This window comes from Pseudomonas sp. Z18(2022) (genome assembly GCF_036346535.1).
Classification (GTDB): Bacteria; Pseudomonadota; Gammaproteobacteria; order Pseudomonadales; family Pseudomonadaceae; genus Aquipseudomonas; species Aquipseudomonas yamanorum_A.
This window is the reverse complement of record NZ_JAOTOA010000029.1, coordinates 1-55870: the sequence shown is the minus strand read 5'-3', so window position 1 is coordinate 55870 and position 55870 is coordinate 1. Positions and strand designations below refer to the sequence as shown.

Annotated in this window: 54 protein-coding genes, 1 tRNA gene, 1 pseudogene and 1 riboswitch (1 of these 57 cut by a window edge); of the genes and pseudogenes, 28 read left to right on the top strand and 28 right to left on the bottom strand. The window is 60.1% G+C overall.

From position 1 onward, the window contains the following. Nucleotides 1-206 carry the 3' portion of a ribbon-helix-helix domain-containing protein gene (locus tag V3W39_RS30855; protein WP_259201256.1) on the top strand. It extends 112 nt beyond the left edge of the window, so only the last 206 of its 318 coding nucleotides appear in the window; its start codon lies off the left edge, out of view; its stop codon occupies nucleotides 204-206. A gap of 123 nt (nucleotides 207-329) precedes the next feature. Here the strand turns inward: V3W39_RS30855 and V3W39_RS30850 are convergent, their stop codons facing one another. From V3W39_RS30850 to V3W39_RS30830, 5 genes are all read right to left on the bottom strand, one after another. Further along, entirely contained in the window at nucleotides 330-2888 is a 2559-nt protein-coding gene (locus V3W39_RS30850) for a TonB-dependent receptor (protein ID WP_330213986.1), read from the bottom strand. 128 nt (nucleotides 2889-3016) lie between these two features. Next, on the bottom strand, nucleotides 3017-3985 hold the full coding sequence (locus V3W39_RS30845) for a FecR family protein (protein ID WP_177048630.1): 969 nt from the start codon (nucleotides 3983-3985) through the stop codon (nucleotides 3017-3019). Next, nucleotides 3982-4521, bottom strand: a complete 540-nt coding sequence (locus tag V3W39_RS30840) for an RNA polymerase sigma factor (RefSeq protein ID WP_177048629.1) — start codon at nucleotides 4519-4521, stop codon at nucleotides 3982-3984. The genes V3W39_RS30845 and V3W39_RS30840 overlap by 4 nt, the downstream gene beginning before the upstream one ends. 184 nt (nucleotides 4522-4705) lie before the next feature. Further along, nucleotides 4706-5593, bottom strand: a complete 888-nt coding sequence (locus tag V3W39_RS30835) for a dihydrodipicolinate synthase family protein (RefSeq protein ID WP_259201257.1) — start codon at nucleotides 5591-5593, stop codon at nucleotides 4706-4708. Nucleotides 5594-5620: 27 nt separating this feature from the next. Continuing rightward, the gene (locus tag V3W39_RS30830; protein ID WP_010176636.1) at nucleotides 5621-6403 is read right to left on the bottom strand and encodes an aldolase; all 783 of its coding nucleotides are present in this window, start codon (nucleotides 6401-6403) and stop codon (nucleotides 5621-5623) included. A 104-nt stretch (nucleotides 6404-6507) separates the two neighbouring features. Here V3W39_RS30830 and V3W39_RS30825 point away from each other — a divergent pair, with 104 nt between their 5' ends. Next, nucleotides 6508-7050, top strand: coding sequence for a helix-turn-helix domain-containing protein (locus V3W39_RS30825; RefSeq protein WP_177121812.1), 543 nt, complete (start codon nucleotides 6508-6510; stop codon nucleotides 7048-7050). A gap of 826 nt (nucleotides 7051-7876) precedes the next feature. On the opposite strand, the gene V3W39_RS30820 is transcribed toward V3W39_RS30825, so the two are convergent. Beyond that, nucleotides 7877-8893: a DUF4917 family protein gene (locus V3W39_RS30820; protein WP_330213985.1), complete on the bottom strand. Its 1017-nt coding sequence runs from the start codon at nucleotides 8891-8893 to the stop codon at nucleotides 7877-7879. A 127-nt stretch (nucleotides 8894-9020) separates the two neighbouring features. On the opposite strand from V3W39_RS30820, the gene yiaY reads away from it, so the two are divergent. Continuing rightward, a complete protein-coding gene (gene yiaY, locus V3W39_RS30815) occupies nucleotides 9021-10169 on the top strand; it encodes an L-threonine dehydrogenase (protein ID WP_330213984.1) in 1149 nt (382 codons plus the stop codon). Here the strand turns inward: yiaY and V3W39_RS30810 are convergent. Then, on the bottom strand, nucleotides 10136-11323 hold the full coding sequence (locus tag V3W39_RS30810; RefSeq protein ID WP_177113975.1) for an MFS transporter: 1188 nt from the start codon (nucleotides 11321-11323) through the stop codon (nucleotides 10136-10138). The genes yiaY and V3W39_RS30810 overlap by 34 nt on opposite strands. A gap of 115 nt (nucleotides 11324-11438) precedes the next feature. On the opposite strand from V3W39_RS30810, the gene V3W39_RS30805 reads away from it, so the two are divergent. From V3W39_RS30805 to V3W39_RS30785, 5 genes are all read left to right on the top strand, one after another. Continuing rightward, a complete protein-coding gene (locus V3W39_RS30805; RefSeq protein ID WP_330213983.1) occupies nucleotides 11439-12113 on the top strand; it encodes an NAD(P)H-binding protein in 675 nt (224 codons plus the stop codon). Then, nucleotides 12114-13025 carry a LysR substrate-binding domain-containing protein gene (locus V3W39_RS30800; RefSeq protein WP_259201007.1) on the top strand — a complete coding sequence of 304 codons (912 nt, stop codon included), beginning with the start codon at nucleotides 12114-12116 and terminating at the stop codon, nucleotides 13023-13025. Between the two features lie 235 nt (nucleotides 13026-13260). Then, a complete protein-coding gene (locus V3W39_RS30795) occupies nucleotides 13261-14454 on the top strand; it encodes a CaiB/BaiF CoA transferase family protein (RefSeq protein ID WP_177045135.1) in 1194 nt (397 codons plus the stop codon). Beyond that, nucleotides 14451-15389, top strand: a complete 939-nt coding sequence (locus tag V3W39_RS30790; RefSeq protein ID WP_330213982.1) for a hydroxymethylglutaryl-CoA lyase — start codon at nucleotides 14451-14453, stop codon at nucleotides 15387-15389. The genes V3W39_RS30795 and V3W39_RS30790 overlap by 4 nt, the downstream gene beginning before the upstream one ends. A 59-nt stretch (nucleotides 15390-15448) precedes the next feature. Then, nucleotides 15449-16780, top strand: coding sequence for an MFS transporter (locus V3W39_RS30785; protein WP_177045131.1), 1332 nt, complete (start codon nucleotides 15449-15451; stop codon nucleotides 16778-16780). On the opposite strand, the gene V3W39_RS30780 is transcribed toward V3W39_RS30785, so the two are convergent. Beyond that, a complete protein-coding gene (locus V3W39_RS30780) occupies nucleotides 16781-17269 on the bottom strand; it encodes a DMT family transporter (protein ID WP_330213981.1) in 489 nt (162 codons plus the stop codon). It lies immediately after the preceding gene. A gap of 77 nt (nucleotides 17270-17346) precedes the next feature. Between V3W39_RS30780 and V3W39_RS30775 the strand changes: the two genes are divergently transcribed. Continuing rightward, nucleotides 17347-18273: a LysR family transcriptional regulator gene (locus V3W39_RS30775; RefSeq protein ID WP_330213980.1), complete on the top strand. Its 927-nt coding sequence runs from the start codon at nucleotides 17347-17349 to the stop codon at nucleotides 18271-18273. A 111-nt stretch (nucleotides 18274-18384) separates the two neighbouring features. Continuing rightward, the gene (locus V3W39_RS30770) at nucleotides 18385-18912 is read left to right on the top strand and encodes a DUF4142 domain-containing protein (RefSeq protein ID WP_177113968.1); all 528 of its coding nucleotides are present in this window, start codon (nucleotides 18385-18387) and stop codon (nucleotides 18910-18912) included. Nucleotides 18913-18967: 55 nt separating this feature from the next. On the opposite strand, the gene V3W39_RS30765 is transcribed toward V3W39_RS30770, so the two are convergent. Further along, the gene (locus V3W39_RS30765) at nucleotides 18968-19381 is read right to left on the bottom strand and encodes a low affinity iron permease family protein (protein ID WP_177121707.1); all 414 of its coding nucleotides are present in this window, start codon (nucleotides 19379-19381) and stop codon (nucleotides 18968-18970) included. A gap of 176 nt (nucleotides 19382-19557) precedes the next feature. On the opposite strand from V3W39_RS30765, the gene V3W39_RS30760 reads away from it, so the two are divergent. Beyond that, entirely contained in the window at nucleotides 19558-20340 is a 783-nt protein-coding gene (locus tag V3W39_RS30760; protein WP_330213979.1) for a GNAT family N-acetyltransferase, read from the top strand. Here V3W39_RS30760 and V3W39_RS30755 read toward each other — a convergent pair whose 3' ends face one another. From V3W39_RS30755 to V3W39_RS30745, 3 genes and pseudogenes are all read right to left on the bottom strand, one after another. Beyond that, on the bottom strand, nucleotides 20341-20841 hold the full coding sequence (locus V3W39_RS30755) for a methylated-DNA--[protein]-cysteine S-methyltransferase (RefSeq protein ID WP_259201001.1): 501 nt from the start codon (nucleotides 20839-20841) through the stop codon (nucleotides 20341-20343). 91 nt (nucleotides 20842-20932) lie between these two features. Continuing rightward, nucleotides 20933-21079: pseudogene (locus tag V3W39_RS30750) on the bottom strand (type II toxin-antitoxin system HicB family antitoxin); the annotation flags it as partial. 141 nt (nucleotides 21080-21220) lie between these two features. Continuing rightward, the gene (locus tag V3W39_RS30745; RefSeq protein WP_330213978.1) at nucleotides 21221-22129 is read right to left on the bottom strand and encodes a LysR family transcriptional regulator; all 909 of its coding nucleotides are present in this window, start codon (nucleotides 22127-22129) and stop codon (nucleotides 21221-21223) included. 95 nt (nucleotides 22130-22224) lie between these two features. Between V3W39_RS30745 and V3W39_RS30740 the strand changes: the two genes are divergently transcribed. The 4 genes from V3W39_RS30740 (at nucleotide 22225) to V3W39_RS30725 (ending at nucleotide 25428) form a co-directional block, all read left to right on the top strand. Then, nucleotides 22225-23388, top strand: a complete 1164-nt coding sequence (locus tag V3W39_RS30740) for an MFS transporter (RefSeq protein ID WP_330213977.1) — start codon at nucleotides 22225-22227, stop codon at nucleotides 23386-23388. Next, complete coding sequence (locus V3W39_RS30735; RefSeq protein ID WP_330213976.1) at nucleotides 23385-24581, top strand: MFS transporter; 1197 nt, start codon at nucleotides 23385-23387, stop codon at nucleotides 24579-24581. Before V3W39_RS30740 ends, V3W39_RS30735 begins: the two co-directional genes overlap by 4 nt. A 242-nt stretch (nucleotides 24582-24823) precedes the next feature. Further along, nucleotides 24824-25138 (top strand): hypothetical protein, encoded by a 315-nt coding sequence (locus tag V3W39_RS30730; RefSeq protein WP_330213975.1) that lies wholly within the window; start codon nucleotides 24824-24826, stop codon nucleotides 25136-25138. Continuing rightward, the gene (locus V3W39_RS30725; protein ID WP_259200995.1) at nucleotides 25138-25428 is read left to right on the top strand and encodes a helix-turn-helix domain-containing protein; all 291 of its coding nucleotides are present in this window, start codon (nucleotides 25138-25140) and stop codon (nucleotides 25426-25428) included. Before V3W39_RS30730 ends, V3W39_RS30725 begins: the two co-directional genes overlap by 1 nt. Before the next feature lie 106 nt (nucleotides 25429-25534). Here V3W39_RS30725 and V3W39_RS30720 read toward each other — a convergent pair whose 3' ends face one another. Beyond that, a complete protein-coding gene (locus V3W39_RS30720; protein WP_330213974.1) occupies nucleotides 25535-26347 on the bottom strand; it encodes a helix-turn-helix transcriptional regulator in 813 nt (270 codons plus the stop codon). A gap of 95 nt (nucleotides 26348-26442) precedes the next feature. On the opposite strand from V3W39_RS30720, the gene V3W39_RS30715 reads away from it, so the two are divergent. Continuing rightward, on the top strand, nucleotides 26443-27333 hold the full coding sequence (locus tag V3W39_RS30715; RefSeq protein ID WP_330213973.1) for an SDR family oxidoreductase: 891 nt from the start codon (nucleotides 26443-26445) through the stop codon (nucleotides 27331-27333). Nucleotides 27334-27467: 134 nt separating this feature from the next. Continuing rightward, complete coding sequence (locus tag V3W39_RS30710) at nucleotides 27468-27983, top strand: GNAT family N-acetyltransferase (RefSeq protein WP_330213972.1); 516 nt, start codon at nucleotides 27468-27470, stop codon at nucleotides 27981-27983. On the opposite strand, the gene V3W39_RS30705 is transcribed toward V3W39_RS30710, so the two are convergent. Both V3W39_RS30705 and V3W39_RS30700 read right to left on the bottom strand, forming a co-directional pair. Continuing rightward, on the bottom strand, nucleotides 27891-28259 hold the full coding sequence (locus V3W39_RS30705) for a BrnA antitoxin family protein (RefSeq protein WP_177079556.1): 369 nt from the start codon (nucleotides 28257-28259) through the stop codon (nucleotides 27891-27893). The genes V3W39_RS30710 and V3W39_RS30705 overlap by 93 nt on opposite strands. Before the next feature lie 3 nt (nucleotides 28260-28262). Further along, on the bottom strand, nucleotides 28263-28544 hold the full coding sequence (locus tag V3W39_RS30700) for a BrnT family toxin (RefSeq protein WP_177079555.1): 282 nt from the start codon (nucleotides 28542-28544) through the stop codon (nucleotides 28263-28265). A gap of 470 nt (nucleotides 28545-29014) precedes the next feature. On the opposite strand from V3W39_RS30700, the gene V3W39_RS30695 reads away from it, so the two are divergent. Then, nucleotides 29015-29254, top strand: coding sequence for a DUF6124 family protein (locus V3W39_RS30695; RefSeq protein WP_169387304.1), 240 nt, complete (start codon nucleotides 29015-29017; stop codon nucleotides 29252-29254). Nucleotides 29255-29318: 64 nt separating this feature from the next. Here V3W39_RS30695 and V3W39_RS30690 read toward each other — a convergent pair whose 3' ends face one another. After that, complete coding sequence (locus V3W39_RS30690; RefSeq protein ID WP_177079554.1) at nucleotides 29319-30245, bottom strand: LysR family transcriptional regulator; 927 nt, start codon at nucleotides 30243-30245, stop codon at nucleotides 29319-29321. A 127-nt stretch (nucleotides 30246-30372) separates the two neighbouring features. Here V3W39_RS30690 and lysA point away from each other — a divergent pair, with 127 nt between their 5' ends. From lysA to V3W39_RS30670, 4 genes are all read left to right on the top strand, one after another. Further along, a complete protein-coding gene (gene lysA, locus V3W39_RS30685; RefSeq protein ID WP_330213971.1) occupies nucleotides 30373-31611 on the top strand; it encodes a diaminopimelate decarboxylase in 1239 nt (412 codons plus the stop codon). Nucleotides 31612-31630: 19 nt separating this feature from the next. After that, a complete protein-coding gene (locus V3W39_RS30680; RefSeq protein WP_330213970.1) occupies nucleotides 31631-32437 on the top strand; it encodes a polysaccharide lyase family 7 protein in 807 nt (268 codons plus the stop codon). A gap of 393 nt (nucleotides 32438-32830) precedes the next feature. Continuing rightward, complete coding sequence (locus V3W39_RS30675) at nucleotides 32831-33070, top strand: DUF6124 family protein (RefSeq protein WP_063032677.1); 240 nt, start codon at nucleotides 32831-32833, stop codon at nucleotides 33068-33070. 239 nt (nucleotides 33071-33309) lie between these two features. After that, nucleotides 33310-33687 (top strand): DUF6232 family protein, encoded by a 378-nt coding sequence (locus tag V3W39_RS30670; RefSeq protein ID WP_177113949.1) that lies wholly within the window; start codon nucleotides 33310-33312, stop codon nucleotides 33685-33687. Nucleotides 33688-33805: 118 nt separating this feature from the next. Here V3W39_RS30670 and V3W39_RS30665 read toward each other — a convergent pair. From V3W39_RS30665 to V3W39_RS30620, 10 genes are all read right to left on the bottom strand, one after another. After that, nucleotides 33806-33879, bottom strand: a tRNA-Gly gene (locus V3W39_RS30665). Between the two features lie 137 nt (nucleotides 33880-34016). Further along, a complete protein-coding gene (locus tag V3W39_RS30660) occupies nucleotides 34017-34901 on the bottom strand; it encodes an alpha/beta fold hydrolase (RefSeq protein WP_177045098.1) in 885 nt (294 codons plus the stop codon). 305 nt (nucleotides 34902-35206) lie between these two features. Further along, nucleotides 35207-35899, bottom strand: a complete 693-nt coding sequence (locus V3W39_RS30655; RefSeq protein WP_330213969.1) for a pseudouridine synthase — start codon at nucleotides 35897-35899, stop codon at nucleotides 35207-35209. Further along, complete coding sequence (locus V3W39_RS30650; RefSeq protein WP_063032670.1) at nucleotides 35899-36111, bottom strand: cysteine-rich CWC family protein; 213 nt, start codon at nucleotides 36109-36111, stop codon at nucleotides 35899-35901. The genes V3W39_RS30655 and V3W39_RS30650 overlap by 1 nt, the downstream gene beginning before the upstream one ends. 73 nt (nucleotides 36112-36184) lie before the next feature. After that, complete coding sequence (uca, locus tag V3W39_RS30645; protein ID WP_330213968.1) at nucleotides 36185-39805, bottom strand: urea carboxylase; 3621 nt, start codon at nucleotides 39803-39805, stop codon at nucleotides 36185-36187. A 291-nt stretch (nucleotides 39806-40096) separates the two neighbouring features. Continuing rightward, nucleotides 40097-40729: an urea amidolyase associated protein UAAP2 gene (locus V3W39_RS30640; RefSeq protein WP_330213967.1), complete on the bottom strand. Its 633-nt coding sequence runs from the start codon at nucleotides 40727-40729 to the stop codon at nucleotides 40097-40099. Between the two features lie 9 nt (nucleotides 40730-40738). Then, entirely contained in the window at nucleotides 40739-41464 is a 726-nt protein-coding gene (locus V3W39_RS30635; RefSeq protein WP_177045091.1) for an urea amidolyase associated protein UAAP1, read from the bottom strand. Further along, entirely contained in the window at nucleotides 41461-42225 is a 765-nt protein-coding gene (locus tag V3W39_RS30630; protein WP_177113941.1) for an ABC transporter ATP-binding protein, read from the bottom strand. The genes V3W39_RS30635 and V3W39_RS30630 overlap by 4 nt, the downstream gene beginning before the upstream one ends. Then, nucleotides 42222-43037: an ABC transporter permease gene (locus V3W39_RS30625; RefSeq protein ID WP_177045087.1), complete on the bottom strand. Its 816-nt coding sequence runs from the start codon at nucleotides 43035-43037 to the stop codon at nucleotides 42222-42224. Before V3W39_RS30625 ends, V3W39_RS30630 begins: the two co-directional genes overlap by 4 nt. Before the next feature lie 12 nt (nucleotides 43038-43049). Next, complete coding sequence (locus V3W39_RS30620) at nucleotides 43050-44117, bottom strand: putative urea ABC transporter substrate-binding protein (RefSeq protein ID WP_093200780.1); 1068 nt, start codon at nucleotides 44115-44117, stop codon at nucleotides 43050-43052. Between the two features lie 61 nt (nucleotides 44118-44178). Beyond that, nucleotides 44179-44279: riboswitch (guanidine-I (ykkC/yxkD leader) on the bottom strand. Nucleotides 44280-44581: 302 nt separating this feature from the next. On the opposite strand from V3W39_RS30620, the gene V3W39_RS30615 reads away from it, so the two are divergent. Together V3W39_RS30615 and V3W39_RS30610 are read left to right on the top strand one after the other, a co-directional pair. Next, complete coding sequence (locus V3W39_RS30615; protein WP_010176601.1) at nucleotides 44582-44935, top strand: hypothetical protein; 354 nt, start codon at nucleotides 44582-44584, stop codon at nucleotides 44933-44935. Nucleotides 44936-45094: 159 nt separating this feature from the next. Then, nucleotides 45095-45529: a DUF3757 domain-containing protein gene (locus V3W39_RS30610; RefSeq protein ID WP_177079550.1), complete on the top strand. Its 435-nt coding sequence runs from the start codon at nucleotides 45095-45097 to the stop codon at nucleotides 45527-45529. A gap of 11 nt (nucleotides 45530-45540) precedes the next feature. Here the strand turns inward: V3W39_RS30610 and V3W39_RS30605 are convergent, their stop codons facing one another. Continuing rightward, complete coding sequence (locus V3W39_RS30605; RefSeq protein WP_177079572.1) at nucleotides 45541-46653, bottom strand: enoyl-CoA hydratase/isomerase family protein; 1113 nt, start codon at nucleotides 46651-46653, stop codon at nucleotides 45541-45543. 132 nt (nucleotides 46654-46785) lie between these two features. Between V3W39_RS30605 and ung the strand changes: the two genes are divergently transcribed. From ung to V3W39_RS30585, 4 genes are all read left to right on the top strand, one after another. Beyond that, nucleotides 46786-47478 carry a uracil-DNA glycosylase gene (ung, locus tag V3W39_RS30600; protein WP_177079549.1) on the top strand — a complete coding sequence of 231 codons (693 nt, stop codon included), beginning with the start codon at nucleotides 46786-46788 and terminating at the stop codon, nucleotides 47476-47478. 232 nt (nucleotides 47479-47710) lie between these two features. Beyond that, entirely contained in the window at nucleotides 47711-49735 is a 2025-nt protein-coding gene (locus V3W39_RS30595; RefSeq protein ID WP_330213966.1) for a hypothetical protein, read from the top strand. Between the two features lie 302 nt (nucleotides 49736-50037). Next, a complete protein-coding gene (locus tag V3W39_RS30590) occupies nucleotides 50038-51969 on the top strand; it encodes a hypothetical protein (protein ID WP_330213965.1) in 1932 nt (643 codons plus the stop codon). A 195-nt stretch (nucleotides 51970-52164) separates the two neighbouring features. After that, a complete protein-coding gene (locus tag V3W39_RS30585; RefSeq protein WP_330213964.1) occupies nucleotides 52165-54459 on the top strand; it encodes an autotransporter outer membrane beta-barrel domain-containing protein in 2295 nt (764 codons plus the stop codon). Between the two features lie 119 nt (nucleotides 54460-54578). Here V3W39_RS30585 and V3W39_RS30580 read toward each other — a convergent pair. Then, a partial coding sequence (locus V3W39_RS30580) for a YncE family protein (protein WP_330213963.1) occupies nucleotides 54579-55870 on the bottom strand: 1292 nt, incomplete at its 5' end.

The following is a 55870-nucleotide window of genomic DNA, read 5'->3' as shown; positions in this document are numbered from 1 at the left end:
TCCTCAGCGAAATCGCCGAGGTGGATGGCATGACCACCAATCAGCTGATCACCAAGCTGTACGAAGAGGTGATGGACTACCGCGGAGAGGTGGTGAATTTCGCTTCGTTTTTGCGGGTGAGTTGCACGCGGTATTTGAGCAAGCAGCGGGTTCACGCCCCGGGTTTGAGTCTTGTAAACCCGAAGGCTGGTGCTCAGTTGATCTAGTGTGGGAGCCGGGCTTGCCCGCGATGGCATCGCTGCGGTTTAACTGAGAGACCGAGTCGCCCGCATCGCAGGCAAGCCAGCTCCCACACTGATCGGGTTTTCAAGCCGAATGCTGGTGAAGGGTCAGAAGAACCGCGTCACGCTGATTTTGGCATCGCGGCCCTTGGTATAGGCGCGGTCGCCGCTCAGGGCCGGGCGGAAGTTGTTGTTGAACAGGTTGTCGACGGTGAAGTTGACCTCGGTGCCCTTCAGATAAGCCTGTTGCGGCTTCCAGCTGGCGAACAGGCCCTGGGTGTTGTAGCGCTTGTTGCCGTACTGATCGTAGAACAGGTCGCCGATGCTGGTGCCCGGGCCGCCGGAGTACTTGTCGCTCGGCAAGCGGCTGGTGGCGCCGACGAACTGCCCTTGCCAGCCCACCTGCATATCCAGACTCGGGATCTTGGTGCCGAGTACCACCACCCATTTGGTCGGCGGAATATCCCGCGCCCAGACGTCCGGGCCCCACGGGTTGGTGTAGGCGCCTTCATGTTTGCCGGTTGTGTAGGCGAACGACACCGAGCCGAACACGTAGGTGGAGTCATAGAAACTCTCGGCCTCGAAACCCTTGATCGTCATGCCGCCGATGTTGCGGTAGTTGGACATCGCTCCCGGCGGGCAGGCGCTGGAAATCGTCCCGCCGTTGACCGCCTGGTTCTGGCAGCCCACGCCGGTAGCCTTGAAGATTTCGTCCTCGACCTTGTTATGGAACAGCGTGGTGCGCAGTTGCAGGTTGTCACCGTGGGTGAACACGTCGGCGAAGCTGGTGACGTTGCCCAGGGTGATGGAGGTGATGCGCTCCGGGTCCAGGTCGAGGCTGGTGGCTGTGCGGCTGCCCAGGCCCTGGACTTCATACTGCTCGTCGATCACCGGGGCGCGCCAGGTGCGGCTCCAGTTGGCAAACATCGCCACGTTCGGGGTGATGGTCCAGTAGGCCGCGAGGCGCGGCGACCAGCCGGTGTAGGTGCGGTCGCTGTAGTCGTGGCCGATGGCCGGGTCCGGGTTGCTGTAGTACGGCGCGTCGTTGGCTTCGCCACGGTTGCGCACATGGTCATAGCGCATCGACGGGGTGATGGTGACATCGCCCAGCGTCACTGCGTCCTGGATAAAGAAGCTGTTGGTGTCGACCTTGCCGTGGGGCATGAAGCCCGGCTGGAAGTGCCCGTAGTTGTATTTCGGGGTGTTGTAGGTGGCGCCGGGCATCCACATTTCGGTTTCCCGGGTGTGTTTGCGGATCTGTACCCCGGTGGTCATCGCGTGCTGCAACGGGCCGGTGGAAAACAGGCTGACGTTGCGTACGTCGAGGTTCTTGTCGTTGTAGGAGGTGTCCATCTTGCGCCCGCCAGTGGCCAACTGGAAAAACGCCGTGGCATCACGCTCGTCGGTCTGGTCGGTATTGGACTCGGAATACTTGATGGTCAAGTCCACCAGCGGGTTGTCCATCGGCTGGTATTCGTACTTGCTGGTCCAGGTGGTGTCGACAGTATTGCGGTTGGCCAGGAAGCGCTTCAGCGCGGCTTCGTAGCCATAGCGGTCGATGTTGGCCTGGGTCGGCGGCGTGGGGTAGCTGGCGGCAGAGAAGGGCGTCCAGCGCTGGCTGTTGGAGCGCGAATACGACAGGCCCAGGCTGTGCTCATCGGTGAAGTGGGCATTCACTTTGAACAGCTTGCCGTCCACATTCTGGGCGCTGTTGGGCAGGCGCTTGGGGTTGATCGGGTACTGGTTGTTGTCGTTGGGCAGGGTGGCGGCCAGCTTCATGTCGCCGCCGTCGCGCTGGGTCAGGTAGGCCAGGGCATCGAAGCGCCCGTCATCGGTGCGCCCGTACACCGCACTGCTGTAGACCTGTTCATGGTCGTTGCTGGAGTAACCGTACTTGAGCATGGCGCCACTGTTGCGCCCGTCCTTGAGCAGGTCCGGGGCATCCTTGGTGGTCATGTTGACCGTACCGCCAAAACCGCCATTGCCGCTGAAGGGCGAGTTGGGGCCTTTCTCCACCTCGATGCTCTTGATCAGTTCGGGCTCGATAAACACCGTGCCTTGCTGGTAACGCTCAAAGCCGCTCTTGGTGGCGCCGTCGACGGTCAGCGGCACGTCTTCGGCGTCGCCGAAACCACGGATGTTGATGGTCTGGCCGCCGGGCTTCAGCGAACCGCCCTGGCTGATGCCGGGCAAGGTTTGCAGCAGGCTGGGGATGTTATTGGACTGGTAGCGGTCGATGTCGGCCTGGCTCAGGGTGGAGCGACCGACGGTGGTGGAGTCGACCTCGTTGCCGGTGCCGATCACACTCAGGGCTTCCAGCTGGATCGCGCCGCTGTTGGTGGTCTTGCCTTCTTCGGGCCGTACCACGTAGGTGCTGCCGACCTTGAGCAACACGAACTCGCCGTCCTTGAGCAGGGTGCGAATCGCCACTTCCGGTGTGAAGTCGCCATTGATGGCCGGCGCCTGGACATTTTTCAGCAGTGTTTCATCGAACAGCAGCTGGATTTTTGCCTGCTGCGCCACCTGGCTCAGGGACGTGGCCAGGGACTGGGCCGGCAGTTGCAGTTTGAACGACTCGGCCTGGGCACTCAGGCTGAAGGCCAGGCAGGCGGCAATGGCGGTGGGTCGAAGAAACAGGTGCTGAACGTGGCAAGGCGCGCGAAACATGAAATCCCCCGGAGTAGCCAAATGGCCAAAAAGGTGTGCGTATCAAACGCAGACCCGAGGAAGACGCGGCAGGAAAAATAATCCTCACATGCGAATGCAAAATATTCTCAAACAGCAATTTCGCGGGGTTACTTGCGGGGTTCAATCCTGATATTGCCGTCGGCCAGGGCCACGGTTTTTACCGGCAGCAAGGCGGGCAGGGCGTTGAGCAGGGCGTCGGGGTCGTTCACGTCCAGGTTGCCCGAGACCTTCAATTGCGCCACCGCGCTGTCCACCAGCAAGGGCGCCTGGGGCCGGTACAGGCTCAATTCATCCATCAGGCTGGCCAGCTCGCGATTACGAAACGATACGTGGCCGCCGCGCCAATCGGCGACCTCTTCGGCGGTGAGGGTTTGCTGCTGCACGGTGCCCTTGGCATAGCTGAACGTGGCGCGCTGCCGGGCGCCGAGCATCGCGACTGGTACCTTGGCATCGGCCTCGAATGCTACCTGGCCGTGGGCCACACTGACCACCAGTTGCTGCTTGCTGCGCCGCACATCGAAGCCGGTGCCGACCACCCGCACATTGGCCTCGCCGGCCTGCACGAACAGTGGCCGCTCCTTGTCGGCGGCCACCTCGATGTACAACTGGCCCTGGTCCAGATGCACGAGGCGCTGGTGACTGTTGAAGTCCACCCGCAGGCGCGTGTTGGCGTTGACGTACAAGGTGCTGCCGTCGGGCAAGTGCAAGGTGCGCATGCCTTTGGCATGGGCCGCGACCTGAGTGTGGAACAACTCGCGCGGGGCGCCGAGATTGCTTGCCAGCAGGGCGCACACCAACGCGGCAGCCACCGCCAGGGCCGGGCGCCACACAGGTATTTTGCGTACGGGCAGCGGTGTGGGTTTGTTCAGTTGCTGCAACTGGGCCAGGTCGGCCCACAGTTGTTCGAATTCGGCGTAGGCACGGGCATGGGCCGGCTCGGACTGCCAGGCGGCAAACGCCTTGCGGTCGGCGCGGCCGGCGTCATTGCGGTTGCGTGCAAACCAGCTGGCGGCCTGGGCATCGATCGAGTCACTGGCCTCGATGTCACAGGTGTCGATGTCCCTCAGGCGGTTCATTCTGGCTGCTCCTTGCCGTGTTCTTGTTGAAGTCGCTGCTTGCAATGCAGCAGGGCAAAGGCGATGTGCTTTTCCACCATGCTGACCGAAACTCCCATGCGCTCGGCGATCTGGGCCTGGCTCAGGCCTTCGAAGCGGTGCAGCATAAGGGCTTCTCGCCTTCTGGGCGAGAGTTCAGCGAGGACTTCTTTCAACTGTTCGAGGCGTTGCAGGCGTTGCGCGGCGGCCATGGGATCGTCTCGCGGGTCGCTGACCAGCGAGGCATCCAGTTCGGCCTGTTGCTGGTGGACGGTGTGCCGCACCTTTTGTTTGCGCCAATGATCACGCAGCAGATTGCGCGCCATCTGGAACAGAAACGCCCGTGGTTGCTCGACCTTGGCCTGGTCGCGGTAGTCCAGCCATTGGGTGAAGACATCCTGGGTCATGTCTGCCGCGTCGCTGGCGTTGTCCGTGCGTTTGCGCAGGAAATGCAGGATATCTGCATAAAACCCGCGAAAGGCATCGGCCGACAGCGGGTCGGGCTTGGGGCGAGACATGGATATCCTTCTTGGCGAAGCACGACGTAGAAAAGTCGCGAATGATATCGAGAATTATTGTCATTTGTCTCTATCGAAATACACGTATCAGTGTGGGAGCTGGCTTGCCTGCGATGCAGGCACCTCGGTTTGTCAGGAATACCGAGGTGATGCCATCGCAGGCAAGCCAGCTCCTACAGGGGGGTTACCGCAATGTGGTCAGTAGCTCTTGAAGCTGAGCACGGCCAGCCTCACCCAACGGGAACACCGGCAACCGTGGATCCCCCGATTCCAGCCCGGTCAACCGCAAACCGGCCTTGATCGTCGCCGGCAAGCCGCCTTTGAGGATGAATTCCAGCAACGGCAACTGGCGATAAAACAGCTCCCGCGCTTTCGTCAGATCATTGCTCAGCACCGCTTCATACAAATCCAGATTGAGCTGCGCAATCAGGTTCGGCGCCGCCGTGCACCAACCCTTCGCCCCCGCCGCGAACGCTTCCAGCGCCAGTGGATTGCAGCCGTTATAGAACGGCAGCTGTCCCTCGCTGCGTCGATGCAGCTGGTGCATGCGCTGAATATCCCCGGTGCTTTCCTTGACCATGGTCACGTTATCGACGCTGTCGACGATGCGCAGGATCAAGTCCACCGACATGTCGGTACCGCTGGTGGCCGGGTTGTTGTAGAGCATGATCGGCACGCCGATGCTGTCGCCGATGGCCGCATAGTGGGCGAGGATTTCCGCCTCGCTGAGCTTCCAGTACGAGGCCGGCAATACCATCACCACGTCTGCACCGTGGCTTTCGGCAAACCGCGCCCGGCGCACGGCCTTGGCGGTGGTCAGGTCGGAGACGCTGACGATGGTCGGTACGCGCTTGCCCACCTTCTGGAGGCTGTAGGCGGCGACTTCATCCCACTCCGCATCGCTGAGGTAAGCACCTTCGCCGGTACTGCCCAACGGCGCGATGGCGTGTACGCCGCTGTCGATCAAGCGGTCGATGGAATAGCCGAGGGCGTCCAGGTCAATGCGCAGGCCGTCGGCGCTGAACGGGGTGATGGTGTAGCCGATGATGCCGTGAATAGAAGGGCTTGACATGGAAAAGTCTCCGGTCGAAAAAGGGGTTCAGTTCAGGCAATCGGCGTGCTGGCGCAGGTTCTGCCGAGCGTAGTAGTTGAACGCGGCGCCGTGGCGCTTGGGCTTGGAGATCCAGTCATGGGCTTCGCGGCCCAACTCCGGCAGGATCGGCTTGATGGTGCCGGCGGCCATTGCCAGCAACTGCAATTTCGCCGCGCGTTCGATCAACTGCGCGATCACACAGGCTTCCTCGATGCTTGCCCCGGTGGACAATTGGCCGTGGTGGGAAAGCAGGATGGCACGCTTGTCCCCCAGGGCAGCAGTGATGATTTCACCTTCTTCGTTGCCCACCGGCACGCCGGGCCAGGCTTCCAGGAAGGCGCAGTCTTCGTACAGCGGGCAGAGGTCCATGTGGGACACCTGCAGCGGCACTTCCAGCATCGACAGCGCGGCGATGTGGGTCGGATGGGTATGAATGATGCAGTTCACATCCGGGCGACCACGGTACACCCAGCTGTGAAAACGGTTGGCCGGGTTGGGCATGCCGTGGCCTTCCAACACTTCCAGGTCTTCGTTGACCAGCAGCAGGTTGCTGGCGGTGATTTCATCGAAACCCAGGCCCAGTTGCTGGGTGTAATAAGTGCCAGGCGTGGGGCCGCGTGCGGTGATCTGCCCGGCGAGGCCGGAGTCGTGGCCGTTTTCGAACAGAATCCGGCAGGTGAGCGCCAGCTTTTGCCGGTCGGTCCACGTATTATCCGCCAGGGTGCTTTGCATCTGGGTCAGTGCTTGCTTGACCAGTTGGTCTTTCGGGAGTGCTAATGTCTTGGCCATATCAGTGTCCTTGTTGGTCGCAAATGACACTAAAGAGACTATATGACACAAAGTGTCATTGGCAAGTATTCATCATCGCCTCTTTAATGGATTAACCGCTGCGCATGTCTATCCGTTTGAAAATATTGAGAAAAAAACTTGGCGTGACTTTAGAGTCCCTGGCGGAAAAATCCGGGATGACCAAGAGTTACCTGTCGAAAGTCGAGCGCGGGCTGAATACGCCGTCGATTGCGGCCGCGCTGAAACTGGCCAAGGCGTTGAACGTGAAGGTTGAAGAGCTGTTCAGCGAGGACAGCGTCAGCCTCGACAGCTACAGCCTGGTGCGCAGCCACGAGCGTCAGGCGTTGTCGGGCACCGATGGGTCACCGGGGTATGCAGTGCTGGCCCATCAGGTCAGTGAGCGCAGTTTGTTGCCGTTCATTATTTATCCGCCGGCGGAGTTCACCGACAAGACCTTCAAGGAGCATCTGGGGGAGGAGTTTTTGTTTGTGCATGAAGGCCAGGTGGAGGTGGATTTCATGAGTGAGCGGGTGGTGTTGAATCGCGGGGATGCGTTGCATTTCAATGCGCAGAAGCCGCATCGGATTCGGTCGGTGGGGGAGGTTCAGGCGCAGCTTTTGGTGGTGGTGCATAGCACTGACGAGTGACTGTGGGGTTGCGGCTTGTCGGGGGCATATCCGTTATTTAGGTAACGGCCGGTTATGGTTCCGCTCTTACAGCGGCTCACTTTTGAAAAGCGCAAAAGTAAGCAAAACGCTCTTGCCCCACCACTCGGCACCTCGCCTAGGCTCGGTGTGCCCTCTCTCCGGTATTACTCCGCGGGCCGCCGCGACGGGGCGTCCCTGCCCCGTCGCGGCTAAACCGGCGTCCTGCCGGTTTACCCGCTCCGTACTACCTGCGTTCGGCCAGCGTGGTTTAACGGGGCGCCTAAGATCAAGATCAAAAGCAGATCAAGTGCACAGCGGCCTACAGGCCGGCTTGAGTGTGGTGAAGCAAAGGCAACATCAAAATCTAAAACCAGAGCGGGCACGGTCAACTGTAGGAGCTGGCTTGCCTGCGATGGCATCACCTCGGTGTATCTGATGCACCGAGTTGTCCGCATCGCCGGCAAGCCAGCTCCTACAGAAAAGCGGCTTTTGCCTTTGCTTCACCACACTCAGGTCGGCTTTCAGGCCGCCGTGCTGTTGATCTTGATCTTGATCTTGCTTTTGATCTGACTGCCCCATTCAGCCCGAGGCCGAACGCAGGGATTGAGGAGCGGGTAAACCGGCAGGACGCCGGTTTAGCCGCGACGGGGCAGGGACGCCCCGTCGCGGCGGCCCGCGGAGCAAGCCCGGAGTGAGGGAACACCGAGCCTAGGCGAGGTGCCGACAGGCGGGGCAGAGCGTTTTGGTTACTTTGCCGCTTTTGCAAAGTGACTCGCTGTAAGAGCGAAACCATAAGTGGCCGTTACCTAAATAACGGATATGCCCATCACCGCTCCACCGGCACCGAAAGCCCCGAATTCCCAAGCGCATGACTACGCGCATCAAAAAACCGCAACTCCACACCCATCCCCTCAAACAGCTCGGCAAAACGCCGCTTCTGCTGCTGGATAAACCCCGCACTACGACCAAACACCGAAATCGCCAAAGTGCTGACTTTCGCCTGCCGAATCGCCTGCACAAGATGCACATCCTGCACGCCGAGGTGATGCCCGAAAATGCAAAGCCCACCCTCATGGCTCAACAACTGCTCATAACAGAACGACAAATAGTCAGAACTGCGGATGGTCTTGAGCTTCTCCTCAACCTTCCCTTCGCTGACAAACAACGGCACATCATCCAGCGTCTTGATCGTATTGTTGATCGCAAAACTGCTGAGCAACGTGCTGTCTGTGGTCGGCAATTTACGCGCCGTACCATCAAGGTTACGCACCAGATGCAGGCCACCATGCAGGTACAAAATGCGCGTGGTGTCGCTGGCAGTATTACGCAGGTCAAAGCTCGCATCGGCACTGCGAAACAGATCGTCGATCCCAGGCGCATGCAGGATCGCCCAGTAGTTCAGCAGGTCATAATTGCTGGTGAACACCGTGGGGTAACTCGCCAGCTCTTGATGAAGGGTCGCCAACGTCGAAGGCTTCACCAGGCGCCACGGAATGTGCACGCTGTGGATCGTGTTGATCAGCGCTTCCTTGATCGCGTAGTAGCGATTACGCGGCGCCGCCGAGCTCACGGCCAAGGCCTTGTTCACCCGACTGGTGGTTTTCAGCGCGCCCAGCACCTGCTCGAAACTGCGGGTCTGCATCGCGTCAAACACGCTGAGTTCGGACTGGCTCAGGGGTTTTTCTTCCACGGTGCGGGCGTTTTCAAACAGTGAGTCGTAGGCAAAGTCTTCCCACACTGCGCGGCTGGCGCCGTTGCCGATCAGGATCCCGCTGAAGGCGGTACTGCTGCGCAAGGCGTTCCAGTCTTCAAGGTGGGCATCAAAATCCTGGGAATCCTTCATTGCGGCGGGTCTACTCAAAATCGGCTGGGCGGTGACTTTATCACGAGCGGGCGTTGATCCTGGTCAAGATGCCGCAGGCAATCGAGGTCGATGCTGTAGGCATAACGACTTTCGAGGATTCGCCACCATGAGCAGCACCTTCTTCATTCCCGCCGTCAACATCATGGGCATCGACTGCCTCGACGAAGCCATGATCGCGATTCGCAACTACGGTTTTCGCAAGGCACTGATCGTGACCGACGCAGGGATGGCCAAGGCCGGTGTCGCCAGCATGATCGCCGAGAAACTCGCGATTCAAGACATCGACTCGGTGATCTACGACGGCGCCAAGCCCAACCCGAATGTCGAAAACGTTGAAAAAGGCCTGGCGTTGCTGAAACAGAGCGCCTGCGATTTTGTGGTGTCCCTGGGCGGCGGTTCGCCCCATGACTGCGCCAAGGGCATTGCCCTGTGTGCGACCAACGGCGGGCACATCGGTGACTACGAAGGCGTCGACCAGTCGGCCAAGCCGCAACTGCCGCTGGTGGCCATCAACACCACCGCCGGCACCGCCAGCGAGATGACGCGCTTCTGCATCATCACCGACGAAACCCGCCACGTGAAAATGGCCATCGTCGACCGCAACGTCACGCCGCTGCTGTCGGTCAACGACCCGGCGTTGATGGTCGGCATGCCCAAGGGCCTGACCGCCGCCACCGGTATGGACGCGCTCACCCACGCCATCGAAGCCTACGTGTCCACTGCGGCCAACCCGATCACCGACGCCTGCGCGATCAAGGCCATCGAACTGATCAGCGCCAACCTGCGCATTGCAGTGCTCGACGGTAAAGACATGGCCGCCCGGGAGAACATGGCCTACGCCCAGTTCCTCGCCGGCATGGCCTTCAACAATGCGTCCCTGGGGTTCGTGCACGCCATGGCCCACCAGTTGGGCGGCCTGTACGACTTGCCCCACGGCGTGTGCAATGCGGTGTTGTTGCCCCATGTGCAAAGCTTCAACGCCAGCGTCAGTGCCGAGCGCCTGAGCCATGTGGCCCGGGCCCTGGGTGCAGACATCAAAGGCACGTCGCCGGAAGAAGGCGCCCAGGCCGCCATCGCGGCGATTCGCAGCCTGTCCCAGGATGTCGAGATTCCCGCTGGCCTGCGTGAACTGGGCGCCAAGTTGCAGGACATCCCGCTGCTGGCGAGCAACGCCCTGAAGGACGCCTGCGGCCTGACCAACCCACGGCGGGCGGATCAGCGTCAGATTGAGGAGATCTTTCGCAGCGCGTTTTGATCGGCTCTGATCAGGGCGACGCTCAGCAGTGCGCCGCCCGCCAGCACCACGCACAACACCGCCAACGGCCAGGCCTGCTGACTCGCCAGCAGGCTGGCCACACCGCCGATCACCGCCGCCATCAACTGATGCATAAAGCCGCTCAAGGCCATGGCGTAGGAGCCGCTCACCGGCGACTCATCATTGGCCAGTGACAGGCTGATGGGATAACTCATCGACTGCCCGAACACCGCCAGGCAGTAAGGCAACCACAATAGAATCGCCAGGCCGTTGGCAAACAGGCTGCCCAGCAACATCGTTGCGCTGCCGCACATCACCAACGCCACGCCCCAACTCATCATCGACAGGCGCCCAGTGCGGGCGACCAGGCGATTGACCATCAACGCCCCCGCCAGATACGCCCCGCTGATCGGCCAGCCGAGCCAGCCATATTGCGCCGCGCTCCACTGGAAATGGCCCTGCAAGATCAAGGGTGCGCAGGTGTTGAAGGCGATGATCACGCCGTAACCCAAACCGCCCGCCAATGCAGGGCGCAGGAACGCCGGATGGCGCAGGATCGTGCCGTAGATGCGCCAGGCCGAGACGTGCCCGGCGGCTTTTTCCAGTGTCGGAAACACCACCCGTTGCAGCGCAATCATCAAGCCGGCAGCCGCCATCGCCAGCCCATAAAAGATCGCTTCCCAGCCAAACGCCACCTGCAACAGCGAGCCCACAAACTGCCCGATGCCCAACGCGATCACGAACGTCATGCCCAGCCACGACAGCCCCTTGGCCAACAGCGCACCGCTGAAACTGTCGCGAACCAGCACCCGCGCCATCACCGACACACCGCCCGCGCCGAGCCCTTGCACCAGCCGCAGGCCAAGAAAGGATTCGAGGTTGTAGGCGGACGGAATCGCCGCACTCGCCAGTGCATACAGCGCCAACGCCGCCAGCAGCACCGGCTTTCTGCCAACCCGCTCACCGAGGCTGCCCCATAGCAGCATCGGCAACGCCATGCCGATCAAATACACCGCCAGGGCCAGCGCCACCTGGTCCTCGGCGGCAGGCAATGCTCGAGCAATCGCCGGTACGGCGGGTAGGTAACTGCTGATGCCAACCTGGGACAGAAAGGCCGCGCTGCAGGCGATGGCGAGGGTGGTGGTGCTTTTCAAGGGGCAAAAGATCCTGTTGAGCAGTAAGCTGCAAGCCGCAAGCTACAAGTTGCTAGTGTGTTTGTCTCTAACTAGCCGCCTGAAGCTAACCGCTTGTCGCTTAGGAACCAACCTTATGAGAGTTCTATTATTCGGCGCCACCGGCATGGTCGGCCAAGGCGTGCTGCGCGAGTGCCTGCTGGCCAGTGATGTGCAGGAAGTCGTCGCCGTCGGCCGTACCGCGCTGACCCAGGAACACGGCAAGCTGCACCAGGTGCTGCATGCCGATATGTTGGATTTCCAGCCCCTGGAGCATCTGCTGCAAGGCTTCGATGCCTGCTTCTTTTGCCTGGGCGTGTCCTCGGTGGGCATGGACGAAGTCAAGTACACCCACCTGAGCTACGACCTGACCCTGGTGGCCGCCAGCACCCTGGCCCGGCTTAACCCGCAGATGACCTTTATCTACGTGTCCGGCGCCGGTACCGACAGCAGCGAAACCGGTAAAACCATGTGGGCCCGAATCAAGGGCAAGACTGAAAACGCCTTGCTGCGCCTGCCGTTCAAGGCGGTGTATCTGTTCCGCCCCGGGGTGATCCAGCCGCTGCACGGCGTGCGTTCGAAGACCCCGCTCTACCAATCCCTCTACACCGTGACCGGCCCGTTGTTGTCGTTGCTGCGCCATGTGCGACCGGCCTGGGTGGTGAGTACGGAAACCGTCGGCCGTGCGATGCTCTCGGCCGTCCGGCATGGTGCACCGCAACCGGTGGTGGAGCAGGCCGACATCAACCGCCTGGCCAACGAGCGCACCTAGATGCTGCACAAAAGCCTGGTTCGCCGCCTTGACTTGATCACCCTGCAGCTGTTCGTCGCGGTGCATGAAGAAGGCACCCTGACCCGCGCCGCCGCCCGTGAGGCCATCGCGGTCTCGGCAGCGAGCAAGCGTTTGATGGAGCTGGAACAGGTGTTGGGCGTGAGCCTGTTTGTGCGCCAGGCCAAGGGCATGCACCTCACGGCCGCCGGCGAGACCTTGCTGCACCATGCCCGGCAGATGCTGTTCAACGTCGAGAAGATGGGCCTGGAGCTGGGCGAACACAGCCATGGCGTGCGCGGTTATGTGCGGATGCTGGCGAATCTCTCGGCGATCATTCAATTCCTGCCTGAGGATCTGCGTGACTTTTCCGCGCTGCACCCACAGGTGAAAGCCGACCTGGAAGAGCGTCCCAGCAATGGCGTGGTCCAGGGTGTGATCGATGGGGTTGCGGACCTGGGCATCTGCTCCAGTGACACCGACACCAAAGGCCTGCCCGGCGTGACCTATCGCCGGGACAAACTGGTGGTGTTGATGCCGGCGGATCACCCGTTGGCGGCGCGCAAGGCAGTGGCTTTTGTCGAGACGCTGGACAGCGACTACGTGGGGCTGCATTCCGCCAGTTCGATCAACATGCGCACCCACGCTGCGGCACGGGAGGCGGGCAAGGTGCTGCGCCTGCGGATCCATGTGCCGGGTTTTGATGCGATGTGCCGGATGGTCCAGGCCAACATGGGCATCGGCATCCTGCCGCAAAAGGCCTATGAACTGTTTGGTCGGGCGCTGGGGTTGCATGCGGTGCCGCTGACGGATGCCTGGTCGGACCGCAGCCTGATTCTGGTGGTGCGTGATGAGGCGCAGCTGTCGCCGGTGAGTCGGTTGTTGTTCGATTATTTGCGTCGGGAGCCGGGCTAAGCGAAACGCTGCTGGCCTCATCGCGGGCAAGCCCGGCTCCCACAGTTGACCGAGTTGTTTGGGGAAAAATCGATCCCCTGTGGGAGCCGGGCTTGCCCGCGATGGCGATTTAAAGAGCGCCCAAAATCCCCAAGCCTTCGCATTTCGCGAACGCTCGTTGCCAACTGACGGTTGGATTTCTGCTGCCCCTGTCCTCTAGCCTTGGCCCACATTCCAAGAACAAGAGGTACACCCCATGACGGCTCCCCTGAGCGGTATCAAGGTGATCGAGATCGGCACCCTGATTGCCGCGCCGTTCGCCGCCCGGCTGATGGCCGAGTTTGGCGCCGAGGTGATCAAGATCGAAGCCATGGGCCAGGGCGATCCGCTTCGCAAATGGCGAAAGCTGCACGAAGGCACGTCGCTGTGGTGGTACCTGCAATCGCGCAACAAGAAGTCCCTGGCCCTGGACCTCAAGTCCGCCGAAGGCCTGGACCTGGTCAAGCAACTGCTGGGCGACGCCGACGTGCTGATCGAAAACCTGCGCCCCGGCGGCCTGGAAAAACTTGGCCTGGGCTGGGACGTGCTGCACGCCCTCAACCCCAAGCTGACCCTGGTGCGCATCTCCGGCTACGGCCAGACCGGCCCCTACCGCGACCGCCCGGGCTTTGGTGCCATCGGCGAGGCCATGGGCGGGATTCGCTACACCACCGGCAACCCGGATTCGCCACCGGCGCGGGTCGGTGTGAGCCTCGGTGATTCCCTGGCCTCGTTGCACGGCGTGATCGGCGCGCTGATGTCGCTGCTGCGGGTCAAGACCGGCCAGGGCGACGGCCAGATTGTCGACGTGTCCCTGGCCGAAAGTGTGTTCAACCTGATGGAAAGCCTGGTGCCCGAATACGACATGCTCGGCCATGTGCGTGAGCGCAGCGGCGGCGCCTTGCCGGGCATCGCACCGTCCAATACCTACCTGACCGCCGACGGCGCCTACGTGGTGATCGCCGGCAACAGTGACCCGATCTACAAGCGCCTGATGACCACCATCGGCCGCGCCGACCTGGCCGAAGCCCCCGAGTTCGCCCACAACGACGGCCGCGCCGCCAAGAGCGGCCTGCTCGACGCCGCCATCACTCACTGGACCAGCAGCCAGCCCATCGACCAGGTGCTCAGCGCCCTGGAAGCCGCCGAAGTACCGGCGGGGCGCATCTATTCAGTGGCCGATATCGTCGCCGACCCGCACTACCAGGCCCGGGACATGCTGCTCAGTGCCGACCTGCCCGGCGGCCTCACGGTGAAGATGCCCGGCATCGTGCCCAAACTGTCGGAAACCCCCGGCGCCGTTAATTGGCAGGGCCCGAGCCTGGGCCAGCACACCGACTCGATCCTCGGCGACCTGGGCTTGAGCGGTGCCGATATTCAACGCCTGAAAACTTCAGGAGTGGTGCAATGAAAAACTATTCCGATGCCCTGGTCGTGCAGGAAGTCTCACCTCGGGACGGCCTGCAAATCGAGCCGACCTGGGTCGAGACCGCCGACAAGATCGCCCTGATCGATCAGCTGTCCCTGGCCGGTTTTTCCCGGATCGAAGCGGGTTCGTTCGTGTCGCCCAAGGCCATTCCCGCCTTGCGCGATGGTGAGCAGGTGTTCCAGGGCATCACTCGCCGCCCCGGGATTGTCTACGTGGCCTTGATCCCCAACCTCAAGGGTGCCCAGCGTGCCATCGAGTCCCGGGCTGATGAGTTGAACCTGGTGATGTCCGCCAGCCAGACCCACAACCTGGCCAATATGCGCATGCGTTGCGAGGCCTCGTTGGCCGCATTCAGCGATATCGTGAGCTTTGCTGCCGACTTTCCGGTGCGCCTCAACGGCAGCATCGCCACCACCTTCGGTTGCCCGTTCGAAGGCAAGATCGACGAAGACCGCGTGCTGCAATTAGTCGATGCCTACCGCGAGCTGGGCATCCAGGGCATCAGCCTGGCGGACACCACCGGCATGGCCAATCCACGTCAGGTGGAGCGCCTGGTCAAGCGCGTGCTGGAACGTGTTCCGGCCAGCGATTTGACCCTGCATTTCCACAACACCCGCGGCCTGGGTTTGTGCAATGTGCTGGCTGCCTACGAAGCCGGTGCCCGACGGTTTGATGCGGCATTGGGCGGCCTCGGCGGCTGCCCGTTTGCCCCAGGTGCGTCGGGCAATATCTGCACCGAAGACTTGGTCAGCCTGTGCGAGGAAGTCGGGATTCACACCGGTATCGACCTGCCGCACTTGCTGCAGATGTCGCGGCTATTGCCGGCCCTGCTGGGCCATGAACTGCCGGGCCAGGTGGCCAAGGCCGGGCGCAACTGCGACCTGCATCCGCCACCGGCCTACATCGCCACTTTGTAAGCCGTAACCAGACAACAAAAACAATCGGACGCCTGCGAGCAGTCCGCTGGAGAGAAACAATGAGCCTTAATACGTTGGAGGCCGGCGTGCGCCCGGCCGCTGAACACGATGCCGAAAAAGCCCTGGTCAGCAAGGTCGCCTGGCGCCTGATGCCGCTGATCATGGTCTGCTATCTGTTCGCATTTTTTGACCGCATCAACATCAGCTTCGCCAAGTTCCAGTTGCAGACCGACCTGAGCCTGAGCGACACCGCCTACGGCCTCGGCGCCGGGCTGTTCGTGGTGGGCTATGTGATCTTCGAAGTGCCGAGCAACATGATGCTGTACAAGGTCGGCGCCCGCCGCTGGATCGCGCGCATCATGATGTCGTGGGGGCTGGCGACGGCGGCCATGGTCTTTGTCACGGCCGAATGGCAGTTCTACGCGCTGCGTTTCATCATCGGTGCGATGGAGGCGGGGTTCGCGCCGGGCGTGTTGTATTACCTGACCCTATGGTTCCCGCAGCACTACCGTGGGCGCATCACGTCGATGCTGTTTCTGGCGTCGGCGTTTGCCGGGTTGGTGGGCGCGCCGTTCTCCGGGCTGGTGCTGGAACACCTCGATGGCGTGCTGCAAATGCGCGGCTGGCACTGGTTGTTCTTGCTCGGTGGCTTACCCTGTGTGGGCCTGGGATTCATGGTGCTCAAGCTGCTCAAGGACCGTATCGAGGATGCCCACTGGCTGACCTCGGCGGAGAAGACCTTGCTGGCCAGCCGCATCGCCGTGCATGAACCCCACAAGAGCGGTGGCTCGCTGCTCGCGGCACTGCGTATTCCCGGGTTCCTGATGCTGGGCTTTATCTACTTCCTGATCCAGGTGGCGTCCTACGGCCTCAACTTCTGGGCGCCGCAACTGATCCGCAGCGCCGGTACCCAGAGCCCGGTGATGATCGGACTGCTGACGGCGATTCCCTACGTCTGCGGCGCCATCAGCATGGTGGTGATCGGGCGTTTGTCCGACGCTACCGGCGAGCGCCGCAAGTTCGTCAGCGGCTTGGTCGCACTGGGCGCAGTAGGGTTCTTCTGTGCCGGTATTTTTGCTGATCACACCACGTTCCTGATCGTCGCCCTGAGCCTGCTGGGCGCCGGGATCATCGCCTCGATTCCGACCTTCTGGACCTTGCCGCCGAAGTTGTTGGCCGGTGCCGGTGCAGGCGCGGCGGGCGGGATCGCGGTGATCAATACCCTCGGCCAGTTCGGCGGCATTGTCAGCCCGGTGATGGTCGGCCGGATCAAGGACCTGACCGGCAGCACCACGCCGGCGCTGTATGTCATCGGCGTGTGTGCGCTGATCGCGGCGGCGCTGTTGCTGTGGGGCTTGCCGCAAAAATTGCGCACCCTCGACAAGCGCTGATCAGCCCGCAGTCACCAGTGACCGGGTGGGCGTGGCGCTGAGTTGAATCAGTGCCACCCCGCCGATCAACATCAACGCCCCGATCAACCGGGGCGCGGTCAATTGCCGCTCCACCAGCCCGAACAGGCCGAAGTGGTCCAGCATCAACGACGCTATGATCTGCCCGGCCATCGCCAGGGCGATAAACCCCGAAGCGCCAAGCTTGGGCATCAGGATCAACGCCAGCGAAATAAAGCACACGCCGAACGCACCGCCGCTCCACATCCACAGCGGCGCCTTGGTGATAAAGCCCAGGTTTGGCAGCGGCAGGCGCAGGGCCAGTATCACCGGCAGCAGCACGATGATGCTCACCAGCAGCGAGGCGAGGGTGGCCCACAGCGGATGGCCGAGGCCGCGCCCCAGGTTGGCGTTGATCGCACTTTGAAACGGCACCACCGCCCCGGCGAACGCCGCCAGCAGCAATAAACCCACCCAATGCAAGGTTGTCATGATTCATCTCCCAGAGGTTTTGCTGGACTCTAGGCTATTCGTCGCGCAAATTTAAATTCCAAGTTCTTATGCAGAACATGCAGCTGATGAATGATCTTCGACGCATCGACCTTAATCTGCTGGTGATCCTCGACGCCTTGCTGACCGAGCAACACGTGACCCGCGCCGCCGAGCGCCTGCACCTGAGCCAGCCGGCGGTGAGCCACGCCCTGGCGCGGCTGCGGGATTTGCTCGGGGACCCGTTGCTGGTGCGCCAGGGCAGTTCGCTGGTGCCCACCACCCGCGCGCTGGAACTGACGATGCCGCTGGCGCAAGCATTGGCCCAGGTACAGGCGCTGCTGGCGCCGAATCGCTTCGATCCGGCCTCGGCCAAACGCACCTTTCGGGTGGCCATGTCGGACTACAGCGCGGCGATTTTCCTGCCGGGGCTGGTGCGCACCTTGCGTCGGGAAGCGCCGGGGATTGATTTGCAGATTATCCAGGCCAGCCGCGAAGGCATGCTGGATGGCGTGCTCAACGGCGACATCGACCTGGCAGCCGGGGTGTTTCCCGACATGCCCGCCGAACTGCGCAGCACGCCGTTATTTGAAGAGCATTACGTGTGCCTGGTAGACCGTGCCAGCCTGCCGGAAAGCGGCGTGCTCGACCTGCCGACCTACCTGGCACGGCCCCACGTGTTGCTGGAAATGCGCGGCAGCGGCACCCCGGAAATCGAACGGGCGCTGACGGCGATTCGTGAGCGCCGGCACGTGGCTATCAGCTTGCCCCACTGGGGTGTAGCGCCGCAGTTGATCCAGGGCACGGACCTGATCCTTACCGTGTCGTCGCGCGGGCTGCTCAACATGGATCACGAGCAACTGCTGACGGTGCCGCCGCCGTTTCATATTCCGTCGTTTGCGTTTGTGTTGGCGTGGCATTCGCGTCGGGATGGGGACCCGGCGTTGCAATGGCTGAATGGGCAGGTGCAGGGAGTATTGTCTTACCCGTTTGGAAGCAAGACCTGACGACCGTTCGTCGCACTAACAAGTTTTTTCTAAACCTTTACCGCCTTCAAAATTCAGATTCAGAGCGGGGCTCGTTTCCCTGCACCTGTTTATTACCTGGAGGAACCCATCATGAGCCGCATGGCTATCCGGTTACGCACCGCCAGTTTCGCGATGCTGCTGGGCCTCGGCGCCAGCAATGCTTTCGCCCAGTCGCCTGCCGATTTCATCGAACAGGCTTCGGCCAAGGGCATGGCCGATATCGAGACCAGCCGCATGGCACACGCCAAGACTTCGTCCCAGGAGATCAAGGACTACACCATCGAAGTCATCAATGAACGCACCCTGGCCAATCAGCATCTGGCCGCCATTGCCAAGAAGCTCGATTTGCCGGTGGCCCCTCGGGACAAGATCGTCGACAAGGCCGAGTCGCTGATGCCGGAGCTCAAGGACGGCGACTCCTTTGACGCTGCCTACACCGCCCAGCAGATCAAGGCCAATGAAGACGCGATCGCCCTGTTCAAGCAGGAAGGCGCCGAGTCCGATATCCCGGAAATAAAGGCCCTGGTGGACGAGACCCTGCCGAAGTTGGAAGAACGCCTGGAGAAAGCCCGGGCGCTGGCGTCGACTTACGGAAGAGGTCACCAAGGCGACGGTTGATTGCCTTGAGTACGCTATAAAAAACGGCGACTGGATCACTCCAGTCGCCGTTTTTTTATGCCTGGTTCAGGTCGGTTTTGGGCTGTTCACCTTCAGTCGTCAGCGTGGTGACGGTGATGGTTTCGCTGTCGCCCATGGTCTTGTATTCCTTGCGCAATTTCTCAAGCTGCTTGCGATCCAGGCCGTCCAGGCTCAACACGGCGTTTTGCGCGTCCTTGGTAGCGCGCAGCAGTTCGTCGATCTTGATATGCAAAATGTCGTTGTCGCGGTTTTGGGTGTTCTGGATCAAAAACACCATCAGGAACGTGATGATGGTCGTGGAGGTGTTGATGATCAGCTGCCAGGTGTCGTTGTAGTGGAAATACGGCCCGCTCAAGCTCCATAGGAGGATCAATCCCACGGCCGCGTAGAACGTGCGGGCACTGCCTGCCCAGCGGGACAGGGACTGTGAGATGGCGGAGAATTTCATGACCGTTTTCCTTTTAAGGTGGGTGATGAAAATACTGACCGCAGAGGTGCTCTGAAATTTCTTTTTACAATTGGTTGTTTGAACAAAATTGTACATTTTCTGCAGGGGCTTTCGGAGTGATCCTACGGTGGCCTGACGCGGCGCGGGGAAGACTTGGTTTTTTTCCGGACTTCCCTATGCACCTCACCGCAGCCTGCGACTTGGCCACGCTCTATCACCAGACCGACGAGCATTTTTTTGCGGCGGTCTGTCCGTTGCACCGCCGCTACAGCGCCGGTGTAAATGCCTATTTTATCGATGTGGATCCTGTCCCGTGGAACCTGTTGATTATCCGGGTGGGCAGTGCCGTGTTGGACGAAGCAATGGTGGAACCGCTGGCCTTGATCCGCCGGACCTCGTTGGGTATACGTGTGGTGATTCATGACGATCAGGTCGAAGGCCTTCAGGAGGCGCTGACGGGGCTGAGCTTTGTTGCGCTCGACAGGACCACGGCGATGGTCCTTGATCTGTCGACGTTTATCCCTTCGGTGTCAGGCAGCCACTTGCAGATCAACCTGACACGGCATTTGAGCGACTGGGCCGGCCCGGTAGGCAACGCATTCAGGCTGACAGAGGATGCTATCGCAAACTACCAGGCCCGGCATCAGCGTGCCCTGGACAGCGATGAAAGCCTTTACCACTTCACACTGTCAGTCAACGCCATTGTGGTGTGTTCGTTGACGTTGTCGATGTGCGACGGGTTGGCCAGGCTCAACGATATCGGCACCGATATCGCCGACCGCGGTAAAGGTTATGCCACGCAATTGATTCACACCGCACTGGCTCACGCCCAGGCCCTGGGCGCCCGACGCTGCTTTCTCGAGGCTGCGCCGGAAGGTGTGTCGCTTTATCGCAAGCTGGGGTTCAAAGGGTTGTTCGGGAACCAGGCGTTCGTGCGTGGTCCCGTGGTCCAGGCGTGATCAGAGAGTGGCGTTTGCCGCGTCGCCGTTCTCCAGCTCCAACAAATACTGCTTGGCCTCAAGGCCGCCAGCGAACCCGGTCAACCCGCCCGAGGCGCCGATCACCCGATGGCACGGCGCGACAATCGAAATCGGGTTGCGCCCGTTGGCGGCGCCTACCGCACGCACTGCTTTGGGGTTGCCGATCTGTACGGCGATCTGGCTGTAGCTACGGGTTTCTCCGAACGGAATGGTCAACAACGCCTGCCAGACCTTCTTCTGGAAGTCGGTGCCGGCAAAGTCCAGTTCCAGCTCGAAACGGTTGCGGGTACCGGCGAAGTACTCCTTCAACTGGCGCTCGGTTTCCTGCAATACCGGGCTGTCGTTGGCTTCTTGCAGGGCGCCCAGCCGAACACGGTTGGGACGCTCTTTTTCCCACAGGATGGCGGTGAGTTTTCCGTTACGGGCCACGAGGGTCAACTGGCCGACGGGGGAGGGCATGAGCGTGTATTCACAGGACATGGTCGGGCTCCTTGAGGGGGTATGGCGTTACTGTAAATCCGCCGGTCCATGGTGGAACTACGTTTCTTGCGGTTGAATTCAGGTGCTGAGGTTAGCGGTCCTGTTGCAACACCTTGAGCGCCGCAGAAGCAAGAAACCCCGACCGGCTTTTTTCTTCCGGGTGATGCAGGACGTATTCGTCAATGCGGTTCAGCAGGTAGCCGGGCAACGTGATGTTGAGTTTCTGTGCCTTGCCCATGGGTACAGCATTTTGGGGCCCTCAAAAGGGTATTCACTATAACTACCAATATTGAGTTATCAACACCGTACCTACCATTTGAGAGAGCCGACTTTTCGCGCTGATGTGTAGGAATTGTACGAGTCACTTCGTGACGGGTTTTTAGGCTTCTTTGCGAGCCTGCAACAACTCATCAATCACTGTCAGGAATGCCGTGACCATCAAGCTGCGCCCATCAGTACGCGTAAGCATAAGCAACTGCGCATACGCATCCGGATCTACCAACGGCCGATACGTCACGCCCTTGTTCATCAAACTCTGGGTGCATGCCGGCACCAGCGCCACACCTTGCCCTGCCGCCACCAACGCAATGATCGAAGTGATCTGCCGTCCCGTTGGCCCGGCACGCAATGGCAAACCCTTGTGCCGGTAAAGCTGCTCGATCGACTGGTTAAGCCCCGAGCCGTAATCGGCGGGAAACAGAATCAGCGGATACCCACTCAGTTGCGCCAGGCTGACTTCGGCCTGGCTGGCCAACGGGCTGTCGCTGGACACCGCCGCCATCAGCCGCTCCTCGCCCAACGACAACGCCTGCACGTGCGTCTGGCCCTCCTGGGGCAGCAAGCGGCTCAGGCCGATATCCAGGCGGCCATCAGCCACCTGCGCGCCCAGGCTGCCGGAGGCGCACTCCACCAGCGTCAATTGCACATCGGGAAAGCGTTGGGCAAAGGCTTGAATCGCCTGGCTGAACAAGTCCGACAGGGCAATCGAACTGACGTAACCCAGCGCCAGTTGCCCGGCGGCACCTGCCGCGAGTTTGCCGGCGATGACTTCGGCGAGGTCGACCTGTTCCAGCACCGCCCGGGCGTAGGGCAGGAACGAACGACCCTGGGCGGTGAGCGAAACCGTGCGGCTGGTGCGGTCGAACAGGCGAAACCCCAGTTCAGCCTCCAGCGCGGAAATCTGCCGGGTCAACGGCGGCTGGGCCAGGTGCAGGCGCAGGGCGGCGCGGCCGAAGTGCAATTCTTCGGCGACGGTCAGAAAGTAACGCAGTTTGCGTAGGTCGAGCATCCTGGCCCCAGGGTATTGATCGGTCCGAAATCGGTATTGGTCTCGGGTGCACGGGTCATTCTATAAAGGCCTCTGATAATAAAACGAGAGGTTTCATGAAACCGCGCCTGCATTGTGCCCGTCTTGCCCTGTTCCTGTGTGGCTGCGCGGCGTTTCTCAACCTCTACGCCACCCAGAGTATTTTGCAGACCTTCGCTACCAGCTTTCAGGTGAGCGCCAAGGCGGCGGGCTGGAGCATTACCGTTACCACCTTGGCGGTGGCGCTGACCGCGCCCTTTGTCAGCCGCCTGACCGGGCGTTTTGAGCAGCGCACGGTGATCTCGGTTGCTGCGCTGTTGCTGGCCGTGCCGGCGCTGATGACTGCCTATGCCAACAGCTTTGCCGAGTTGCTGGTGTGGCGCTTTATCGAAGGGATGCTGATCCCGGTGGTGTTCGCCACCAGCGTGGCCTACATCGGGGATCGCTGGCGCGGCGGCACCGTGACCGAAGTCACCAGCCTCTACGTGGCCGGCACTGTGCTGGGCGGGTTTGCCGGACGCTTCGTCACCGGCGTGATGACCGAGTATGTCGGCTGGCGTGAAGCCTTTGAACTGTTGGCGGTGTTGAGCCTGATGGTGGGCGGGTTTATCCAGTTTCTGCTGCCGGACAATCCACCCCGCGCTGCACGACCTTCAACCACCTGGAGCGATGTGCTCGGCACTCCGCTGTTGGCTGCGTACGCAGTAGGATTTTGCGTGCTGTTCTCCCAAGTGGCGACGTTTACCTACGCGGGCCTATATCTCAGCCAAGCCCCATTCGACTTGGGCCCGGCGGCGCTGGGCACGATCTACATGGTGTTCCTGCTGGCACTGGTGGTGATCCCCGTCGCCGGTCGCCTGAGCAAATCGCGCCCGCAATCCGAATTGCTGACCGCTGCTGCGGCGCTTGGCGTCTGCGGCTCGGCCCTGACCTTATTGCCGTCCCTGTGGTGCATCGTGCTGGGCCTGGCCCTCAGCTCCACCGGCGTATTCCTCGCCCAGGCCGCTGCCAGTGCCTTCACCACCGCCACCGCCCGCCACAACAAGGCAGGGGCTGTAGGCCTTTACCTCACCTGCTATTACCTGGGCGGCAGCTTCGGTGCCGTCGCCCCGGCGCTGATCTGGGAGCGTTGGGGTTGGATGGGGTGTGTGGCGCTGATCATTGGTTTCCAGCTACTGTCGCTGCTGATCGCCCTGGCGGGCTGGAAGCCCCTCCAACCTGAACTGAGCAAGACCTCATGACCGACGCCGTTGCCGTGCCCGTACCCGAGACTTCCGCCCGTCGCCGCTCGTTGATCGCCGGCTGCAGCGCCCACGCGATTCACGATGGCCTGACCGATGTGATCTACGTGCTGCTGCCGATCTGGCAAGCGCAATTTGGCATGACCTACGCCCAGATCGGCCTGCTGCGTGGCGCCTACTCCGGGATGATGGCGGTGTTCCAACTGATGGCCAGCCGCGCCGCCAAACGTTGGGGGCGCACGCCGATGCTGGTGGGCGGGACGGCGCTTGCCGGTGTTGCCTATCTGTTGGTGGGGCAGGCTACCGGGTTGGGCATGTTGTTGCTGGCGCTGTTGTTGGGCGGGCTGGGCGCGAGCACCCAGCATCCGCTGGCGTCCTCGATGATCACCGACACCTATGAGGGCGGCGGCGGGGTCAAGGAAGCGCTGTCGCAATACAACTTCTCCGGAGACATCGGCAAAACCCTGGTTCCCGGGCTGGTGGGACTGTTGCTGACAGTTATCAGTTGGCGCGCGAGCGTTACGCTGTTGGGCCTGCTGGGATTGGCGGCGGCGGGGTTGCTCTGGTGGCTGATCCCCACGCAGGCCGCGGCATCCACTTCAGGGAAAACCGCCAAGACACTGGTAGGAAGCGGCTCCGTCAGCGGCCTGCGCGCGCTGATCGTCACGGGCACTCTGGACAGTGCTGTGCGGATGGGCTTTCTCACGTTTCTGCCGTTTCTGCTGCAAGCCAAAGGCGCCGGCACTGCGGGTATCGGGCTGGCGCTGACCATGCTGTTTATCGGCGGCGCCTTTGGGAAGTTGCTCTGCGGCTACCTCGGCGCACGCATCGGCATGATGAAAACCGTGTGGCTGACGGAGACCAGCACGGCGGTGTTGATCGTCGCGGCGGTGTACCTGCCGTTGACCGGGTTGATGGTGATGTTGCCGGTATTGGGGCTGGCGTTGAATGGCACGTCGTCGGTGCTGTACGGCGCGGTGCCGGACCTGGCGGGCGCAGGGAAACGGGAACAGGCGTTTGCCGTGTTCTACACCGGCACCATCGGCGGTGGCGCGCTGGCGCCGGTGCTGTTTGGCGGGCTGGGCGACTCGATGGGCGTGCCGGTGGCGGTGATGGTGTTGGCGGGGATGTTGCTGCTGACGTTGCCGTTGGCGTGGGTGGTGCAGCGGGGAGTGAAGCTTGAGGCGGGATAGCTGTCTTTTCTGATGGGGAATTCAGTTCCTTCCTACGTAATTGCAACGGTTGCCTGGTTGTAGAGTTGTCGCTTCATAACCGGAGCGAAGAGATGCGAAGAACACCGTCATTACCGAAAATCTACGTCATAAAGGTTGGTAAGCAATGCCCCGCGCGCCGATGTATGAGTGACGAGCGGATATTGCGCGACAGGATGCTACCGAATAATCTGGCTATGCGCCAATGACGCATAGGCGTGAATATGATATTCATCGAATCGCTAGCATTTACAGAAGATGTGGCAGACCTACTGAGTGATGAAAGTTACGGCGAGTTTCAAGAGTATTTGGCTGAAAATCCCACAGCAGGTGATGTCATACAAGGGACCAACGGCCTCAGAAAAGTTCGCTGGATCGCTCAAGGCAAAGGCAAAAGTGGTGGCGTTCGAGTGATCTACTATCTCCTCTGCGCTGCGTATCAAATCAGGTTGATTCTGATCTACCGTAAAGGAATCAAGGATGATCTTTCTTCGGCGCAGAAGAAGATCTTGAGTGAGTTAAACAAAGGGTGGGAGTGATGGAAAAAAAGCTCTTCAATCGGCTGGTCGAAAGCATGACCCAAATGGACGAAATCGTTCGTGGCGAGCGCGCGCCGTCCCGTGAATTTCATGTTGATGCCCTGAAGGTAAAAATGATTCGGCAGGCCACAGGGCTTTCGCAAGCGCGCTTTGCAAAGGCAATCGATGTACCTGTGGGAACGCTTCAAAATTGGGAACAGGGAAGGCGAGAGCCGGAAGGTCCCGCGAGAGCGTTACTGCGTGCTATCCACAATGATCCTGGCCATGTGTTGGCGGCGCTTGAGTACTAGTAACGCTATCGGTAAAGCGTCTGGTCCGAACCAGGGGCGCTCAAATTCTGGCTAGAGAACACCGGCTCAAGGCCGGTTTTTTCTTACTGGTCGCCGACACAAATACCTATCTCATCAGCGATGCGATCCGCTGCGCATCCTCCGGCGTCGCCGGGTTGTACACCACCATATTCAGGTCCTTGCGCCCATCGACCGCAAACACCGAATACTCAAATTCAATCGGCCCCAACACCGAATGGCGTATCCGCTTGATGCCATCACCATGGGCGCCCTGAACATCGTTCTCACTCCACATCGCCTTAAACTCAGGACTGCGCCGACACAGCTCATCCACCATCGGCTGCACCTGCTCTGCCGCACCTGAGCGCGCCGTATCAATCCTGAAGGCGCCCAACACAAACCGCGCCACGCTTTCCCAATCGTATTGAGCTGCGCGGGAATTGGGATCCAGGAACATGAACCGCAGGATATTTCGCTGTTCCGGTGCCTGGGATCCGTAGTCCATCAACATCACCGTCGCCGCCTGGTTCCAGGCCACCACATCCCAGGTCGCCGTGCGCAGGATCGCGGCGCTGGGGTTCAAGGCATCCAGCACCCGTTGCAGGCGTGGCGTCACCGTTTCGTTCTGTTGGTAGCGCACTTCGGGTGGGCGTCCGAAGGCCAGAAGAAACAGATGCTCGCGCTCGATATCCGTCAGCATCAACGCCTGGGCAATGCGTTCCAGCACTTCCACCGACGGCGCGCCGCCACGGCCCTGTTCCAGCCAGGTGTACCAGGTAGGGCTGATATTCGCGCGCTGCGCCACCTCTTCACGACGCAACCCGGGCGTACGACGGCGTGCCGATGAGAAGCCGAACGCCGCCGGATCAAGCCGGGTACGTCGGTCTTTCAGATAGGTGCCCAGCAGATTCCCGCTCATAGCCTGTTAGCCTCTATACCCTGATAACTTCACTACTTTACCCGTATAGGGCAAGCGCACAGATTAGTCTCTGAATACACACGGAGATACGGTTCATGCGCATATTTATCACGGGTGCCAGCGGGTTTATCGGGTCGGCGGTCGTCAAGGAGCTGATCTCGGCGGGCCATGAAGTGCTGGGGTTGTGCCGGTCGGACGACAAGGTGGCAGCGCTGGAGGCGGCCGGTGCCCAAGTGCACCGTGGGTCGCTTGAGGACCTGGCAAGCCTCAAGGCCGGGGCCGCCCAAGCGGATGGCGTGATTCACCTGGCGTTCAATCATGACTTCTCGACATTCGTCGCGAACTGCGAGGATGACCGCCGGGTTATCCAGGCGCTGGGAGAGGCGCTTGTCGGGTCGGATCGACCGCTGATCATCACCTCCGGCGTCGGAATCGCGAGCACCGTGCCGGGGCAGTTGGCAACGGAGGATGGTGCGGTGGTGACCTCAGCGCAGATTTCCCGTGCAGCGTCGGAAGAAGCGGCCAACGCTGTAGCCGAGACGGGCGTGAACGTCTCGGTGATGCGCTTGCCACAGGTACATGACACGTTCCGACAGGGGCTGGTCAGCCCGGTGATCGAGTTGTATCGCGAGAAAGGTGTTTGCGCCTACATCGCGCAAGGGCAAAACCGCTGGCCGGCGGCGCATATTCTGGATGTGGCGCGGCTCTACAGGCTGGCGATTGAAAAGGCTGAGCCGGGCGCGAGGTATCACGCGGTGGCGGAGGAGGGTGTGTCGCAGCGGGAGATAGCCGAGGTGTTGGGGACGCGGCTAGGGTTGCCGGTTAAATCCATTTCGGCGGAAGAGGCTCAAGGTTTTTTTGGGTGGTTGTCGATGTTTACCGCTCACGATATGCCAGCGTCCAGTGTGGTTACCCGCAGGACGTTGGGATGGGAGCCGGTGGGGCCGGGGCTGCTTGCGGATCTTGCGCAGTTGGAGGGCTTTTAGGGTTGGGTTGTTGGAGGGCAGATTACCAATGTTATTGTCTACTGAAGTGGTCTGCCCTCACTAGGACTCCGCACCGATGAGTTGGAACAGAGAAACAAACACAGCCTCATTCATCCGATTGGCGACGCTTGAGGATGGGGGGCGCAATGCTCGAGTTTGATGACTACGCCAAGTCGGATATCCGCCGCAGTGAGTTTGTCCGCGAGGCCGTTAAGGCATGCGAATGTCTCGTGGCTGTCGAGTCTGGCAGTGTGGTGGGCTATCTCGTTCTGAAGCACGACTTTTTCGAGAACGGGTTTGTTTCGTTAGTCGTTGTTTCTCCGGCATTCCAACGCCAAGGGATAGCGCTTCGTTTGCTTGCTGCGTCTGAACTGGTCTGCAAGACGTCGAAGCTTTTTACCTCAGCGAGTACGTCCGACATTGCATCCCGAAAACTCATCGCCGGTCCGGTTTTTCGCCAAGCGGCGTTATCGAAAACCTGGATGAGGACGATTCGGAACTGGTTTATTTCAAGCGGATTCGGTGAGTGGCACGCGCCGTTTGATCATTGGGAAGCATCACGGTTGAGGCTTGGCTTTATGTTTGCCCGAGTTGTGCGTTCCCAGCACACGATGCAACTCCCCCGCGACAGCAAGCAGTTGCTGTTCTAGCGCTTCGACATCGGATGCATTGATCCCGTCATTGATGACATGCAAGGTTTTAGCCCGCTTTTTCGGGGCGGTTACCAGGTTATGTGCATCCTGAGAGACCAGCGCCTGACGCAGAATGTTATTGATCACCGTCTGATAGCCAGTACCAGCGTTTTCGGCGCACGCGCGGGCTGCATCGATCACGACGTCATCCAGCATGATGGTGATGCGTGTCTTGCCTTTGTTGCTTGCGATAGCACCACGATTGCCTGTGCTGAAATCGTATTCGTCTTTCATGGTTCAAACCTCCAGATACTGGCGTCGTTCATTTTTGGATGCGAGCCTTGCACTGATGATGCGTACGAAATTCGGATCACGATAGGTGTAGGCCACCACCAATATTCGGTCCTTTGCGTCTTTGCCCACGACTATCCAGCGTTCTTCATCGTGGTCGCGGTCTTCTATCATCAGTGCTTTCGCGTCGTGAAATACCGGTTCAGCATCTGCCAGGCTCACACCTTTGTGCTTTAGTTGATTCAGGGTGTTCTTTGTGTAGTCATACTGGATTCTGAAGGTTTTCATTATGCATATTTTATATGTATAAAAAAGCGGTTAATTGGGGGATGGATCTTGAGGGAGGGGCGCACGGATTTCCGTCGGTCGAAGTTGATATGACCTGTGTGAGGGGGATGTTTCGTGCGTAGGGACGCGGAGGGGTCAAGCGGAGATTGTTGGGGCACTACTATCTGGAAGAGGAATCTTGCTCCATTGCCTACACAACCATCAGAATCGTCCCGGTTGTACGCCTTGGGCGACCTCTTTAAGGTTCGTCAGCCGCTGCCCATCAGCGGTCGGGTTTAGTAGCCCGATTTGATCAACGGCGTATGGCTGTGCCATTTCTCAGACGTTTGAATGTCTGGTCTTTATGGTGGCTGTACGCGGGGCGCCTTTGGGCGCGCCGGTTTCGTTGATCAACCGGTCTACTAACCCGCGTATAGCCGCCACCCTTTGTTTAGTAGCTCTGGAAGGTGGTCCTAACCGAGGATCAACAGATGTGTACTGACTCGTATAATTCACCCGTAAGAATATTCAGCGTACGTCCCGAAATCGGCACCGATGCATTACTCGCCAACGCCTACGAAACCATTGCCGGCGCTGGCGCCATGACCAACGAATTTGCAGATAACCTGCCAGACGAGCATCGCTGTCTGGCCTTGGCGATTCAGCAAACCATTGAGTTGGGCCTGATGCTGGTGGAGGCGGCACAAGACCGCGTGGACTCAGTCGCCTAGGCATCCTGTAACAGGCTTGCCTTCCCAGGCCGCCCATACCAAGGGGAAGGAAGCCAAATTTCTGTTAGCTCGAACGTCCCCGCCTCAAATCCAAACGGTCTGCGAGACTCGCTGCCTCTTCAATCAGCGCGTCACAGAACGCGTCGACGAAGAGAGAGGACGGTCGATAATCGGGCCTGATCAGCATGACCCGATACGGAATCGATACGCTGATCGGCCGAATGGCCAGCCCGTCACCGGCCTCCGCCACCGCCGTCAACGGGTTGATAATTGCCACTCCCAGCTGTTGCCTGACCATGGCACACACCGACGCAGCGTTGGTTGTTTCGACGACAATATGCCGGTCCACACCGGCCCGGCGGAAATGCTCATCCAGGGTTTGACGATAGATGTCCAGGCCCGACAGGTTGATGAAATTCACCCCCTGAAAGTCTTCCAGTGTCAGCAACGGTTTAGCCAACAAAGGATCACCGTCCGGCAGTACGCACACCATGTCGGAACAAAAGAGTAATTTCCCTTGAGTGCCCTGAGGCGCATGTTCGCCTTCGGTCAATCCGAGGTCGTAACGCTGTGCGCTGAGTGATTCTTCCAGCAGGGGCGTTTCCTGTGCCGCAATGCTCAAGGCTATGCCGACATGCTGTTGCTGAAAGCGCTTAAAGACCTTGGGCAAAAGCGTCTGGGAAAACAGCGGAAGACATGTGACGCTCAGTTGGCCATGTTCAAAGCGACGAATTGACTGTGCAACGCTGTTGATTCGTTCCAGGCCGATGTAGGAACGCTCAACCTCCTCGAACAGCATGATCGCCTGGGCTGTCGGTGCCAGCCTCCCACCCGCGCGATCAAAGAGTCTCAGGCCAGAGAGTTTTTCCAGTCGCGCCAGCTCCCGGCTGACCGTCGGTTGGGAAGTAAATAGCAACTGCGCCGCTCCCGTGACGCTGCCGGCCTGCATGATGGCCCGGAACACCTCGATATGCCGTATGGAGACTTCCATCCCAGACCTCTACCCAATTAACCAAAACCATATCAAAACTGAATCGCGCGGCAAAGAATAGGTATTTTATTGAATGCCAAGCGCCGGGCATGCTGGTTTCTCTCCCTATTTCAGAAAGAAAAACGCCATGCCCAACACCTCCGTTTTCCAGTCATTGGCCGCGTCTGCAAGACAGCACGGTACCCCGCTCTGGTGTTACGAGGCCGAGACCATCAGGGCCCGAATAGACCAGTTGCAGGGTTTTGATGTGGTTCGATACGCGCAGAAAGCCTGCTCCAACCTGCATATTCTTCGGTTGATTCGCGAACAAGGCATGCGGATCGATGCGGTATCGCAGGGGGAAATCGAGCGGGCACTGCTGGCTGGATTCAGCCCCGACGGTGACCCGGCGGGCATTGTTTTTACCTGTGATTTATTCGATGAAGCGACGTTGCGCCGTGTGGTGGAACTGCAGCTGGAAGTGAACACCGGCTCGATTGATATGCTGCGCCAACTGGGTCAGCGGTCGCCCGGTCACCGGGTTTGGCTGCGGATCAATCCGGGGTTTGGTCACGGTCACAGCCGCAAGACCAACACCGGTGGTGAAAACAGCAAGCACGGAATCTGGCACGAGCAGGTCCGGGACGCGCTCAACGTGATCCGGCAATTTGGCCTGAAGCTGGTGGGCGTGCACATGCATATCGGCTCCGGCGTGGATTACGCGCACCTTGAGCAAGTGGGCTGTGCGATGGTCTCGGTGGTGAAAGCACTGGACCACGATATCGAGGCATTTTCCATCGGTGGTGGGCTTGCCACGCCTTATCGGGCGCAAGATGAACCGGTGGATATCCAGAGTTACGCGAGCACATGGCGTCAGGCCAAACAGGAGATTGAGGCCTGGCTCGGTCATCCGGTACGCATGGAAATCGAGCCGGGCCGCTTCCTGGTCGCGGAGTCGGGCTGTCTGGTCACCGAAGTTCGCGCGGTAAAAAAAGTCGGCAGCAGGAACTTCATCCTGGTGGACGCCGGCTTCAACGACCTGATGCGGCCCGCCCTCTATGGTGCCTATCACCACATGACATTGCTGGACGCCCAAGGTGTGCCGGTCAGCCGGCCGGAGCACCTGTGCGTAGTGGGCGGCCCGTTATGCGAGGCCGGCGATATTTTCACGCAGGATGAACAGGGCATCACGCCCCGCATGTTGCCGCAAGCGCGGGTGGGCGATTTGTTGGTGATACACGATACCGGCGCGTATGGCGCCGCCATGTCGTCCAATTACAATAGCCGCCCGCTGCTGCCGGAAGTGTTGATCGAGCACGGGCAGGGGAAATTGATTCGACGCCCGCAACCGCTGTCGGATTTGCTGGCGCTGGAGTTGGGGCTTTGACGAATAATCGGTGACGGTGATGCACGAATTTAAAGTGTTTGGCGCTAGATTCATCGCGGTGTCGGTATTGGCCATTGGAGCGATTTTTGACGGTGCAAATGCCTTTGCCCTGGATGTCACAAAATCCCCAGGCAGCAACCTGCCCAACCTGAGCCGTGCGTACGTGCTTCAGGACTTCAATGCACAAGGTACGCCTGAAGAAATAGCGATCGGCGAAAATCTTCAGAACGCCTATTTCTACACAAACTGTTATCGCTCATTGGGATGCCATCAAGGCGTGCCGGAAGGAGCGGTGGTATTCAACACACCCTCGGGCCTTAACGCGACGCCCAACAGTCACTATCCCCGGGTTGAGCTGCGGGCAAAAAGAGAGTTCACCGCAGGCGAGGTATTTGATAACGCCCAGTCCGGCGAGCTTTATGTGGTGCAAAACCCAAGCACCCAATCCATCATTTTTGCCCAGATACATGGCGACAAGGCGGGAGGATCGGAACTGCTGAAGCTTCGCTGGGAGGATGGCTCAATCGTCGCCGGGACCAAAACGCGCTATGGACAGAAGGAGCAGAGGACGGTCTTGCTGACGGGGCTGAAGCTTAACGACAAGCTGAATTACAAGATTGAGGTCAAGGGCTCCGAAGACGGCATGGTCCTGGTGGTTTCCGCTGCGGCAAATGGCAGGCAATCCAGCCGGGAGTTTGATATTTCGCCATCGAGTTGGCAGGGCATTAATCTGTATTTCAAGGCCGGGAATTACAACCAGACCGCTGAACAGGACGGCGGGGCAGCTATTGTTGCGTACACTTCCCTGGATGTGAGTTACCAGTAGGCAGGTGCGATGAGGTTTCGGAGAGTTATCCCGGACGCTCTCTGCTGCTTTCTTGTTGCCAGAGATTGCAGTCTGATTTGGTTAAGCAAGCAATGATGAATCTTGCGGCGTTGCCTACACAACCATCAGAATCGTCCCGGTTGTACGCCTTGGGCGACCTCTTTAAGGTTCGTCAGCCGCTGCCCATCAGCGGTCGGGTTTAGTAGCCCGTTGTAGCTTTTGGCGTATGGCTGTCCCATCAGTCAGGCACTTCAATGCCTGTACTTGACGGTAGCTGTGCGCAGGGCGTCTTCGGGCGCGCCGGTTTTGAAAGCTACCCGGTCTACTAACCTGCGTACAGCTGCCACCCTATCTCCGCAGTATTGGGCGGTGGTCCTTCTTGAGGATCAACAGATGTGTACTGACTCGTATAATTCACCCGTAAGAATATTCAGCGTACGTCCCGAAATCGGCACCGATGCATTGCTCGCCAACGCCTACGAAACCATTGCTGGCGCAGGCGCCATGACCAACGAATTTGCAGATAACCTGCCAGACGAGCATCGCTGTCTGGCCTTGGCGATTCAGCAAATGATTGAGTTGGGGCTTCTACTGGTAGAGGCCGTGCAGGACCGAGTGGATCGCGTTTCTTGATTCTGTAAAAGGCTTTCCCTTCCAGGCCGCACATACCAAGGGAAGGGCAGCCAAGTTTCCTGTCGTGGGATATGAATCTCTTGTCGTCACCGCCATTCGATATAGATTTAAAGCTACCTGCACGCCCGAATAGGAGTTTTAGGCATTACGCATTACTCTGTAGATGGCCTTTTGCTGCTAGTGAGGTCGCTCATTTTGGACCGGCTGAAATCTGGTCATCTACGTAAATTGGAGAAGCAATGGAAGCTCAACAGGAAAAGGTATTTTTTGACGAGCGCGCAGTCAAAGTTACCAACACTCGCTTTATTTTGCCGGGTCAGAAGACTTTTGCCATGAGCGGCGTCACCGCCGTAAAAACTTCACAAATTGATCCGAATCGATTGCTGCCTTTGATATTGCTCGTGGTTGGCTTGATCGTTGGTTATAACAAGGGAGTAAATTTGATTTCGATTGGTTTGGTGTTAGCGGGTGGTGCTTGGTTGTATTTACAAAAAAGCACTTATTTTATTGTCCTTTCTACCTCCTCTGGCGAACAACAAGCGCTGCAGGATAAAGACCTCTCTTGGATTTCGAAGGTCGTGGCGGCTTTGAATGAGGCCATCATCTACCGAGGCTAGAGCTTGTCTTTAGAAGGCTTAAACGCGAAACCGTCACCCATAAAAAAACCGGCCACCAAGAGCCGGTTTTTTTATCATCTCCCGTCAAAACCATCCTGACGTGAAACCAAAATCTGAGTGGAGCGGGTAGAGGGAATCGAACCCTCATCTAAAGCTTGGGAAGCTTTCGTTCTACCACTAAACTATACCCGCTCAGAACGGCTGACTTTGTACCAGATGTGCTCGCGGATTTGAAGTTTTTCTTCGAAAAATCTGTGTTTTACGTGCCAACGGCCGGTCGTGGGCAGGCGAATCCCCTGGGAAATCCAGCCCACCCACAACCCCGTCGCTCATACGGCAAAGGCATGCTGTGGCTGCGACGCGTGGTATCGCAACCGGCTGGGTTGCTGCTCCGGCCTCAAAAAGCCCATCAACGCCTCCCGGCTATCCCGGCATGCAGCCTTGTGCTCCATGTCCAAAAAGTGCCCGGTCGCCTGGATCGTCCCGAAGCTGCTTTTTGCAATATGTTGCCCAAACAGCTTCGCATCCTGGGCGCTGGTGTACTCGTCCCATTCGCCGTTCAAGAACAGCACCGGTATATCAATCTGCTTCGCCGCCTTGAGGTAGCACAGCCGGTCGCTGTTCAGCACGTGGCTGATGTGAAAGTGCATCTGCCCATACTCATGCTCGGCCAGGCCGCTCACGTGTTTGTAGTTGTAGCGCTTGAACAGCGACGGCAGGTGTTTGCCGATGGTGCTGTTGACCAGATGGCCCACGCGGTCGCGGTCGAGGTTGCCGAGGTAGTCGACGCCGCGCTCCAGGTAGTCGCGCATGGGGGCGTTGATCACCGGGGAGAACGAGCTGATCACGGCCTTTTCCACACGGCGCGGCCGGTGGGCGAGGGCGACGAGGGTCGCAGCGCCGCCCCAGGAAAAGGACAGCACGTGTTCGGCGGCGAAGTGGTCGATGAGTTCCAGAAGAATCTGGCCTTCGACTTCTTTCGTCAGCATATGCTCGTGGCGGTTGTGGATTTTTGAGCGACCGGCGTAGGGCTGGTCGTACAAAACCACGTTGAACGTCGGGTGCAGGCTTTTCACGGTCTGAGCGAAAGACGCGGTGGTGGCCATTGAGCCGTTGACCAGGATGATGGTCTTGGCGGCTGCGTCCGCGCGATAGAACTCCGTGTAAACCCGATACTGACCCTGTATATCCAGCACAGCGATTTCTGGCCTCATGTCATAAGACTCCTGGCAAGCGGGTAATGCGCGCAGATCACTCTGCACGAGCTTTGTGACAGGTAGGCATACGCCTGGAAGTGAGGGCCCATGTCGATCCGAAACTGGCTGGCCGACGGGTGTTGTTATGGCGGGCAATTTGCCGTGAGAGGCCCGCAGATAAAGGGTGCGGACGGGCAAAGTGTTTCTTGTAGGTAGGGGTGACTCGCCAGTCAGATTGCGGCTGGCTGGGTTGATTCAAGCATCAGGGATGCCAGTTCGCCAGTCACAGGCGTGGTTTTTTGCCATCATCGGCTGAACGGTCATCAGACCTGTTGGATTTCAGCGGCCGTCAGCGCCCGGTACTGCCCCGGGGCAAGGGCCGGGTCCAATTCCAGCGGCCCCATGCGCTCGCGGTGCAGGCGCATCACTTTGTTGTCGAAGTGCCCGAACATGCGCTTCACCTGGTGATAACGCCCTTCAATGATGCTCAGGCGCGCCGTTCTGGGGCCCAATAGCTCCAACTCCGCCGGCTGGGTGGTGAGGTCTTCGAAGGCGAAGTACAGGCCGGCGGCGAAGGTGGCCGCGTATTGCGGCCCAATCTCCTGCTCGGTCTCGACGTAGTAAACCTTGGGCAATTTGGTTTGCGGCTGGGTCAGGCGGCGCGACCATTGGCCGTCGTTGGTGATCAGCAGCAGACCGGTGGTGTTGAAATCCAGACGACCGGCGATGTGCAGCTCGTGCTTGTCCGGTTCATCCAACAGGTCGAGCACGGTGGGGTGCTGTGGGTCTGATGTGGCGCTCACGCAGCCCTGGGGTTTGTGCAGCATGAAGTAGCGCGCGGGTTTGCCGGCTTGCAGCACCTCGTCATCCAGCAACACACGGTTGAACTCGGTCACCGGGTGATGCGGATCGCTGACGGCCCGGCCGTCGACAGTGATCCGTCGTTCCACCAGCAACAGGCGAACCTGTTTGCGGTTGAAACGGGGCAGGTTGCTGAGGAAGCGGTCTACGCGCATTACGACCGCTCGTTCCCGCGCAGTTGCTCGTCCACCTGGGCACAGCGCGGGCACAGGCAGGCTTTGTTGCGCAGCTCCGGCGGCAAGGCTTCAAGCACCGCGGGGTCGATGCTGACGGAGTAGCACCAGCAGGCCTGGTCGGCCGTGCGCGGGTCGGCCAGGGCGCAGTCGTTGCGGGCGCCGCAGGCGGGGCAGAGGGTTGGCGTGGTCATCGGTCGGTTCAGGCTGTATCGGACAAGGTCCCGGTGAAACCCGGTGTGCCTTGCACGATACAGCCCCGCCGCGTTATTGCAAATCACGCTCCAGCACGACCACCCGTTGCCCGGCGCCAATGCCGCTGCCCGGCCGCACGGGAATTTCGCGCACGGTGCCGGCGAACGGCGCGAGCACCGGGATTTCCATTTTCATCGACTCCAGGATCACCAGCACATCGCCTGCCGCGACGGGTTCGCCGACGGCCACCTGAACCTGCCAGAGATTACCGGCGATGTGGCTGTCGATGCTGTATTCGTTGGCCTGCAACGGGGTGTCTTCGCCCAATGCCGGGGCGAGTTCCTCACTGTCGAAATGCGCCTGGCCGCTGGCGATCCAGCGTTCGCGTTCGGCGTTGAACGCGCTTTGCTGTTGCCCGCGAAACGCGCCGATGCTCTCGGCTTCCCGGGTGAGAAAGGCCTGGTAATCCGTCAGGTTCAGTTGGCTGTGTTCGATGCTCAACTCAAAGCGCCCGAGGGGGAAATCCCGGCGAATCTGCACTAGCTCGTCCGCGCTTACCGGGTAAAAGCGGATCTGGTCGAAGAAGCGCAGCAACCACGGTTTGCCATCGAACGCGGCCACTTCCCGATAGCGGTTCCACATCTGCAAGGTACGCCCGACGAACTGATAGCCGCCGGGGCCTTCCATGCCGTACACGCACAGGTAAGCGCCGCCGATGCCCACGGAGTTTTCAGCGGTCCAGGTGCGTGCCGGGTTGTACTTGGTGGTGACCAGGCGGTGGCGCGGGTCCAGGGGCGTGGCCACGGGCGCGCCGAGGTAGACGTCGCCCAGGCCCATCACCAGGTAGCTGGCATCGAACACGGTGTGGCGCACTTCGTCGAGGTTGGCCAGGTCGTTGATGCGGCGGATGAACTCCAGGTTGCTCGGGCACCAGGGGGCGTCCTTGCGCACGGTGGTCATGTATTTTTCGATGGCCAGTTGGCAGGCCGGGTCGTCCCAGGAGAGTGGCAGGTGGACGATGCGCGAGGGCACCTGCAGGTTTTGGCTGGCGCAGACGGTTTGCCATTCGCTGGTGATCAACGCCAGGAGATCGGCGAGGGGCAGTTGTTCGGGCTGGTAGTGGATTTGCAGGGAGCGGATCCCGGGTGTCAGGTCGATGATGCCGTGCAGGGCCCGGGCTTCGAAGGCTTGCATCAGGGCGTGGGCACGAAAGCGCAGCACCAGGTCGAGTTCCGGGGCGCCGATTTCCAGGAGCAGGTGGGTGTCGCCGGCGAGGCGGGCGACCAGGCGGGTGTCCTGTGTGCCGATATCCAGAACCACAGGTGAACTGTAGGAGCCCGGCTTGCCGGCGATGGTATCAATGCGGTGTTCCGGATGTACCGAGGTGCCTGCATCGCGAGCAAGCTTGCTCCTACAGTGATCCCATTTCAGGGCGAGGTCGCGGGCGGTCTTAATGTCGACCGGGGTGAAGCAGATTTTGTCACCGGCCTTAAGCTGGCCCAACTGCCACAAGTCCGCCTCGATCACCGTCACCGGGCACACAAACCCGCCCAGGCTCGGGCCGTCGGGGCTGAGGATCACCGGCATGTCTCCGGTAAAATCCACCGCACCAATCGCATAGGGATTGTCATGGATATTCGACGGATGCAGCCCCGCCTCGCCACCATCGGTACGCGCCCACAATGGCTTCGGCCCGATCAGCCTCACGCCCGTGCGGCTGGAGTTGAAGTGCACTTCCCACTGGGTCGCGAAGAAGGTGTCGATGTACTCAGGCTTGAAGTATTCCGGTGCGCCGTGAGGGCCGTAGATCACCCGCAGTGTTCGCACCTCGGCAAGGGGCTCGGGTACCAGTTGTTGGCCCGCGCTAACGTCCGAAAGCGGCAGCAGATGCAACACATCCCCCGCTCGCAAAGCCCGCCCGCCATGTCCACCAAACTGGCCCAGGGTGAAGGTACTTTTGCTGCCCAGATAATCCGGAACCTGCAACCCGCCGCGCACGCACAGGTAGCTGCGCGCACCAGCCCCGGCGATGGTGCCCAGGCTCAAGGTAGCGCCTGCCGGGATCAGTAACGCGGTGTTCATCGGCACCACGTCATCATTCAACCGCAGCGCAATGTCCGCGCCGGTCACCGCCACCACCGCCGCACAATTGAAGCGCAACAACGGCCCGCTCATGGTGATCTCAAGCGCCGCAGCACCCTCGGCATTGCCCAGCAGGCGATTGCCCAGCCGCAAGGCGCGGCTGTCCATCGGCCCCGACGGCGGTACGCCCACGGCCCAGTAACCGAGGCGCCCCGGGTAATCCTGAACGCTGGTCTGCGTGCCGGCGCTCAGCACCTCAAACGTATCGGCGCGGTACACCAGACCTTCCAGGCAGCGGGTCCACGGCTGCCCGCTGGCGAACGGTGCGGCCAGCAGAATCTGGCGCAGGTAATCCCGGTTGGTTTCCACGCCATACAACTGACTGTTGCTCAATGCTTGTTGCAGGTCCAGGCGTGCCTGTTCGCGAGTCGGTGCCCAGGTGATGAGCTTGGCGATCATCGGGTCGAAGTACGGCGGGATCTCGCAACCGGCCTCCACCCACGTGTCGATGCGCAGGCCTTCAGCGGCGGGGAAATCCACACAGGTCAACAACCCCGGGCTCGGCTGAAAATCCCGGCCCGGGTCTTCGGCATACAGGCGTGCCTGAATCGCGTGGCCGTGGGGCTGCAACTCCAGCTCCCGCAGCGGCGGCAATTCCCCGGCGGCCAGTTGCACCATCCAGCGCACCAGATCCACGTTCCATACCTGCTCGGTGACGCCATGCTCCACCTGCAACCGGGTGTTCACTTCCAGAAAATAGAAGCGGCCATCGGCGCTATCAAAGATAAATTCCACGGTGCCAGCACTGCGGTAGTTCACCGCTTTGGCCAAGGTGATTGCTGCTCGGCAAAGCTCATCGGCCATCCCTTCGGGCAGGTTCGGTGCCGGGGTTTCTTCCAGCACTTTCTGGTTACGCCGCTGTACCGAACAGTCGCGCACGCCGAGGGCGATCACCTCGCCGCACCCATCGCCAAACACCTGCACTTCCAGATGCCGGGCGTGCTGGATGTACTTCTCGATAAACACGCCAGCATCGCTGAAGTTGTTCTGGCCCAGGCGTTTGACCGTCTCGAAACAGTCGCGCAATTCATCGGCGCTGTTGCACACGCGCATGCCGATACCGCCACCGCCTGCGGTGCTTTTGAGCATGATGGGATAGCCCACGGTTTCCCCGGCCAGCAGGGCGGCGTCGAGGCTGTTGAGCAACTCGGTGCCTTCCAGCAAGGAGATGTTGTGTTGCTTGGCCAACGCGCGGGCGGTGTGCTTGAGGCCGAACACTCGCAGCTGTTCCGGTGTAGGGCCGACGAAGGCGATGCCGGCTGTTTCGCAGGCTTCGGCAAAGGCGGCGTTTTCCGAGAGAAAGCCGTAGCCGGGATGAATCGCCGTGGCACCACAGGCCTTGGCCGTGGCGAGGATTTTCTCTACCGACAGATACGTGCCGGCCGCCGCGCCTTCGCCCAGGCTGTAGGCCTCATCCGCCTGCTGGATATGCAGGCTGGCAGCATCGGCCTCGGAATACACCGCAACGCCCCTGACCGAAAGCTCGCGCAAGGTGCGCAGGATGCGGCAGGCGATGGCGCCACGGTTGGCGATCAACAGTTTTTCGAACATGGCAAAACCCCGCAGGCCGATGTGTGTTCGGCCTTGTCCTGGGATGCGGGCCGTCCCGCAAATGTGGATGGCGCTGCGGTCGTCCGAAGCGCAAATTTCAACATCAATGCAGATCAATTGTGGGAGCCGGGCTTGCCCGCGATGGCGGTGGGTCAGTCACCCCATGTGTTGGCTGATCCACCGCTATCGCAGGCAAGCCAGCTCCTACAATTGATCTTCAGTGTTTTTGGAGGCACTGCCCCGCCCGGGCCTGACAGAGGGCGAACAACCACTGACGTAACCGCTTCATTTTCAGTTCCATACCAGTAACTCCGCAGGGGTCGGGTTGTAGCCGTTGCACGGGTTGTTCAGTTGCGGGCAGTTGGAGATCAGCACGATCACGTCCATCTCGGCCCGCAGCTCGACGTATTTGCCGGGGGCGGAAATGCCGTCTTCAAACGTCAGCCCGCCATCGGCCGTCACCGGCACATTCATGAAGAAATTGATGTTCGGCCCGATGTCGCCTTTACCCAGCCGGCCATCGTGGGCACAGGCCCGCAGGTAGTTGTCGCGGCAGCTGTGCATGTAGCGTTTTTCCAGGGCGTAGCGCACGGTGTTGCTCTCCTGGGCGCAGGCGCCGCCAAGGGTGTCGTGGCGCCCGCAGGTGTCGTCGACGATGGTCAGCATCGGCTGCCCGAGGTTGGAATACAGCACACTGCCGGTGCCCAGGTACACGCTGTTTTGCCGGCGCAAGGTGCGCTGCACGTCGTAGCGTTCCCGGGGGTTTTTCAGGCTGTAGAACAGCGTGTCGACGGCCTGGTTGCCCTCAAGGTCGAGGATGCGCAGCGTCTGGCCGGCCTTGACTTCCATCAGCCAGGGTTCGCCGGCGGGAATGGTCGCGCGGTACACGGCCGCGTCCGGTTGTTTGGCGAGTGCGATAGACATGGCAGGTCCTCAGGCGAACAGACGGTCGGTGTTGATAAAGCCGCGCTCGTTCTCCGGGCGCGAGGTGCGGCAGTGTTCGGCGACGCTTTTGTCGGCGTTCATCCAGCTGAGTTTCAGCGGTTGCGGCGCGTATTCGGGGTTGGGGTCCATGGGATGTTGCAAGGCGGTGAGCACCACCAGCGTGTCCATCGGTGCATAGAGTTCGATGTAGTCGCCGGCCTTGGAATGACCGGCCGCAAAGTGCAGGCCGCCGGCGTCATCCACCGTGACTTTGCTGAACAGGTTGAGGGTCATCAGCAGATCGGAAAGCCCCAGGCCCCACTTGCCCAGTTCCACCAGCAGGTTGTCGGTGCCGTTGCGGTAGAAGCCGTTGCGCAGCTCTTGATAGCGGCCCTTGCCATATTTTTCGGCGACCTCGGAGGCGCATAACACACCGCCGATGCTGTCGCTCCAGCCGCAGGTGTCGGCGGTGATCGCGGCCAGCACGCGGCCCATGTCCGAGTACAGGCAATGGCCACTGGTGAGCTTGGCGGTGTGTTGGCACTTGAGGCTGTCGGGCAGGTTCAGGCGCTCGGTTTTTTCATTGGCATTGAGCAGGGTCAGGCTGACGTTGGCGCCGCCGCGAATGTCGGTGAGGCGCAGCAGTTGGCCGCGCTTGAGCACGAAGGAACGGTGGCCGCCGCCGGGGAGCATTTCCTCGGCGAAGGGTGGGAACAATTGGGTTGAGTCGGTCATTTGGAAGTGGCTCCAAGTTCGGCGGCGATCGCCTTGCGGCGCTCGCTGTTCAAAGGGATGTCGTAGGTGATGCGGGCGCCATACGCGCCCGGGGCGTGCGGGTCGAGGCGCACCTTGTCGAACACCAGCAGGCGGGTGCCGAGGCTGAAGCCTTCGCTCAGGTCGTGGGTGACCATGAACACCGTCAGCCTGGTTTCGCGCCACAGCTCCAGCAACAGCAGGTGCATGTCTTTGCGAATGCCCGGGTCGAGGGCGCCGAAGGGTTCGTCCAGCAGCAATATGCGCGGCTTCATGATCAGCGCCTGGGCGATGGCCAGGCGCTGTTGCATGCCGCCGGAAAGCTGCGCCGGGTACTTGTCCAGGGCATGGCCCAAACCGACTTTATGCAGCAGCGCCGCTGCCTGTTCCCGCGCCTGTTTTTTCGCGCTGCCGAACAGCCGGCCGAGCAAGGGTGAACGCGGCAATTCAAGGCCCAGCGCAACGTTGTCCAGCACCGTCAGGTGCGGGAACACCGAGTAGCGCTGGAACACCACGCCACGGCTGGCGTCGGGCTCGGCGGCCAATGGTTTACCGTCCAGCAGGATCTCGCCGTGGCTGGCGGTTTCCTGGCCCAACAGCAGGCGCAGGAAGGTCGATTTACCGCAGCCGGAAGTCCCGACCAGGGTGCAGAACTCGCCTTCGGCCACGTGCAGGTTCAGGCGCTCCAGCACCACCTGGTCGCCATAGCGCTGCCACACATTGTTGACGCTGATAAAACTCATGCCCGCGCTCCTTCGTACCAGGGGAACGCACGCCGGGTCAGGGCCTTGAGGCCCCAGTCCATCAGCCAGGCCAGCAGGGTGATCCACACCACGTAGGGCAGGATCACGTCCATCGCCAGGTAGCGGCGCACCAGGAAGATCCGGTAACCCAAACCGTCAGTGGAGGCGATGGCTTCTGCCGCAATCAGGAACAGCCATGCCGAGCCCAGCATCAAGCGCAGGGAGATCAGCAGGCGCGGCAGCAATTGCGGCAGCACCACCCGCAGCATCAGGGTCCAGGTGGAGGCGCCGAGGGTCTGCGCCTTCACCAGCAACTCCACGGGAATTTCCCGCGCTCGCTGTTCCAGGTCCCGCGCCAGGGCCGGGGTGATGCCGATCACGATCAACATCACTTTCGACAATTCCCCAAGCCCGAACACGATGAACAGGATCGGCAGGATCGCCAGCGGCGGCACCATCGACAGCACCGTCAGCAATGGCGACAACGGTGCGCCGAACAGCGGCAAGGTGCCGGCGGCGATGCCCAGGCACAGGCCGGCGAGGGCGCTGATGCCGAGGCCAATCGCCAGGCGGCGCAAGCTCGATGCGCTGTCTTGCCACAGTACGTATTCGCCGGTGCGAGCGTCTGCGCTGAAGGCCAGGCGTTTCACCGCGTCGCCCATTTGCACGGCGCTGGGCAGCAGCTTGTCGTTGGGGTTGTCTGCCAGGCGTTCGGCCGAGCCCACGAAGTAGGCGAACAGCAGCAACGCGAAGGGCAGCAGCACCAACAACAGGCGGCTGGAGCGTTCCGGGTGACGGTTGATCAGGCGCATGGCCGGGTCCTCTTACAGCGTGCCGTCGGCGGCCATCTGTACGTAGCTGGGGTCGAAATGCAGCTTGAGGTTGGCGGTGTCGCCGCGGGTCACACCATTGGCGAAGCTCATGCCCACGGCGTTGGTGTCCTTGGCACCTTCACCCAGCAGGCCATGTTTAAACGAGAACTCGGCGACTTTGCCCATGGTGGCCGGCAACTGCGCGCTGGTGGCGAAGGCCAGGGCTTCCTTGGGCGTGGCGAACAGCTTGGTGGTGTCCAGTTGCGACTGGAAGCCTTTGAGGTCGGTGCCGGAAGCCTTGGCCATGTGTTCCAGGGCGTCGGTGCTGGCGGCGTTTTTCGCGTTCATCAGCGCGACCACTTCAAACCAGGCGCCGGTCAGGGCCTTGCCCAGCTTGGGGTTGTCTTTGAGGGTCTGGGTGTTGACCACCATCATGTCCATGATTTCGCCGGGCACTTTGCTGGAGTCGAACACTTCGGTGACGCCGGGCTTGGCCTTGATCTCCGAGAGCATCGGGTTCCAGGTGGTGACGGCCTTGACCTGATCGGTGTTGAAGGCGGCGGCGATGTCGGCGTCGGAGGTGTTGACCACTTTCAGGTCTTTTTCGGTGAGGCCGGCCGACTCCAGGGCGCGAGCCAGCAGGTAGTGGGACACGGAGAGTTCCACCAGGTTGACGTTCATGCCCTTGAGGTCGGCGACGGTCTTGCCTTCGCCCTTGATGACCACGCCATCGTTGCCGTTGGAGAAGTCGCTGACCACCAGCGCGGTGCTGTCCACGCCACCGGCGGCGGGGATGGTCAGGGCGTCCATGTTGGTCATGGTGCAGCCGTCGAACTGGCCGGCGGTGTACTGGTTGATGGATTCGACGTAGTCATTGAGCTGCACCATGTCGATCTTGATGCCGTACTTCTTGGCCCACTTGTCGAGGATGCCTTGGCTGCCGGCGTACTCCCATGGCATCCAGCCGGCATAAATCGTCCAGCACACGCTGAAATGGTCTTTGGGGGCGGCCTGGGCGGAAAAGCTCACCACGGCGGCGAAGGCGGCGGCGAGCAGGGCGGGTAAACGTATCGAGGGCATGGATGCTTCTCCAGTTGATCAAGGGCGAGCAGGAGCAACGCGGCACCGTGAACGGTGGCTTGTCTCCCGGGCTTTTATCCCGCCGTGTAACCTCAACTGGAGGTCGCCGACTCTCGGACCAGCCACTCGCCTTAGCGAGCCGGAACCCTAGTCAGCCATTGCAAATTGTGGTGCCGCGAACCTGTGATGACTCCTGCACGGGAGAGGTAAAGCGAGAGTCGTGCCAAGTGGCACCGGCGCAGCAACGGCGCGGGTTGGCGCGAGGAGGAGGGCGCATGGCTTGTAGAATGTGCGTTGTGCTGGTGCGGGGTTGCACTGCAATGAGGCGACGATCAGATGTATCAATCTATGTCGAAATCGCACCAGATTCAGATTTTGATGTCAGATATTTCGTCAATCAGTGAAAGCTGTTTGCCGCCCCCCAGCGTCGCTGGGTGTGCTCTTCCGCGGTCCAGGAGGCCGCCATGTATCGTCGACTGCTTCTCATCGCTTTGCTCGGCTTGACCCTTTCTGCGTGCGCGCCCTATTACGGTGGCGGGCAGGCCTACTACGGTACCGAGGTCTACACGGCGCCTGCGCCGGCGTATTACTACGGTGGCGGGCCTTACTACCATTATCGCCAGGGTTACTATCCGCCACCGCAGCGTTACTACCCATCGCCGCGGTATTACCAGCCGGCACCTCGTTACTACCCTGCCGGGCCGCGAGCCGGTTACCGGCCTTACCCCAACCAGGGTTGGGGGAGCCACTGGGGTAATGGCGGTGGCCGTGGCCAGGGCGGCGGCAATCAGGGCGGAGGCCGTGGCGGGCATCGCTGATCGTATTTGTTGGAAAAGCGGCGCTCAGGCGCCGTTTTTTATACCGCTGGTCGGTACTGTCATATTTGACAGCTAGACTAGGAGGCACGGCTGTTGTTAGTTGGAGGCGGTCGTCTATTTGACGTGTCGTTTTCAACATCGATTGACGGAGCCCGTGGGATGAGAGCCAGTACGCTCTATTTGTTACTTTTTGGTCTTTTCGGCATTAACACGTTAGCAGCAGCGCAAGCCTGCCCGTATCCGAGTGCCATCCGGTACGTTGATGGGCACTTTCAGGGAACTGCCAAAGACTCCCCATGGGTAAGCCCGCCAATGGACGGCCAGGACTTCGTGGAAACATTCGTGGGGGCGATTTTTATTCCAAGGGAGCCGGGTGAACGCAAGAATGGCTATCTGGAAAAGTGCCTTTATAAAACGGCAAGGGAGAATATGGTCGCCTTGAGGTACGGCTCGGTCCGCAGCGCAGGGACGATGTCGCTGGCAGATACCACGCACTGGCGACCCGGCACTGACGTTTTCGGGCAACAGATATTTCAGTGCGACGACCGTCAGCCCGATAATTGCGCCTTCACGCTGGAAGGCTCAACGCGCTGACGAGCGCTTACTTAATAGTCAGACAAATCCGCCAGCGGATGCCGCCCCTCCCACACCTTGTGGAAGTGCGCCTGCACCACCGCCTCGGGGATCAAGTTGATATCCGGCCAGTGCCAGTGAGGCTGTTGATCCTTGTCAATCAGCCGCGCCCGCACCCCTTCGCTGAATTCCGGGTGGCGGCAGCAGTTCAGGCTCAGGGTGTATTCCATCTGGAACACCTGGGCCAGGGACAGATGCCGCGCCCGCTGGATCTGCTCCCACACCAGGTGCGCGGTCAGCGGGCAGCCTTCGCTCAGGGTCTTGCCGGCGCGGTTGAACAGCGGGTCTGCGTGGTCGCGCAATTGGCTCAAGGCGCGCCACGCACAGCGCACATCTCCCACATCCAGCCATTCGTCGATCTGCGCCCGGCGCGGCAGCCATTGGGCTTCGGGCAACTGGCCGGTGGCTTCCTGGGCCAGGGCCTTGAGCAGGCTGTTGAGCTGCATCTCGGTCTGTTCCTGCCAGTTCAACTGCAGCAGGCCTTCGAGCAGTTCGTCCTGTTGTTCATCCAGCAGGAAACGGTCGGCCAGGCCCAGGTCCAGGGCGTCGCGGCCATTCATGTGAGCGCCGGTGAGGCCCAGGAACAAACCCAGCTTGCCGGGCAGGCGTGACAGGAACCAACTGGCGCCCACATCCGGGTACAGGCCGATGCTGATTTCCGGCATGGCCAGGCGGCTGCTCGGGGTGACGATGCGCACCGCGGCGCTTTGCAGCAAGCCCATGCCGCCGCCCAGCACATAGCCGTGGCCCCAGCAGATCAGTGGTTTGGGGTAGGTGTGCAGGCGGTAGTCGAGACGGTATTCCGCGGCGAAAAACTGCGCGGCCAGCGCCGGGACTTCACCGGGATGTTCACGGCAGGCCTGGGCCAGGCTGCGCACTTCACCGCCGGCGCAAAAGGCCTTGGGGCCGTTGCCGCGCAGCAGCACGCAGACGATGTGCGGGTCTTTGGCCCAGGCATCCAGGCGTTCGGCCAGGGCCAGGATCATCGGCAGGGACAGGGCGTTGAGGGATTTCTCAGCGTCCAGACTGGCGACGCCGACGCGGGCGCCGCCCGTGCCAATCAGCTCTTCGAAGTGCAGGTTCATCATGACCTCAATCGAGAAAGTGAAGGTTCAGTATGATCGCTTCGCGGGAAAGTGCCGGTTCTGCGTCAGATCAATTGACAAGCAGGGTGGGCTTTCCTAGGGTTCGCACCATTGTTTTTTCTGGATGCAACCATGACCACCGACGACCGTATCAAACTCGAACCCAGCTGGAAACACGCCCTGCGTGACGAGTTCGACCAGCCGTACATGGCCCAGTTGCGCGAATTCCTGCGCCAGGAGCACGCCGCTGGTAAGGAGATCTACCCGCCGGGCCCGATGATCTTCAACGCACTCAACTCAACGCCCCTGGACAAGGTCAAGGTGGTGATTCTCGGCCAGGACCCGTACCACGGCCCGGGCCAGGCCCATGGCCTGTGCTTCTCGGTGCAACCGGGCGTGCCGGCGCCGCCGTCGCTGGTCAATATCTATAAAGAACTCAAGCGCGACCTGAACATCGACATCCCCAACCACGGCTACCTGCAAAGCTGGGCCGATCAGGGCGTGCTGATGCTCAACACCACCATGACGGTGGAGCGCGCGAATGCCAACGCCCACGCGGGCAAGGGCTGGCAGTTTTTTACCGATCGGATTATCGAGCTGGTGAGCGAGCATCAGCCGCATCTGGTGTTCTTGCTGTGGGGCGCCCACGCGCAGGGCAAGCAAAAGCTGATCGACGCCACCAAGCACTTGGTGCTGACGTCGGTGCATCCTTCACCGTTGTCGGCTTATAGAGGTTTCATCGGCTGCGGGCATTTCAGCCGTACCAACAAGTTTCTAGAGCAGAATGGCGAAGCACCCATCCACTGGGCGCTGCCGTCGGTCTGACAAGCACGGGGTGGCGCAAGGCCGCCCCGATTCCCTGAAAGCTGCGCGGCGACTGGTTCGGACCCGTCGTCACACCCGGCAGCAGTGCGTGGTGCCGGGGCCTACCTGTTATTTCTGACAGTATCCGCCATCTCTGTTTATCCCTTAACTAGTCTCCTGGCCTGGACGCTCTGGTAGACACCAGTCGTTGGTCAATGGCCGGTCAATTGATCGATTGTTAAGGAGAGTGGAAATGTCCAAGAAAAGACCATCGGCCACATACTCGCACGCGCATGGCCGTGCGAGCCTGAGAATCTCTGCGCCGCCAGTGGTGCCCCCTCCCTATGCGTTGCCACTGCTCAGTGACGAGACGGCGTACACCATCCCGCGTTTGGCCCAGGCGGAGGATTTGCCGGTCGAGGTGACAGTGCTATGGGGGGGCTCCGACACCCTTGACCCGGGCGAGGTCACCCTGATTCATTTCTACTGGGATGACGAACCCACCCCCTTTGATACCCAGTCGATTGAAGCGCCTTATGACGCTTCCGACTTGCCGGTGGTCGGTTTTGTACCGCAGATCAAGCTCGACTCGCCGGGCCTGCACCTGCTGCGCTATGAGGTCGAACTGGTGCCGGGAAATGCGACGGAGCTCTCCGATCCGATTCTGATCAATCTCGACAAAGAGGCACCGAACCAGAATAACCGTGGTGGGCCGTTGATCTTTCCGCTGGACGTACAGCGCGATGGCGTGACCGACGCGTACCTGGCCAGCAATGGTGACCGGGTCGTGGCCGAGGTGCCACGCTGGCCTGACATGCGGCTGGAGGACCGTGTCGACGGCTATCTGTCGCTGCTGGCGTTACGCAATAAACGAAGCTTGCGCAATCGGTTTGTGGATGTGGTCGCCACGGTCACCATCAACCAGTTACACAAGGACGGAGCGCCTATTGAATTGGTGTTCGAGGGCGATGAACTGCGCGGGCATGCCAACGGTGAATACAATGCCCATTATTATTTGACCGACCGCGCCGATAACGAAGGCCCGCCGTCGCGCATTTCGATCCTGCTGATCGACCTCACTCCTACGCCAACGCTTCTGCGTCCCGTAGACGTTCCGCAACTGTTGATTGACGGCCTGATTGACCTGGAAGATGCCCGGGCTCCGGGTGGCGTCTACATGGAAATACCGGAGGTGTTCGGCTCGGCAGCCGGCGACGTGCTGCAGCCGTTCTGGAATCTGATCCTTCTTGCCCCGATTACCGTCGGCTTCGCCCAGGCCTGGCCAATCCGGGTTCCCATCGACTATGCAACCCTGGCCAGCGGTGGCTTCGAATTTGCCCCGGGCTTGATCAGGGCCGATTACACCTGGCAGCGCGGCACGATGCCGACGAGACGTTCAGACCCACGTTTTGTTCCAGTGAACCTGACAGTTGCCGGGCCTGTGAACCCGGATAACCCGGACCCGATCAACCGCTTGCTGGATCAGGTCACGGTCAAGGGGGTCGACGGCGACAACCTTCTGACCGCCAGCGACAAGGACCAGCCCGCCCGCGTGGTATTGCCGCTCTATGACAACCCCGTGGCCAATGAAGTGCTCGAGTTGATGTGGGGCAGCCCCGGGGTACTTGCCGACACCTATACCGTACAACCTGAGGATCGGGTGGGCGACGAGATCGAGTTTTTTGTTCCTTGGGCGTTGATCGAGTCCGTGCCGGGCGGCACTGTTCCGGCCTTCTACTGGACGTATAACGGGTTCAACCGGCAGCGCTCGGTGGATACGCTGGTGACTGTCAATATTGTGACGATTATCGGTTTGCTGTCTCCCCAGTTTCCCGATGTGCACTATGGGCCGGGGCCGGGTTCAGGTTTCATCAACTGTGATTTGCGCCCGTGGGACGGGGGCGCCAGGGTCAGGGTCCCCGGTGATGTCACGCGCCTGGACGGTGGCGACGAAGTGATCTTGTCCTGGGCCAGTTATGCCAATACCAACGGCAATGCCAGCGGTCTTATTCCGGGGACGTCAGAAACCTTCAGACACACCCTGACGTCGCGCGAGGCTGAGGAAGGCTACGATTTTCGGGTGCCCTTTGACCCGTACATCCTGCTGCCTGGCCTGGTCAAGCCGCCTGATGGGCAAATCAACCCGCGTAATGGCTCTGCGGTGGTGCAGTACCGGGTGATCAAACAGGCGGGTGCGGGTATTGGCGATTCCGGTCGGGTGTTGATTGCCATATCCCTGATTCGTCCCAATTTACCGCCATGCCTTGCTGATGACTGAAAATGCTGTTGCGGGCCTGTAACCGTCGGAAGGGCGCCTCGCCCTTCCGATGCGCAGGCGGTCATTTTTCAGATGATCCGTTAGCAATCCATGATTGCAGACCTGCAATTTTCGCGTTTTGCAACCTGTCAAGTTTCACAGTTACGCCCTCGGGCGAAAGCTTGTTAAATGAATCTGCCGTCACTGTCAGACAGCCAAGTAGTGGTCTCCCAACACTGACGAATGGAGTTAATCCGCTACCCACTGTTCCGGGAAGTTATACACATCCTGGAGCTCGTCGCCACTGCAAGGAGTTTATGGTCATGTCAAAGCATCCGCTCCACCGGAACTCGCAGGTTACGTCGATTAAAACGAAAAAGGCCGATGCCGCGAGGCTCGCTGAGCCACCTGCCGCTCCTCCGGTCATTCAAACCGTACCGAACGATCCAAACGATCCTGAACAGGACAACCTGGTGAGTGTTGAGGAGCAGTTGAACGGACTGCCGGTCACGGTCCCGCTCTGGCCAAATGCAGCTGAGTTTCCCGGCGAGTTCGACGTGGTGATTGCTAGTATCGATAACAACCAAGTGTACCTAGAGGAGTTTGAAGGCCCCATCACGGCGGACGTGGATATTCTGGTGCGGTCGGCACGCCTGCGCAGCCATGGGCCCAAGCAGTTCACCTATTCCATTGGGCTCTCGGGGGCGGCGCCTGATGTCGCGACTTCCCTGCCGGTGACTATCTTTGTCGACACCATTGACCCGAACAATAACCTCAGGCCAAACGCACTGCTCTTGCCCACCAACTTGCCGGCCAACGGAGTGACACCGGACTACCTGGCCACTAATGGCGGAGTGACCTTAACCCTGCCACGGCCCATTGATTCAAGGTCTGGCGATACGTTCAAGATTTTCTATGGTTCGGGCGACCCGGATGGCCAGACCGGAACCGTGCCGCTCACGGGCCCCATCACTTACACGTTCACCACTGCACAGATCAACGCGTCTGGCCCGGGTGACTTCCTGCTGGAGTACCAGTTCTTCGACCGGGCGGGTAACGATACCCAGACTTCGATACCGCGTACCCTTTCGGTAAGGCTCAGTGACCCACCTGTGCTTGAAGCACCGGTGATCCCGCTGGCGGCTCCGCTGGTTGACAAGGAAGAGGCTCGTAAGGGGGTATTGGTGAGTGTGCCGGCGATTACCGGATTTCTGCCCAATGATGTCATGCACATCTTTTGGAATGGCAATGAGTTCGGTACCCAGCGGTTGGGTGTCACGCCGATCTTTCCCTTTGAGTTCGTGGCGGACTACGCCACCATCGCAGCGGGCGGAAGCGACTACACCGCGACCGTCAATTATGAGGTTCTGCGTGGGACCGATAACTTCCCTTCACCCAATGCCACCGTGGCCGTTAACCTGGTTGAACCCGGCACCCCCGTTGTCGGCCCGGGCCCGATCGACCCGTCGCTGGCCTTGCCGGTGGTGCGTGGCGATTCGGCGGTAGACAACTCACTGATTGCCACCGACCTGGCCGGCGTCATCAATGCGACCTTTTTCATTTACGAAGGGCGTGCCGCCGGGGAGTTCATCGACCTGTATTACGGTACGGGCGAGGGCGATCTTGCCAGTACCTATACGGTGCTGGGGACTGAAACCGGCACCACTGTGGTGACATTGTCGATTGCCGCCGATCTGATTGAAAAGTACGGCAATGGCGAGATTCCCTGCTGGTACAGAGTGCGCAATGCGATTAACTACAAGCAATCGCGGGCACAGGATGTACGGGTCGATGTTTTTGCGCTGACCGGCCTGGCCGACCCGATCTTTACCAATCTGACTACCGAGGGAGAGATCCGCTGCCCACAGACCCCCTGGGTGAATGTGCCCATCAGAGTGTTCGACCCGGTGTCGCTCAAGGAAGGCGACCGGGTGGTGATTTCGGCGGTGCGTTATGAGTACACGGGTGCCGTTCGACCTGCGGTACCCGTGTCCGGAACCGCAGTGGACAGCCCTGAACTGGGGGTCGGGCCGGCTGAACGACTCAACGGGTTTACCTACAACTTTGTGCTGCCTTACTTTGACGGCGACCCTACAAGGCGTCGGGGCTGGGTGGAGGTGATGTGGAGCATCATTCGCGACTTGCCGACACCGGAGCGAGGCTCTTCCGATCCGGTGGTGGTGTTTTGGGATATCCGTAGTGGCGCGGTAGGCGGCACCTGTGTCCCAATCACGTTGCGCGGTTCTTTGGTTTAACCCGTCCCCTGCAAGTTTTTGCTTGCGACTGCCTAAAAGTCCCCTCCAATAAGGGGACTTTTTACTTATGCATTGCAGATTTATCCTACATAAGCGTTCCCCTTTGCTCTCTAGTCTCTGCCTCCGCAGAAAACGGAAACCTATTCGATACAGGTTCCGGGTTCGAACTGGATCTTTTTCTCAGAGACGCATCAGATGACTGCTATTACTGCATCAAATTTTCAATACTCACGATTGGCCACCAGCATCAAGTTGCTGGCAGTCGCGCCTATTTATCTGCTGGCTGACGCTGCATTTGCAGTGACCACTGTCGATGGCACCGGCGAGTTCGGTCGTCCCGTCGTGACGGTGGACCGCTCCTTCGGTGTAGACAGTTTTGTCTTGCAGAGAGGCGGTACGCTGAACCTGGTGGACGGTGGTATTGCGCGTGAAGTGCGCGCCACCAGCGGTTCCACGTTGAACATGGATAACGCTCACGTCAGCTCGTATGTGACCACGGACCCGGCCGTGGCGTTGATTCAAAGTAATGCAACGATCAACAACTCGACCATTACCAGTAACGCGGCGGGCGCCCTGGACATGGGTCGCAATCCGTCGGCCCTGAGTGGTACCCAGGTGCAGGTCAACAACAGCACGCTCAAGGGTGCCACCTACGGTGCTGCAGTCTCGGCATTCAGTCACCTGACGCTCAGTGACTCGACGTTGACTGGCGGCAGTCAGGAAGGGCTGCGCTTACTGGCCGGCAATGCGACGGCGGTCAACAGCACCATCAGCGGTGGCACCAATGGCGTGTCGATGGTTCGTGATCGCGTTGCAGCGGACACCTCGCCGTCGCTGGTGCTGGAGGGGTCGCGTGTGGAAGGCGGCAGTGGTGCGGCGATCCTGGTTGACCGGCTGATCACCGCTGAAATCGACGTCAATAACGGCTCCAGCCTGGCAGGCGGCAACGGCAACATGCTGGAGCTGATCAACGGCGGCAATGCCAACATGCGTGTCAATAACAGCGCCTTGGTCGGCAACGTTCAGGTCGGTGCCGACAGCGTGCTGGACCTGAGCCTGGACGGCGCATTGATGACCGGCGATGTGATCAATTCCGGCGGCACTGCCAGCGTCGGGCTGAGCAACAGCTCGGTGCTGACCGGGCGCCTGGAAAACGTCGACGCGCTGGCGATCAACAGCAATGCCACCTGGGTCATGGTCGACAACCAGCAGGTGGGTGATCTGTCCCTGAACAACGGCAACATCAGGTTCGGCGAGCCGGGTACCTTCTATCAGTTGGACGTGGCGAACCTGTCAGGCAACGGCACCTTTATCATGACCGCTGATTTCGCGACCCTGACGGGGGACTTCCTGAATGTCACCGGGACGTCGTCAGGCGACCACAAGCTGTTGATCGCCAGCAGCGGTGCCGACCCGTTGTCCGATGATCGTTTGCATGTCGTGCATACCGAAGACGGCGGCGCTCAGTTCAGCCTGGTCAATGATCGCGTTGACGTAGGTACCTACTCCTACAGCCTGATTAACGAAAATGACCAAAAGGACTGGTTGCTGGACCCAAGCAGCAAGGTCATCAGCCCAAGCACCCACTCGGTGCTGGCCCTGGCCAACGCCGCACCCAGCGTGCTGTACGGCGAGATGACCAACCTGCGTACGCGCATGGGCGAACTGCGCCTCAGCGACGGCAAGTCGTCGGGCCTGTGGAGCCGTGCCTATGGCAACAAGTACGAAGTGTCCAACAAGAACAAGGGCATTGATTACAACCAGACCCAACGTGGTTTTACCCTGGGTGCCGACGTGCCACTTTCCGGCGGCGACGGCCAGTGGCTGGCCGGTTTCATGGCCGGTCACAGCACCTCGGACCTGGACTTGAAGCGTGGCAGCAGCGCGACGATCAACAGCTACTACGTCGGTGGTTATGCCACCTGGCTGGATGCCGAGAGCGGCTTCTACTTCGATGGCGTGATGAAGTTCAACCGGTTGCACAACGAGTCCAAGGTGGCCATGAGTGACGGTAAGAAGGCCAAGGGCGACTTCACTCAAAACGCGGTGAGTGCCTCTGCTGAGTTTGGTCGTCATATCAAGTTGGATGACGGTTACTTCGTAGAGCCTTACGGGCAGTTGGCGACGGCATTCATCCAGCGTCAGAGCTACGACCTGGACAACGGCCTGCATGCCAAGGGCGACCGTACCGCTTCTGTAGTGGGCAAGGCCGGTGTGACCGCCGGGCGTAATATCCAGCTCGACAGTGGCAGCATCCTGCAACCCTACTTGCGCACCGCCGTGGCCCATGAGTTCAACCAGAGCAACAAGGTGTTCGTGAACGACAACAAGTTCAACAACGACCTGTCGGGCACCCGCATCGAAGTCGGGGCCGGGGTGGCGATGTCGGTGTCAAAGAACTTCAAGGTGCATGCGGACGTGGAGCGCAGCCAGGGCCGTAGCATCGACCAGCCGTGGGGCGTTAACGTGGGCGTGCGTTACGACTTCTAAGGGTGGGATGAGCAGTACGTTGTGCTAAGCGATGAATTGAACCCCAGGACTTTTGCATAACGACAAATGCCCCGTATCGAAGGATACGGGGCATTTTTTTTGCGGTGACTATTGACCGTTTATACGTTCACCACCGAAATGGTATTGGTGCCGTTATTGGCAACATAGAGCGTATTACTATCAGAGTTGAAGACAATACCGAACGGTCTGTCAAAGCCTGTGATACTAGCAATAGACTCTTCAGCCTCTGTGTCGATCACTCTCACTGAATTGCCTGTGTTTTCCGTAACGTAGGCACGATAGACCGCCGGGTCGGGATTGAAAACCAAACCTAACGGAGTTCTGAAGCCGGGAATAGACTTGACGAGTGTAATGGTATCCGTATCAAAAATTCCCAGGTAAGAGTTTTCTCCTGTGCTGCTGTTGGCATACAGCCTGGGTTTGTTCGGGCTTAAAGCTAAGCTATTAAAGTAGGGGTTGGGGAGCGCTAGCTGCAGATCTCTTATTACGACTCCAGCAGCAGTGAAGACCATTAATCCATGAGAGTTCCCAGCATAAAGGCGAGTGCCATCGCTGTTCATAATTATGGAAGAGAGCTGTTTATTGACGCCTAGAGAAAAGGTCGGTGCGGTTATCCTTAAATTGAATGTGTCATAGCTATAGATGTAGCTGAAGTATCCTTGGTAAAGCCTTGATCCGCTTGGGTTTCGAGCCATGAAATAGGTGGTGTAATTGACGTTGGATGTTTGAACTGTAGTATAAAACGTAGTTTCGTACTCATATAGGGTTATAGTGTTTGATAGGAGCCCTACATACAGGCGTGAACTATCTGGGCTTACTACAAGGCCTCGGGCTACTGCCTGGAGTGGGATAGTGTGCACGATGGCATTTGTCTCGGTACTGATGACGTGAACCGTATTGAGGTTGTTGTAGCCCACATAAAGTTTTTTGTTATCCGGGCTAAGCGTCATAAATGCTGGCGCATTGCCGACCGTGATTGTTCCCACGATCCCCGCAGACCTTCTGACGTCATAACGAGCTACCTCAAACGCCTGGGCTGTGGCCTGGTTGCCACTGCCATCCAGCGACACATTGGCTTCTACCCTCAGGGTGCTGTCCGCTGCCAGTGTCCGCAGATAATCTGCCGGGATAGGCGCAGTGACACGCCCGGCGGTCACTTCAGCAGCGGTCACTGGCCTGCTGAACAGCAGGGTATCGGTGGTGCCCCGCAGGAATACGGTCAACAGTTGCCCGGCCACCATGAACGGCCAGGCATCAATCCGGACGGTGTAGGCACCGCTGGTTTCAATCACCCCGCCTGTGGCCTCAGGAATACTCACCAGGTCCCATTCCTGCGATGCCAGGGCTTCCACCTCCAGGCTCAGGGTCTTGGACTGAGTACTCGCCCCGC

Coding starts and splice junctions, on each gene's coding strand:
- V3W39_RS30850 (WP_330213986.1), bottom strand. CDS start 2,888: ATGTTTCGCGCGCCTTGCCACGTTCAGCACCTGTTTCTTCGACCCACC.
- V3W39_RS30845 (WP_177048630.1), bottom strand. CDS start 3,985: ATGAACCGCCTGAGGGACATCGACACCTGTGACATCGAGGCCAGTGAC.
- V3W39_RS30840 (WP_177048629.1), bottom strand. CDS start 4,521: ATGTCTCGCCCCAAGCCCGACCCGCTGTCGGCCGATGCCTTTCGCGGG.
- V3W39_RS30835 (WP_259201257.1), bottom strand. CDS start 5,593: ATGTCAAGCCCTTCTATTCACGGCATCATCGGCTACACCATCACCCCG.
- V3W39_RS30830 (WP_010176636.1), bottom strand. CDS start 6,403: ATGGCCAAGACATTAGCACTCCCGAAAGACCAACTGGTCAAGCAAGCA.
- V3W39_RS30825 (WP_177121812.1), top strand. CDS start 6,508: ATGTCTATCCGTTTGAAAATATTGAGAAAAAAACTTGGCGTGACTTTA.
- V3W39_RS30820 (WP_330213985.1), bottom strand. CDS start 8,893: ATGAAGGATTCCCAGGATTTTGATGCCCACCTTGAAGACTGGAACGCC.
- yiaY (WP_330213984.1), top strand. CDS start 9,021: ATGAGCAGCACCTTCTTCATTCCCGCCGTCAACATCATGGGCATCGAC.
- V3W39_RS30805 (WP_330213983.1), top strand. CDS start 11,439: ATGAGAGTTCTATTATTCGGCGCCACCGGCATGGTCGGCCAAGGCGTG.
- V3W39_RS30800 (WP_259201007.1), top strand. CDS start 12,114: ATGCTGCACAAAAGCCTGGTTCGCCGCCTTGACTTGATCACCCTGCAG.
- V3W39_RS30795 (WP_177045135.1), top strand. CDS start 13,261: ATGACGGCTCCCCTGAGCGGTATCAAGGTGATCGAGATCGGCACCCTG.
- V3W39_RS30790 (WP_330213982.1), top strand. CDS start 14,451: ATGAAAAACTATTCCGATGCCCTGGTCGTGCAGGAAGTCTCACCTCGG.
- V3W39_RS30785 (WP_177045131.1), top strand. CDS start 15,449: ATGAGCCTTAATACGTTGGAGGCCGGCGTGCGCCCGGCCGCTGAACAC.
- V3W39_RS30780 (WP_330213981.1), bottom strand. CDS start 17,269: ATGACAACCTTGCATTGGGTGGGTTTATTGCTGCTGGCGGCGTTCGCC.
- V3W39_RS30775 (WP_330213980.1), top strand. CDS start 17,347: ATGCAGCTGATGAATGATCTTCGACGCATCGACCTTAATCTGCTGGTG.
- V3W39_RS30770 (WP_177113968.1), top strand. CDS start 18,385: ATGAGCCGCATGGCTATCCGGTTACGCACCGCCAGTTTCGCGATGCTG.
- V3W39_RS30765 (WP_177121707.1), bottom strand. CDS start 19,381: ATGAAATTCTCCGCCATCTCACAGTCCCTGTCCCGCTGGGCAGGCAGT.
- V3W39_RS30760 (WP_330213979.1), top strand. CDS start 19,558: ATGCACCTCACCGCAGCCTGCGACTTGGCCACGCTCTATCACCAGACC.
- V3W39_RS30755 (WP_259201001.1), bottom strand. CDS start 20,841: ATGTCCTGTGAATACACGCTCATGCCCTCCCCCGTCGGCCAGTTGACC.
- V3W39_RS30745 (WP_330213978.1), bottom strand. CDS start 22,129: ATGCTCGACCTACGCAAACTGCGTTACTTTCTGACCGTCGCCGAAGAA.
- V3W39_RS30740 (WP_330213977.1), top strand. CDS start 22,225: ATGAAACCGCGCCTGCATTGTGCCCGTCTTGCCCTGTTCCTGTGTGGC.
- V3W39_RS30735 (WP_330213976.1), top strand. CDS start 23,385: ATGACCGACGCCGTTGCCGTGCCCGTACCCGAGACTTCCGCCCGTCGC.
- V3W39_RS30730 (WP_330213975.1), top strand. CDS start 24,824: ATGATATTCATCGAATCGCTAGCATTTACAGAAGATGTGGCAGACCTA.
- V3W39_RS30725 (WP_259200995.1), top strand. CDS start 25,138: ATGGAAAAAAAGCTCTTCAATCGGCTGGTCGAAAGCATGACCCAAATG.
- V3W39_RS30720 (WP_330213974.1), bottom strand. CDS start 26,347: ATGAGCGGGAATCTGCTGGGCACCTATCTGAAAGACCGACGTACCCGG.
- V3W39_RS30715 (WP_330213973.1), top strand. CDS start 26,443: ATGCGCATATTTATCACGGGTGCCAGCGGGTTTATCGGGTCGGCGGTC.
- V3W39_RS30710 (WP_330213972.1), top strand. CDS start 27,468: ATGGGGGGCGCAATGCTCGAGTTTGATGACTACGCCAAGTCGGATATC.
- V3W39_RS30705 (WP_177079556.1), bottom strand. CDS start 28,259: ATGAAAGACGAATACGATTTCAGCACAGGCAATCGTGGTGCTATCGCA.
- V3W39_RS30700 (WP_177079555.1), bottom strand. CDS start 28,544: ATGAAAACCTTCAGAATCCAGTATGACTACACAAAGAACACCCTGAAT.
- V3W39_RS30695 (WP_169387304.1), top strand. CDS start 29,015: ATGTGTACTGACTCGTATAATTCACCCGTAAGAATATTCAGCGTACGT.
- V3W39_RS30690 (WP_177079554.1), bottom strand. CDS start 30,245: ATGGAAGTCTCCATACGGCATATCGAGGTGTTCCGGGCCATCATGCAG.
- lysA (WP_330213971.1), top strand. CDS start 30,373: ATGCCCAACACCTCCGTTTTCCAGTCATTGGCCGCGTCTGCAAGACAG.
- V3W39_RS30680 (WP_330213970.1), top strand. CDS start 31,631: ATGCACGAATTTAAAGTGTTTGGCGCTAGATTCATCGCGGTGTCGGTA.
- V3W39_RS30675 (WP_063032677.1), top strand. CDS start 32,831: ATGTGTACTGACTCGTATAATTCACCCGTAAGAATATTCAGCGTACGT.
- V3W39_RS30670 (WP_177113949.1), top strand. CDS start 33,310: ATGGAAGCTCAACAGGAAAAGGTATTTTTTGACGAGCGCGCAGTCAAA.
- V3W39_RS30660 (WP_177045098.1), bottom strand. CDS start 34,901: ATGAGGCCAGAAATCGCTGTGCTGGATATACAGGGTCAGTATCGGGTT.
- V3W39_RS30655 (WP_330213969.1), bottom strand. CDS start 35,899: ATGCGCGTAGACCGCTTCCTCAGCAACCTGCCCCGTTTCAACCGCAAA.
- V3W39_RS30650 (WP_063032670.1), bottom strand. CDS start 36,111: ATGACCACGCCAACCCTCTGCCCCGCCTGCGGCGCCCGCAACGACTGC.
- uca (WP_330213968.1), bottom strand. CDS start 39,805: ATGTTCGAAAAACTGTTGATCGCCAACCGTGGCGCCATCGCCTGCCGC.
- V3W39_RS30640 (WP_330213967.1), bottom strand. CDS start 40,729: ATGTCTATCGCACTCGCCAAACAACCGGACGCGGCCGTGTACCGCGCG.
- V3W39_RS30635 (WP_177045091.1), bottom strand. CDS start 41,464: ATGACCGACTCAACCCAATTGTTCCCACCCTTCGCCGAGGAAATGCTC.
- V3W39_RS30630 (WP_177113941.1), bottom strand. CDS start 42,225: ATGAGTTTTATCAGCGTCAACAATGTGTGGCAGCGCTATGGCGACCAG.
- V3W39_RS30625 (WP_177045087.1), bottom strand. CDS start 43,037: ATGCGCCTGATCAACCGTCACCCGGAACGCTCCAGCCGCCTGTTGTTG.
- V3W39_RS30620 (WP_093200780.1), bottom strand. CDS start 44,117: ATGCCCTCGATACGTTTACCCGCCCTGCTCGCCGCCGCCTTCGCCGCC.
- V3W39_RS30615 (WP_010176601.1), top strand. CDS start 44,582: ATGTATCGTCGACTGCTTCTCATCGCTTTGCTCGGCTTGACCCTTTCT.
- V3W39_RS30610 (WP_177079550.1), top strand. CDS start 45,095: ATGAGAGCCAGTACGCTCTATTTGTTACTTTTTGGTCTTTTCGGCATT.
- V3W39_RS30605 (WP_177079572.1), bottom strand. CDS start 46,653: ATGAACCTGCACTTCGAAGAGCTGATTGGCACGGGCGGCGCCCGCGTC.
- ung (WP_177079549.1), top strand. CDS start 46,786: ATGACCACCGACGACCGTATCAAACTCGAACCCAGCTGGAAACACGCC.
- V3W39_RS30595 (WP_330213966.1), top strand. CDS start 47,711: ATGTCCAAGAAAAGACCATCGGCCACATACTCGCACGCGCATGGCCGT.
- V3W39_RS30590 (WP_330213965.1), top strand. CDS start 50,038: ATGTCAAAGCATCCGCTCCACCGGAACTCGCAGGTTACGTCGATTAAA.
- V3W39_RS30585 (WP_330213964.1), top strand. CDS start 52,165: ATGACTGCTATTACTGCATCAAATTTTCAATACTCACGATTGGCCACC.